The 42,127-nt window shown below is 56.3% G+C and carries 42 protein-coding genes and 1 other RNA gene; 22 read left to right on the plus strand and 21 right to left on the minus strand.

Annotation, left to right across the window (positions count from 1 at the left end; all coding sequences use genetic code 11):
- Both VFU50_14515 and VFU50_14520 read left to right on the plus strand, forming a co-directional pair.
- Positions 1–207: hypothetical protein (locus VFU50_14515; protein HEU5234074.1), on the plus strand; the 207-nt coding region annotated here is incomplete at its 5' end.
- 20 nt (positions 208–227) lie between these two features.
- Positions 228–764, plus strand: coding sequence for a hypothetical protein (locus tag VFU50_14520; GenBank protein ID HEU5234075.1), 537 nt, complete (start codon positions 228–230; stop codon positions 762–764).
- A 133-nt stretch (positions 765–897) separates the two neighbouring features.
- Here VFU50_14520 and VFU50_14525 read toward each other — a convergent pair whose 3' ends face one another.
- Complete coding sequence (locus VFU50_14525) at positions 898–1,374, minus strand: PaaI family thioesterase (GenBank protein HEU5234076.1); 477 nt, start codon at positions 1,372–1,374, stop codon at positions 898–900.
- A 221-nt stretch (positions 1,375–1,595) separates the two neighbouring features.
- On the opposite strand from VFU50_14525, the gene VFU50_14530 reads away from it, so the two are divergent.
- Positions 1,596–2,042 carry a VOC family protein gene (locus tag VFU50_14530; protein ID HEU5234077.1) on the plus strand — a complete coding sequence of 149 codons (447 nt, stop codon included), beginning with the start codon at positions 1,596–1,598 and terminating at the stop codon, positions 2,040–2,042.
- Positions 2,043–2,049: 7 nt separating this feature from the next.
- On the opposite strand, the gene VFU50_14535 is transcribed toward VFU50_14530, so the two are convergent.
- The 3 genes from VFU50_14535 to VFU50_14545 all read right to left on the minus strand — a co-directional run bounded on the left by VFU50_14535 (position 2,050) and on the right by VFU50_14545 (position 4,000).
- Complete coding sequence (locus tag VFU50_14535; protein HEU5234078.1) at positions 2,050–2,250, minus strand: hypothetical protein; 201 nt, start codon at positions 2,248–2,250, stop codon at positions 2,050–2,052.
- 93 nt (positions 2,251–2,343) lie between these two features.
- Entirely contained in the window at positions 2,344–3,300 is a 957-nt protein-coding gene (locus tag VFU50_14540) for a threonine/serine dehydratase (protein ID HEU5234079.1), read from the minus strand.
- 220 nt (positions 3,301–3,520) lie between these two features.
- Complete coding sequence (locus tag VFU50_14545; GenBank protein HEU5234080.1) at positions 3,521–4,000, minus strand: hypothetical protein; 480 nt, start codon at positions 3,998–4,000, stop codon at positions 3,521–3,523.
- Between the two features lie 58 nt (positions 4,001–4,058).
- Here VFU50_14545 and VFU50_14550 point away from each other — a divergent pair, with 58 nt between their 5' ends.
- Positions 4,059–5,327, plus strand: a complete 1,269-nt coding sequence (locus tag VFU50_14550; protein HEU5234081.1) for a CBS domain-containing protein — start codon at positions 4,059–4,061, stop codon at positions 5,325–5,327.
- Between the two features lie 95 nt (positions 5,328–5,422).
- A complete protein-coding gene (locus tag VFU50_14555) occupies positions 5,423–6,703 on the plus strand; it encodes an Nramp family divalent metal transporter (GenBank protein ID HEU5234082.1) in 1,281 nt (426 codons plus the stop codon).
- 18 nt (positions 6,704–6,721) lie between these two features.
- Here the strand turns inward: VFU50_14555 and VFU50_14560 are convergent, their stop codons facing one another.
- Positions 6,722–7,120: a (deoxy)nucleoside triphosphate pyrophosphohydrolase gene (locus tag VFU50_14560; protein HEU5234083.1), complete on the minus strand. Its 399-nt coding sequence runs from the start codon at positions 7,118–7,120 to the stop codon at positions 6,722–6,724.
- Between the two features lie 169 nt (positions 7,121–7,289).
- Positions 7,290–8,123: an ABC transporter substrate-binding protein gene (locus tag VFU50_14565; protein ID HEU5234084.1), complete on the minus strand. Its 834-nt coding sequence runs from the start codon at positions 8,121–8,123 to the stop codon at positions 7,290–7,292.
- Between the two features lie 27 nt (positions 8,124–8,150).
- On the opposite strand from VFU50_14565, the gene VFU50_14570 reads away from it, so the two are divergent.
- The 3 genes from VFU50_14570 to VFU50_14580 are packed head-to-tail and all read left to right on the plus strand — an operon-like array spanning position 8,151 to position 9,171.
- Positions 8,151–8,402, plus strand: coding sequence for a type II toxin-antitoxin system VapB family antitoxin (locus VFU50_14570; protein HEU5234085.1), 252 nt, complete (start codon positions 8,151–8,153; stop codon positions 8,400–8,402).
- Positions 8,402–8,806 (plus strand): type II toxin-antitoxin system VapC family toxin, encoded by a 405-nt coding sequence (locus tag VFU50_14575; GenBank protein ID HEU5234086.1) that lies wholly within the window; start codon positions 8,402–8,404, stop codon positions 8,804–8,806. The genes VFU50_14570 and VFU50_14575 overlap by 1 nt, the downstream gene beginning before the upstream one ends.
- A 5-nt stretch (positions 8,807–8,811) precedes the next feature.
- The gene (locus VFU50_14580; GenBank protein HEU5234087.1) at positions 8,812–9,171 is read left to right on the plus strand and encodes an iron-sulfur cluster assembly scaffold protein; all 360 of its coding nucleotides are present in this window, start codon (positions 8,812–8,814) and stop codon (positions 9,169–9,171) included.
- Here the strand turns inward: VFU50_14580 and VFU50_14585 are convergent.
- The 5 genes from VFU50_14585 to VFU50_14605 form a co-directional block, all read right to left on the minus strand.
- A complete protein-coding gene (locus tag VFU50_14585) occupies positions 9,152–9,886 on the minus strand; it encodes an HAD family phosphatase (GenBank protein HEU5234088.1) in 735 nt (244 codons plus the stop codon). The two genes, VFU50_14580 and VFU50_14585, sit on opposite strands and share 20 nt — an antisense overlap.
- Positions 9,886–10,494 carry a nucleotidyltransferase family protein gene (locus tag VFU50_14590; GenBank protein HEU5234089.1) on the minus strand — a complete coding sequence of 203 codons (609 nt, stop codon included), beginning with the start codon at positions 10,492–10,494 and terminating at the stop codon, positions 9,886–9,888. The genes VFU50_14585 and VFU50_14590 overlap by 1 nt, the downstream gene beginning before the upstream one ends.
- A 279-nt stretch (positions 10,495–10,773) precedes the next feature.
- A complete protein-coding gene (locus VFU50_14595) occupies positions 10,774–11,616 on the minus strand; it encodes an XdhC/CoxI family protein (protein HEU5234090.1) in 843 nt (280 codons plus the stop codon).
- 225 nt (positions 11,617–11,841) lie between these two features.
- Positions 11,842–13,083, minus strand: coding sequence for a DHHA1 domain-containing protein (locus VFU50_14600; GenBank protein HEU5234091.1), 1,242 nt, complete (start codon positions 13,081–13,083; stop codon positions 11,842–11,844).
- Between the two features lie 223 nt (positions 13,084–13,306).
- Complete coding sequence (locus VFU50_14605; protein HEU5234092.1) at positions 13,307–14,581, minus strand: threonine synthase; 1,275 nt, start codon at positions 14,579–14,581, stop codon at positions 13,307–13,309.
- A 163-nt stretch (positions 14,582–14,744) separates the two neighbouring features.
- Here VFU50_14605 and ffs point away from each other — a divergent pair.
- The 4 genes from ffs to VFU50_14625 all read left to right on the plus strand — a co-directional run bounded on the left by ffs (position 14,745) and on the right by VFU50_14625 (position 18,361).
- An RNA gene (ffs, locus tag VFU50_14610) (signal recognition particle sRNA small type) lies at positions 14,745–14,842 on the plus strand.
- Between the two features lie 72 nt (positions 14,843–14,914).
- Positions 14,915–15,916: a beta-ketoacyl-ACP synthase III gene (locus tag VFU50_14615; GenBank protein HEU5234093.1), complete on the plus strand. Its 1,002-nt coding sequence runs from the start codon at positions 14,915–14,917 to the stop codon at positions 15,914–15,916.
- A gap of 425 nt (positions 15,917–16,341) precedes the next feature.
- Positions 16,342–17,451: a porin family protein gene (locus VFU50_14620; protein HEU5234094.1), complete on the plus strand. Its 1,110-nt coding sequence runs from the start codon at positions 16,342–16,344 to the stop codon at positions 17,449–17,451.
- Positions 17,452–17,482: 31 nt separating this feature from the next.
- Positions 17,483–18,361 carry an RDD family protein gene (locus VFU50_14625; protein ID HEU5234095.1) on the plus strand — a complete coding sequence of 293 codons (879 nt, stop codon included), beginning with the start codon at positions 17,483–17,485 and terminating at the stop codon, positions 18,359–18,361.
- Here the strand turns inward: VFU50_14625 and uvrB are convergent, their stop codons facing one another.
- From uvrB to VFU50_14640, 3 genes are all read right to left on the minus strand, one after another.
- Complete coding sequence (gene uvrB / locus VFU50_14630; protein ID HEU5234096.1) at positions 18,362–20,350, minus strand: excinuclease ABC subunit UvrB; 1,989 nt, start codon at positions 20,348–20,350, stop codon at positions 18,362–18,364.
- A gap of 80 nt (positions 20,351–20,430) precedes the next feature.
- A complete protein-coding gene (locus tag VFU50_14635; protein ID HEU5234097.1) occupies positions 20,431–21,144 on the minus strand; it encodes an HAD-IA family hydrolase in 714 nt (237 codons plus the stop codon).
- Between the two features lie 103 nt (positions 21,145–21,247).
- Entirely contained in the window at positions 21,248–21,592 is a 345-nt protein-coding gene (locus VFU50_14640) for a 4a-hydroxytetrahydrobiopterin dehydratase (GenBank protein HEU5234098.1), read from the minus strand.
- Between the two features lie 203 nt (positions 21,593–21,795).
- Between VFU50_14640 and eno the strand changes: the two genes are divergently transcribed.
- The 7 genes from eno (at position 21,796) to VFU50_14675 (ending at position 28,725) form a co-directional block, all read left to right on the plus strand.
- Positions 21,796–23,109 carry a phosphopyruvate hydratase gene (eno, locus tag VFU50_14645; GenBank protein ID HEU5234099.1) on the plus strand — a complete coding sequence of 438 codons (1,314 nt, stop codon included), beginning with the start codon at positions 21,796–21,798 and terminating at the stop codon, positions 23,107–23,109.
- A 19-nt stretch (positions 23,110–23,128) separates the two neighbouring features.
- Positions 23,129–23,659 carry a DUF2059 domain-containing protein gene (locus tag VFU50_14650; GenBank protein ID HEU5234100.1) on the plus strand — a complete coding sequence of 177 codons (531 nt, stop codon included), beginning with the start codon at positions 23,129–23,131 and terminating at the stop codon, positions 23,657–23,659.
- 8 nt (positions 23,660–23,667) lie between these two features.
- Positions 23,668–25,269, plus strand: coding sequence for a 2,3-bisphosphoglycerate-independent phosphoglycerate mutase (gpmI, locus tag VFU50_14655; GenBank protein ID HEU5234101.1), 1,602 nt, complete (start codon positions 23,668–23,670; stop codon positions 25,267–25,269).
- A gap of 233 nt (positions 25,270–25,502) precedes the next feature.
- Entirely contained in the window at positions 25,503–26,408 is a 906-nt protein-coding gene (pdxS, locus tag VFU50_14660) for a pyridoxal 5'-phosphate synthase lyase subunit PdxS (protein HEU5234102.1), read from the plus strand.
- A gap of 119 nt (positions 26,409–26,527) precedes the next feature.
- A complete protein-coding gene (gene pdxT / locus VFU50_14665) occupies positions 26,528–27,154 on the plus strand; it encodes a pyridoxal 5'-phosphate synthase glutaminase subunit PdxT (protein ID HEU5234103.1) in 627 nt (208 codons plus the stop codon).
- A 138-nt stretch (positions 27,155–27,292) separates the two neighbouring features.
- Positions 27,293–28,135: a cytochrome c oxidase subunit 3 gene (locus tag VFU50_14670; protein ID HEU5234104.1), complete on the plus strand. Its 843-nt coding sequence runs from the start codon at positions 27,293–27,295 to the stop codon at positions 28,133–28,135.
- 362 nt (positions 28,136–28,497) lie between these two features.
- Positions 28,498–28,725, plus strand: coding sequence for a hypothetical protein (locus VFU50_14675; GenBank protein ID HEU5234105.1), 228 nt, complete (start codon positions 28,498–28,500; stop codon positions 28,723–28,725).
- A 158-nt stretch (positions 28,726–28,883) separates the two neighbouring features.
- On the opposite strand, the gene VFU50_14680 is transcribed toward VFU50_14675, so the two are convergent.
- Positions 28,884–29,183, minus strand: coding sequence for a hypothetical protein (locus VFU50_14680; protein ID HEU5234106.1), 300 nt, complete (start codon positions 29,181–29,183; stop codon positions 28,884–28,886).
- 348 nt (positions 29,184–29,531) lie between these two features.
- On the opposite strand from VFU50_14680, the gene VFU50_14685 reads away from it, so the two are divergent.
- Complete coding sequence (locus tag VFU50_14685) at positions 29,532–31,103, plus strand: 3,4-dehydroadipyl-CoA semialdehyde dehydrogenase (GenBank protein HEU5234107.1); 1,572 nt, start codon at positions 29,532–29,534, stop codon at positions 31,101–31,103.
- A 1-nt stretch (position 31,104) separates the two neighbouring features.
- Positions 31,105–31,941: a tRNA glutamyl-Q(34) synthetase GluQRS gene (gene gluQRS, locus VFU50_14690; protein ID HEU5234108.1), complete on the plus strand. Its 837-nt coding sequence runs from the start codon at positions 31,105–31,107 to the stop codon at positions 31,939–31,941.
- Positions 31,942–31,967: 26 nt separating this feature from the next.
- Here the strand turns inward: gluQRS and VFU50_14695 are convergent, their stop codons facing one another.
- The 4 genes from VFU50_14695 to VFU50_14710 form a co-directional block, all read right to left on the minus strand.
- Positions 31,968–33,821, minus strand: coding sequence for a sodium:solute symporter family protein (locus VFU50_14695; protein ID HEU5234109.1), 1,854 nt, complete (start codon positions 33,819–33,821; stop codon positions 31,968–31,970).
- 290 nt (positions 33,822–34,111) lie between these two features.
- Positions 34,112–35,392 carry an adenosylhomocysteinase gene (gene ahcY, locus VFU50_14700; GenBank protein HEU5234110.1) on the minus strand — a complete coding sequence of 427 codons (1,281 nt, stop codon included), beginning with the start codon at positions 35,390–35,392 and terminating at the stop codon, positions 34,112–34,114.
- Between the two features lie 123 nt (positions 35,393–35,515).
- A complete protein-coding gene (gene metK, locus VFU50_14705; GenBank protein ID HEU5234111.1) occupies positions 35,516–36,694 on the minus strand; it encodes a methionine adenosyltransferase in 1,179 nt (392 codons plus the stop codon).
- Between the two features lie 246 nt (positions 36,695–36,940).
- Positions 36,941–37,843, minus strand: a complete 903-nt coding sequence (locus tag VFU50_14710) for a RodZ domain-containing protein (GenBank protein HEU5234112.1) — start codon at positions 37,841–37,843, stop codon at positions 36,941–36,943.
- Between the two features lie 254 nt (positions 37,844–38,097).
- Here VFU50_14710 and VFU50_14715 point away from each other — a divergent pair, with 254 nt between their 5' ends.
- Positions 38,098–39,150 (plus strand): sensor domain-containing diguanylate cyclase, encoded by a 1,053-nt coding sequence (locus VFU50_14715; GenBank protein HEU5234113.1) that lies wholly within the window; start codon positions 38,098–38,100, stop codon positions 39,148–39,150.
- Between the two features lie 388 nt (positions 39,151–39,538).
- Here the strand turns inward: VFU50_14715 and VFU50_14720 are convergent, their stop codons facing one another.
- Both VFU50_14720 and VFU50_14725 read right to left on the minus strand, forming a co-directional pair.
- The gene (locus VFU50_14720) at positions 39,539–40,513 is read right to left on the minus strand and encodes a hypothetical protein (protein ID HEU5234114.1); all 975 of its coding nucleotides are present in this window, start codon (positions 40,511–40,513) and stop codon (positions 39,539–39,541) included.
- 11 nt (positions 40,514–40,524) lie between these two features.
- On the minus strand, positions 40,525–42,127 hold a 1,603-nt coding region (locus tag VFU50_14725), incomplete at its 5' end, for a hypothetical protein (protein ID HEU5234115.1).

Here is a 42,127-nt window from a genome sequence, read left to right on the forward strand (position 1 = left end):
CCGAAATGGAATTCGTGCGCCGTAATTCCTTCCCGTGGTTCAGATTTGCTGGTTGGCAATCATGCCGCACCATGCGCTAAGAAGCAACCACATCAGCAACTTAGAGGGTTATCAAACCTTTATCTCTCCTTCACCCACGCTGCATTGCCCATCGCCCTGCTATCGGCAATAACTGCTCCTCAATTTCGAATTGGAGGCTTCAAGTGATAAGCAGATGGTGGCATGTATTGCAACTAATAGTTGTGTTGTTGGCGGGATTTGGCGCCACCGCACAGGATGGCGTCCCTCAAAGACTCAGTGGAACAATCAGCGACTATACGCCGGCGAACGTCGGTGGACCATGGGAGGTGCGCGGGCACTGGTCGCTACACATGCATGGCGATTCGGGTACCGCAGACTTCACAGCCGCAGTGGCGATGGTCCATTCAGATTTAGGCGTAACCATGAGCTCCAATCCCAATTTGAACGATCCTAAGGCACGCAATGCCCACACTCACCACATCACGCTTGTGGGCGGAACGGTTTCGCTGATTCCCAATGGCTTTCGCGTGAGTGGGCCGGCAACGGTTACCGCAAACGGAGCGTTTCCGCCTCCATTTGGCCCATCATCAACCTTGCAGATCGATATCACGGGCGGCAACACCGTCGCGTTCTCAAATATTGCATTGACGTTCAGCGGCCAAGCTGCAGGACACTTCGGTGCGAATCCGATTAACGGCGTGGTCGTGCGATCCAAAGATGACAAGGGGCACGGGAACGACTGAGCTGAATTAAGCTGCTGATCCGAAAAACTGGTGCGGCCGACCGATTCGCGATTGCTCGGCCGCGTGCTGTTGTTCGCAACCGTTTATTCATGCCGTTTATTCATGCCGTCGCGCCACAATAGGGTTTACCCAGCTACCGCTTGCGGTTCTGTCTTGAGAATTTGGCCTTCATTTGTTCTGGGTCGACGCCGATGAAGACGCCCTGGCTGCGCGCCAGCACCATGCCTTGCTCATCGCGAATCTCGGCGGTGTTGAAGTGGCGGCGTCCTTGGACGTCCTGCTCCTTGCCTTCGACGATGAGGGTCTTACCGAGCGGAACCGGTTTTACAAATTCGACTGCCATTGACGATGTAAGCGCCACCACCGACCGCAATTTGTTCACTTTGCCCATTGCTTCGTCGAGAAGAGTAGCAATGATGCCGCCGTGAGCGTGTCCCGGTGGACCTTGGTATTTGGGCGGCAGCTTGAACTTGCACCAGGCGCGATGCTGACCGTCGTCGAAGAAGAACTTCAGGTGCATGCCGTCGGGATTGTCTTTGCCGCAGGCAAAGCAGTGATTCTTGGGAAGGGAAATGTGTTTCGTGTTGTGTCCGGCGAGGCGCTTGGGCATGGTTTGAGCATTATACGAAGCTGGGGAAAGGCGAACACGAAGGTCACGAAGGCAAAACCGTAAGGTCACAAAGAATTGGTCGTGACCTCTTGTGTTGCCTTCGTGACCTTCGTGTTCGCCTCTCCCGGGTTCGCAGTTATCACGGACGCGCGTGCTCTATTTCAGATACACTCCGAAACCAGCAGTTTCGCAATTCGTCGGTGAATTATTGCGAGGACGCCATGCAAGTAAATCCTGTTCCACCGGGATATCACACTGTCACGCCATATCTCACAGTTGCCAACGCCCGCGCGGAAATCGAATTCCTGAAACGGGCTTTTGGCGCCCAGACGACTGAGACGCTCTCGCAAGAATCCGACGGAACCGTCCGTCACGCAGAACTCAAAATTGGCGATTCCATGCTGATGCTGGGACAGGCGCGCGACCAGTGGACAGCACGTCCGACCGGGTTCTATCTGTATGTTGAGGATTGTGATGCCTGGTACAAGCGTGCTATGGCGGCTGGAGCCAAATCGCTGATGGAGCCGGCAGACCAGTTCTACGGCGATCGCAACGCCGGGGTCGAGGATCCGGAAGGAAACTACTGGTGGATAGGAACGCGAGTGGAAGATCTATCACCTGACGAGCTCAAGCGCCGGGCGCAAGCTGCATTTGCCCAGTCTAAGTAACCCCGGCCTACGAGCGAATGCCTTCGCGCGGAGACTCGTTGCGCAGCTCCTGTTCGCCGTTGCGTATTACCTGTTCCGCGAGGTGGAGGTATCGCCGCGCTTCGCCGGGCATGTCGCGCTGGAACTTACGGTAGAACTCGTCTTCGAACTTGCGGAAGAATTCCTGCAGTTCGAAATCATCGATGCGGGATTGTTGTCTTCTTTCCATTGGGCCTCTACTTAAGTGGTCGGCGTTTGCTGGACGGGAAGCGCTGTACCGGCATTCTATTACGGTTGGACGGCGTTCCACGGCACCAAAGTGCTAGGTTGCGAGAATCTCGGTCAACATCTCTGGAGCGATGTTGCCGCCGCTTACGATGGCGACCACCTTGCCGCTCGAAGGGAACTCGTTGCGATGGAACAGGGCAGCGGCCGTGGGGACTGCCCCGCTTGGCTCGGCAATCAAATGCGCATCGAATGCCAGCCGCCGCACTGCTTGGCGGATTTCGTCCTCGCTTACGGTGATAAATCCGTCCACATACTGCTGAATGTGCTCGAAATTCAATTCGCCTACGCTTTGCGTCCGCAGGCCGTCCGCGATGGTGCGCATCGTTTGTTCGGCAGGAAAGGTGACTCGATGTCCGGCCTCAAAGCTCGCCTTGGCTTTCGCTCCCAGTTCCGATTCGACTCCATAGACCTTCGAACTAGGCCGCAGGTTCTTGACCGCCGCCGCGATGCCGCTGATCATTCCGCCACCTCCGACGCAGACCAGAACGACATTCGCGTCAGAAAGATCGGCCAGGATTTCTAATCCCATGGTGCCTTGGCCGGCAATGATGACCTCGTCGTCGTAAGGCGGCACGAGAGCGAAGCCTTTGCTTTGAGCTAACTCTTCGGCTTTAGCTTTGCGCTCGTCGCTCGAGGAACCGACGATTACGACTTCGGCTCCCAGAGCCCGCGTCTTCTCCAGCTTGAGCGGCGGTGCATTCTCGGGCATCACGATGATCGCGTGGCAGCCGATGGCTTTCGCCGCATATGCTACGCCTTGTGCGTGGTTTCCGCTGGAATAGGCGATTACGCCGCGATCCTTCTGCCCAGCGGAAAAGGTCGCGATCTTGTTGTAAGCTCCGCGAAGCTTGAACGAGCCAATCGGCTGAAGACTTTCAGGCTTGAGAAAAAGTTCGCCTTCGCGGAAATTGGTTTTGACGAGCGGAGTGCGAACGGCAACGCCTCGAAGGCGCTCTTGTGCCTGCTGGATTTTTTCGAGAGTGACCAACATTAGCGTTCAGATGTGTGCATCGTGCAGAGATGTAGACCGAGAACCTTCACAGCAACTATAAACGACGCCTCGGGCATCATCGAGAAACCAAAGTGTAACTGCGCGTAAACTCTCGGTGGTGATCCGAACTCCTCGACTTCTACTACGACCATGGCGTGCTTCCGACCGGGAGCCCTTCGCAGCTCTGAACGCGGATCCAGAGGTAATGGAGTTCTTCCCCTCATGCCTGAGCCGTGAAGAGAGCGATGACGTGGCGGCTCGGATCGAGGCTCATCACCGGGAGCATGGATTCTGCTTCTTTGCTGCCGAATTGATTGGAATAACGCCCTTCATCGGGTTCATCGGGATTTCCAATGTGCGGTTTGAAGCAGCCTTCAGTCCCGCCGTCGAAATCGGATGGCGCCTCGCTCGGCCGTTTTGGAATCGTGGTTTGGCGACGGAGGGAGCTTCTGCAGTTTTGCAATACGCCTTTTCTGTCCTCCAGCTTCCCGAGCTCGTCTCGTTCACCGTCCCAGCCAACATCCGTTCTCGCCGCGTAATGGAGAAGATCGGACTGAAGCATGATCGAGCGGGTGATTTCGACCATCCGCGCTTGCCGGCCGACCATCCACTCAGGAGACACGTGTTGTATCGCATCGATCGAAATATTTTTGAACAGTTGATCACTCGCGAAGATCTTAGGACGTAAACGCTTCGTCATTTCCAATCCGAAATTAACAACGCAATTTTTCCATAATCCCGCTCTGCCTGCGAAGAACATGCGTTATTCTGCGTGCGTGACGATCACCAGCCTGGCGCTATCTCGCTTACTCGGCTCTCGAGTGGCTGACGCGAGCGGCCGATTCATCGGCCGTGTGCGTGAAGTCGCGCTGCGTCCGCAAGAGGACCCGAATCGAGTTTCCGGCTTAGTGATCAAAACGCGCGACGGCGAGCGCTTCCTCACGCCGAGCATGATCCAGATCGACGAAGATTCCGAGCTGCGCGCGTCGCTTCCGCTGGCTGAATGGCCCAATGTAAATACGCTGGACGACTTCTTCCTGCTCGAACGCGACCTGCTCGACCAACAAATTATCGATGTCTATGGCAGAAAGGTCGTTCGTGTAAATGACGTCGATATCCATCCCGAAGCCGCGAATGGCGGTGTGAGTCTGAAGATCGCGGAGGTGGATGTTGGCTTGCGCGGTGCCGTGCGCCGACTGTTGAAAGGAGTGGCTCCATCAGGAGCAGTGGAAGCCGTCGTTCAGAAGCTGAAGCCACGCGTCATTCCGTGGGAATTCGTCGATCTCATCGAGACCGATCCAGCCCGGCGCGTGAAACTTCGTATCGAGCATGAGCGGCTCTCGCAACTTCATCCTGCCGACATCGCTGACATCGTGGAAGAACTCGCTCCGGCCGAGCGCGAAGCTGTATTCGAGACGCTGGACGAAGAAGTTGCGGCAGAAGCGCTGGAAGAGATCGATCTAGATATTCAGGTCTCCATCGTCGAATCGCTCGATTCAGAACGCGCCGCAGACATCGTCGAAGAAATGGATCCAGATGCTGCCGCTGATCTCCTCGATCAGCTCCCAGGCGAGACCTCCGAGGAAATCCTTGAAGAGATGCAGCCGCAGGAGCGCGAGGAGGTCGAAGACCTACTCGAACACGGAGAAAAGACCGCCGCCGGTCGCATGACCACCGAGTATCTGGCAGCAGCGCCCGATACCACGGCCGAGGAAGCCATTGAGCTGTTGCGGAATTTTGAGGGCGGAGTGGAAAGCGTGGCGACGATTTATCTAGTCGACAACGAAGGCAAGCTGTGCGGTTCTGTGCCGCTGCAGCGAATCGTTCTCGCTCCGCCGGCTCAGAAGATCTCGGAGCTCGCTGCCAAGCCGCTGGTATTTGTCCGCGAAAACGACCAGCAGAAGAAGGTTGTTGAAGTCATGGAAAAGTACAACCTCTACACGCTAGCCGTGGTCGATGACGAGCAGAACCTCAAGGGCATCATTACTGCCGACGATGTAATCACCCTTTTGCGCGAACAAGTATAGTTTTTCGTTTCCTTAAGCTGACTCGAATCAACTTCCCATTTATTCTGGAATGCTTCGCGTTCGCGAAGTGAATTCCCGCCATCTGTAAATAGCTTGTGGAGAAGCACATCGCTCATCGCCGGCGACTGTCGTTTGCCAGAACCTGGCAATTCCGCCTGCTTGCGTTCTTCGCGGTCTTTGGACCCGGGTTCATCACGGCAAATGTCGATAACGATGTCGGAGGAATCCTCACCTACTCGCAGGCCGGCGCAAAGTTCGGCTACGCACTGCTCTGGACGCTGATTCCGATCACGATTGCGCTCATTGTCGTTCAGGAAATGGCGGCGCGCATGGGCGCCGTCACCGGCAAAGGTCTATCGGACTTGATCCGCGAAGAATTTGGGCTCCGAATTACCGTGTTCACCATGCTGATTCTCGGGCTGGCAGACTTCGGCAACATCGCCGCCGAGTTCGCTGGTCTGGCCTCCGGCATGGGAATCTTCGGAGCCAGCAAATACATCGTGGTGCCGATCGGGGCAGCGCTGGTCTGGTTCGTAGTGGTTCAAGGAACCTACAGGCCGGTCGAAAAAATTCTGATTTTCTTTTCCCTGATCTATTTCACTTATATCGCTTCGGCATTCGCCGCTCATCCCGATTGGCGGGCGGCCGTGCAGAACACGTTTGTCCCCGTCGTGAACAGGAGCTCGGAATATCTCGTCATGCTGGTCGGGATCATCGGCACGACGATCACTCCGTGGATGCAGTTCTACCTGCAAGCCTCCATCGTGGAGAAGGGAATCGGCAAAAAGGAATACGCACTCTCGAAATGGGACGTCGTGCTGGGATGCATCATTACCGACGTAGTTGCATTCTTCATCGTCGTCGCCTGCGCAGCAACCCTGTATATAACTGGTCAGCACGACATTGGAGATGCTTCCGAAGCGGCGGTCGCGTTGCGGCCTCTGGTTGGTCAGTTTGCTTCGCTGTTGTTCGCTGTTGGGCTTGTGAACGCCGCGTTGCTCTCGGCCGCGATCTTGCCGCTCGCTACGGCGTACAACATCTGTGAGGGACTCGGCGTCGAGTCTGGAGTGAACAAGCGCTTCTCAGAAGCCAAAGTGTTCTATTGGCTTTATACGGCTCTCATCGTCGGCGGCGCTGGTATCGTCTTGCTTCCGAAAATTCCTTTAATCAAAGTGATTCTGTTCTCGCAGGTGCTGAACGGCGTATTGATCCCGTTTGTTCTCATCTTCATGCTCAAGCTGGTCAATCGCGCCGATTTGATGGGCGAGTACAAGAACTCAATCACCGCGAACGTGATTGCCTGGAGCACCAGCATCACCATGATCATTCTGACTGGGGCAATGCTGTGGACACTCTATGCTTACCCACAGAAATGAAGAGTGAGTTTCGCGGCGTCAGCTAGCCAGCAGCTTGCCTCCGGCAATCTGGCGGATAAGGCCTTGGTCCGCTTCAAGGAAATCAAATCGTGGAAGGTCGCGGCGATCGACCCAGCGGATCTGCTCAAAAATCTTGTTTTCCATTTCGCCTTCATACTCTTTGACGCGATAGAAGTGCAGCTCCACGGCTCCGCCGTTCTTGTAGTGGTGCTGAATCGAAGTCACCTTTTCGCCGATCGTAGCCGAAATCCCAAGCTCTTCTTCGAGCTCTCGACGCAAAGCCGCACGCTCTTCTTCGCCGGGTTCAATCTTCCCGCCTGGAAATTCCCATTTGAGCGGCATGGGCTGATCCTGCGTGCGCTGGCAGATCAGCAGCTGCTCGCCCCTCACAATCAACGCCGCTACTACCTGCTTCAAATTGTCCCTCCACGGCGGCACTCGGGGGCCACTGTGCGCAATCCGCGTTGCGCGCGATTGAAAATCGTCATTTTCTATTCAGAACTGCAAAAGGCAGGAAGTGCTCACGCACTGCAGCGGTGGAAGAGGAAGTCCCTGGCGAGCCCTGGCCTTAACGCCATCATAACAGTCACTTCGGCGAAGTGATGGCGGCGATACGACGCAAGCCGGGAGCTTCGCGATCGTGAATTGCCGCTTCGAGTGCGTGGAGGCCAGAGAGAAGCGATGGCCCCGGCGTGTTGAGATATTCGTCGTTGATGCAATAGACACGTCCACTCCGTACCGCGGAGAGCGACTGCCATCCGCCACGAGCTGCTATTTTTTCCAGTGGAACGCGGTCACCCGCGCCGCACCAGGCGGCAATCACAATGTCAGCATCGGCGTGCCGGACTGACTCAGTGTCCGTCTGCTTGCCGGGATTTCCAACGAACTGGCCGCCCGCTGCTTCGATTAGCTCGGCAACCCAAGGTTGGGAATGGATTAAAGGCTTTCCCCATTCTTCGCAATAAACCTTCGGTCGGGGGGCGTTTGCTGCATTGCGCGAGCGCACGCGCTCGACCTCCATCTGCATTTCGCGGATCAGATATTGCCCGCGATTGGGCTCGTTCAGAATGCCCGCGATCGAGGAGATGTCGGAGTAGATGTCGCGGAGAGTTCGCGGCGCAAGTCCCAGAAACTGCGCGCCGCATCTGAGAATTTCCGCAACTGCCTCGAGCTGATAAGGAACGGAGGCAATTACCAGATCGGGATTGACCGCGCGAATTTGCCCGGAGTCGGCAGTCCAGGAATCGTGGACGACGGCAATTCCAAGCTCCTTCACCCTGGGGCAAACCTCCGCGCAGTATTTGGTGCATGCGACCAACCGATCGAGCGCTCCGAGCCGTTCCATAATCGACGTAATCGACGGCTGCAGCGAGATCACGCGTCGTGGAGTAGAGTCACCGAGCTTGGAAAAGGAAGACACTATTGCGTGTGAATCTATAATTCTTGTATGCCACTCAGGATAAACGACCCGGAAGTGGAGCATCTGGTTCGGGCTCTGGTTGAGAAAACAGGAGAAGCGCCCGATAAGGCTATTGCGAGAGCTCTCCGGGAGAGTCTTGAGCGGGTAGCAGACCACGAGCGTCCGACCTTGGCAGATGAACTCGATGAGATCGGTAAACGCTGCGCGGCATTGCCTGATGTGGACACGCGCTCTCCAGATGAGATCCTTGGCTATGACGAGGATGGACTCCCAACCTGATGGTGATCGATAGCTCTGCCCTTGCAGCAATTCTCCTGGGCGAACCCGAACAGCACCGGTTTAACACTCTGATCGACAATGATCGGGTTCGACTCATCTCTGCAGCAACACTTGTCGAAATCTCCATTGTGATTGAGGCACGAAAAGGCGAGTTAGGGACTGCTCAACTCGACTTGCTGATTCGCCACGCTAAGATCGAGACGGTTCCGGTGACGGTGGAGCGCGCGCAAATTGCGCGCACTGCATACCGTAACTTTGGCAAGGGACGTCATGCTGCAAAGCTTAATTTCGGCGACTGCTTCGCCTATGCTCTCGCGAAAGCAACAGGCGAACCTTTGCTCTGCAAAGGACCGGAGTTTGGTCGAACTGACCTTTTGCTCGCCAATACGATCTCGGATTCATAGTTGCTATGTATCCGCCCCAACTCCTAGATCATTTCGAGCACCCGCGCAATTCGGGAGCGCTGGATTCTCCCGACATAAGTGTTCAAGCCGAAAATCCTGCCTGCGGAGACGTCATGAAACTTATGCTTCGCGTGAGCAACAATCAGATCGTCGAGGCCAAATATCAGACGCGCGGCTGCGTTGCGTCAATCGCCTGTGGATCTGTTTTAACCGAAGCCATTTCGGGAAAGAGCATCGATGCCGCGGCAGCCCTCAAGCGTGAAGATTTGGTAGATGCTGTTGGAGGTTTAGCCAACGAAAGCTCGCACGCGAGTCATCTCGCAATGGACTGCCTTAAGCTCGCGCTCAAGCAGTTGAAGAAGTGATCTTGGCAATTGCAGGCTGGTAAAAAGGCCAGCCACGCTGCTCGGCGATCTTGCGCAGGTCGTCATTCGGGTTTACCGCAAATGGATGCCGAGCCAGTTCCAGCATCTCCAAATCGAACATCGAGTTTCCGAAGCTAACCTCGAGTGGAGCTTTCAATACTTCGCGCAGCGCTCGGGCTTTGCCCGGGCCGGAAGTAATTTCGCCGAGACGATCGGTTGCAACGCCGTTCTCAATTGCCACGCGCACTGCGAGCACACGGTCGGCAGGAATGCCGACCTTCTTCACTGATTCCTCGATCACCCAATTATTGGTCGACGAGACCGCCCACACATCGCAACCCGCGCGACGTAGCTTTTCGACCAGCGACTCCATTTCAGGAAAGAACTGAGGCATCACGTTCGATTGCGCAAATCGCGCGGCGAATTCGCGGATCTTCTCCTCCGGAATCCCATGATGGATTTGCACCATCTCTCCGCACATCTGATCTTCGCTGACATTCTTGGCGAGATACTCGTCGTAGCGGCTCATGATGGCCTGCGTTGCTTCCGTAGAGAGCAGGCCTTCTTCGATCTCCCAATATAGGAACTTCATTCCGGAATCACCGAACCAGAGCGTGCCGTCGCAGTCGAATGCGGCCACTCGCGGACTCAGCGCGACCACCGAATCGACGAATGCAGAGGGGCTGTCGAATGAGCCGTAATTGTGTTCGGTCATCAGGTGGTTGGCAGAAGTGAGGAATAGTCTTCTGGAGTATTGATGTTCAGAACCACGCGCGAGTCGTCTACAGGCACGTAATGAATCCGGCTCTGATAGTGGTGCTCAACTTCCCGCGCATTGTGTGATGGATTGGCGCGAAGAAACACCTCCATCATCTCGCGTCCGAAGATCACAGGATGGCCGTGCTTGCCCTGAAACGCGGGAATAACAGCCCAGGTTTTCTCCGGCACAGTATTCATGAATTCAGCCTTCAGCGCAGAGAGCGTCTCAGGACGTGCTGGAGGCCGATCTACGAGCGTTACGCATGCGGCATCGCGTCCTCGGTCGAGTACTGCCTGAAGCCCTTCGCGCAAAGAACTGAACTGTCCGCGCTCCGGATTCCAGTTATGCACCACATAAGCAGAATTCTGATAGATCACCGGGCGCAGCAAATCAGTGTTATTGCCAGTTACCACAACTACGAAGTCACACGCGCTCTGGAGAAGCTGGATCGCTCCAGCAAGAAATGACCGTCCACCAAACTGCAGCAAGGCTTTGTCTTCACCCATGCGCGACGAAGCGCCTGCGGCAAGTACAACTCCGGCGAATGATGGAGAGCGGGGCATGAGAATAGGGTACCGGGAACAGGTTACAGGGTACAGCTTATGCGGCGGATATCGAACGGTACTGTCATCCCTCGCGCAGCAGCGATCCAGACAAAAGTACCGAACGTTGTTTGTGCTGCGCGGGGATCTGTTTTTGGTTTTGTCAGTCGCGACAGCAGATCCCCCGCGCCGCAAATCCCCTGTGATGAACATGCAAACAGATTCGCTGCGGCGCGAGGGATGACAGTCCTGAATTAATTGGATCACTGTGTTAGATGTGAGCCATTCCGGGCTTGCTCGTCAGCTTCTTCTTTGACTGTCCGAGCCCTCCAGGAAAGCAACAGCCTTCAGGCTGCGCTTGTGAGTCGCCGACGTGACCCCACGCCGAATCGCAATCATCTCCGCAACAATCGCAATTGCGATCTCCTCCGGTGTAATGGCGCCAATATCGATTCCGACCGGAGCATAGACGCGCGCCAGCTTTTCTGCCGAAATCCCCTCTTTCTCAAGCTGTTTGTAGATGGCGATCACCTTGCGCTGGGAGCCGATCATACCGATATACTTCGCCGGAGTCTCCACGGCCCAGCGCAACACGCGCATGTCATCGCGGTGTCCTCGGGTGACGATCACGAGATACGACGAATGGTTCGGAGCAAGCTGCGATAGAACGCGCTCGAAATCGTCGGCATAAACGTCTTTCGCTTCAGGAAACCGCTGACGATTCGCGTAGCTCTCGCGATCATCGACGACCACGACTTCAAAGCCGGCCATCCGTGCGGCGCGATAAACATTCACCGAGACGTGTCCGGCGCCAAACAAGTAAAGCGTCTGCACAGGCAGAATCGGCTCAAGGTAGATCTCGAGAGTGCCGCCGCAGACAAGGCCCGTGTCGTACTTGGGATCGTGATTCAGATTGAACGTAAGACTGCGCGGCTTCTCTTCTTCCATCACCTCGCGCGCCGCCTGCCACACTTCAGCCTCAACGCATCCTCCGCCGATCGTTCCCACAATGGTCCCGTCATCGCGAATGAGCATCTTGGCGGATTCGAAAGAGGGAATAGAGCCGCGAGCGTGGACAATGGTCGCCAGCGCTCCGCGCCGTCCGGCACGTCTTAGATCGACGATCTCCTCGAAGATGTCCACGCCTCTATTTCACCACGGAAAAGCGGAATTGAACACGGAGGACACGGAGGGAACGGAGGTGGAGCATTGACGCTGAACATGCATTGGGCGCCTCTGGGTTGTCTCAGATCTTCGCTGTGCTTGTTCTTTGATTCTTTGCTTGTCTCAATTCACCGTGGTTTCCACAACCATGCCGAGGCCGGCCGACAAGCCACCTTCGTTTCCTCCGTGCCCTCCGTGTTCGATTCAGCTTTTCAGCCGCGCAGCAGCTTCATTGAGCAGAGACTCGAGCTTTCCGGCATCGGGAATGCCGCCCTGGGCGAAGTCTTTGCCGCCGCCGCCCCGGCCGCCGGCCGTTGTGACCAGTTCGCGCAACAAAGTTCCCATATCAACACTCAGATCGGCAGAGCGGGCGAAAGCGACTGCTGGAGAAGGACTGGTTGCCGCTAACAAAGCGATGACGTTTTGACTACCGCGTGTCAATCGCTGAGCCAGCAGCTTCACAAAGCTCGCATCCCTATCTGGGAAGACCTGAACCACGAGCCGAGGTCCAAGATCGCCGGAAGGAGTCTTGCGCAATAGCTGTTCTGCTTTGAGCTCCGCGAATTCTTCGAGAATGCGAGCTTCCCGTTTCTGAACAGCACGGAATTCCTCTCGCTGTTTGCCAATGTTGCCCGGCAGATCGGCAGGCGCGCAGGGATACAAGCCGGAGGCTTCGCCGAGAAGCTCAAAATCCTGCCGTGCAGTTCGCACAGCGCGCAGTCCGCAAACGAACTCGACTCGCACGCCCTGCTTTACTTTTTCTGTGCGGCGCAGCAACAATCCGCCGATCTGGCCGGTGGTGCGCGCGTGCGTGCCGCCGCAGGCATTGAGATCGAAGTCCTGAATATCAATCAGGCGAATCTCGCCTTCGCGCTCAGGAAGCTTGCTTACTCCCATGCTCTGCGCCTGCTCACGCGTGGCATAGCGAATCGCGATCGGCCGGTCTTCCGCGACGACTTCGTTGCTGAGCCGTTCAACCCGCGCGAGATCGTCGCGCGAAATAGACTGAATATCTAAGTCGATGGTCGAAATCTGCTCGCCCAAATGGAATGAAACGGTCTTCGCATTCAGGAGCTGAATGAACGCAGCCGACAGCAAATGCTGTCCTGTGTGCTGCTGCAGGTGGTCGCGCCGGCGCTCAGCGTCGATGATGCCGCGAACCTCGGCTCCTGGAGGAAGCACCTTGTTGAGCCGGTGCCACACCTCGCCGTGCTCGTCTTCATAAACATCCTCGACAGCAGCTTCGAGCGCCACGCCCGACTTGGACTGTGTGCTGATGGTGCCAATATCGAAAGGCTGCCCACCGCTGGTCGGATAGAACGCTGTGCGATCGAGCTTCACCGCCCAACTCGACTGATTGCCATCGCGCCGAAGCTCCTGAACATCGAGCACGGTGGCAGTGAAGTCGAGGAGGAAGGAGTCGTTGTAATAGAGGCGTTGAGTCATGAAAGAGCTTCTAGCTTCTAGCTACTAGCTGCTAGCCGAAGCTTGGGTGGCGCAGACATTGACGATTTTTGGGGACCGCTTTGGACTGTCAGTACCGCCCGCGGTGGCGGGTGGGTGTGTTTACCGACCCATCTGCTACGGCAGACGGTACCGACTATCTAAGAGCCGCCACGCTGAAGCCATGCTTTAGCTAGTGGCTAGCAGCTAGTAGCTAGCAGCTTCTTTAGTACGGCCCAATAATTCCTCCAATGCGACGCTCCGTCGGTTTCGCGCCATTCCCGTTCGGCGACCGCGTGATGCCCATTGCTTTCGAGACCACATCGATATATTTCAGGCCGGTTCCCGTGTTGAAGATTACAATTTCGTCGCTCGGCTTCAGGAATCCGCTTGCGATCAGCTTGTCGTATGCGGCCGTCGCGGCTGCTCCTTCGGGACAGAGGAAGATTCCTTCGTTTCGCGCCCAGTCGAGCATCGAGGCGAGCATCTCTTGGTCGGAGATAGCGATGGCAGTGCCGCCGCTGCGGCGCACGATGTCGAGGATGATGTAGTCGCCATAGGCTTTCGGAACGCGCAGTCCTGAAGCGAAAGTATGTGCGTCTTTCCAGGCTTCGGAAACGGGTTTGCCTTCAACAAAAGCTTTAGGAATAGGTGCGCATCCTGCTGCTTGGATGGCGATCATCTTTGGTCGCTTCTTGCCGGAGTCAAGCCACCCGAGCTGCTCAAGCTCATCGAAAGCTTTCCACATTCCAATCAGACCGACGCCACCGCCGGTTGGGTAGAAGATCGCGTCGGGCGCACGCCATCCGAGCTGCTCGGCGACTTCGAGTCCCATGGTCTTTTTGCCTTCGACTCGAAACGGTTCTTTGAGCGTGGAAACATCAAACCAGCCTTCCGCCTGCTTGCGTTCGCCGACGATGCGAGCGCAGTCGCTGATCAGCCCATCGATCAGATTTACGTCGCTGCCGTATGCCTTGCACTCAACCAAGTTTGCTTCCGGGACATCCTTCGGCATAAAGATGTGCGACTCGAGTCCTGCAGCAGCGGCATACGCTGCCAGTGCACCTGCGGCGTTTCCTGCGGAAGGAATCGCCAGCTTCTTGAGTCCGTAGTGGCGGGCCATGGTCACGGCCATGCACAGGCCGCGTGCTTTGAACGAGCCAGTGGGATTTGCGCCCTCGTCCTTGATCCAGAGATTCGAGCGCCGACGGCTCGCCAGCATTGGAGTGAATCCTTCGCCAAGAGTTACAGGAGCTACGTCCGGCAGCAGCTCGCGATATCGCCACATGCTGCGTGGACGTACGGTGATCTGATCACGTCTCACGCGCGATCGAACTGGACCGAAGTCATAGCGCACCCACAGCGAGCCCCCGTCTTTCGAACACACGGTCTGTGGTGTGTCGGCGGAAATGTGTTCGTGGCATTTCGAGCATTCGAAGTAGGCGATTGGAGTTCCGGATGGCGATGCGGAAGCAGCGGCCAGAGGCTGAGTCAGGGCCATGTTTAAGAGTCTACCAATCCGAGGCAGCCTCCATTTGGTGATTTCGCGATTGTGTGATTTGGAGTTACGAAATCACCAAATCGCGCAATCGCGAAATCCTGATGAAACGGACAGGGCGAGGCCCGCGGGTCGCTAAGCTGAATGTTAATATCGAGTTGTCAGGCTCCGGGTCCCACGCGATGTAATCTCGCGAACCCCGCCAGGTCCGGAAGGAAGCAACGGTAGCGGGCCAGTGCATGCGCAGTGGGCTCCCCGGTGTCTGGCTACTAGCGGCCTCGCCACGGACCGCCGTTCCCAGTCCTCCGGCGGCCGGATTCAGAACCGGAGACAAGTTTGAAACAGCTTCAGCGGGCCAAGATCAGCGCCCTCGGAACCTACGTCCCACCGCGTCTTCTCACCAACGCCGACCTGGAAACGATGGTCGAGACCAACGACCAGTGGATCCAGGAGCGTACCGGCATTCGCCAGCGGCATTTGGTCGATAAAGGCGTAGCCACTTCGGACATCTCGTGCGAAGCAGCTCGTAAAGCGCTGGCCCAGGCTGGAGTTCATGCATCGCAAATCGAGGCCATCATCGTCGGCACGGTAACGCCGGACATGGTCTTTCCCGCGACGGCTTGTCTCGTTCAGAGCAAATTAGGCGCACCTGGAGCGTGGGGGTTTGATCTATCCGCAGCCTGCTCAGGATTCGTGTATGCGCTCCAATGCGGAGCGCAGCTGGTTCAAACCGGATCCCATAAAAAGGTTCTGGTCATCGGCGCGGACGTGATGTCGTCGATCATCGACTACACCGATCGCGCAACCTGCGTAATCTTCGGCGACGGAGCTGGAGCAGTGCTGCTCGAACCCGCAAAAGATGGTGAAAACGTAGGACTGATCGACTTCATGCATGAGGTCGATGGCTCTGGCGCCTGCTCGTTGAACATGCCCGCCGGTGGGAGTCTTCATCCTGCAACTCCAGAAACCGTGCAGAAGAAGATGCACTTCGTTCATCAGGACGGAGGCGCGGTTTTCAAGTACGCCGTCCGAAAGATGGCGGAAGTCTCCGAGAAAATTCTTACCCGAAACGGATTCACGGGTACTGATGTCGCAGCCTTCATCCCTCATCAGGCCAACAAGCGCATCATCACCGCAACCGCCGAACGTCTAGGCATGCCAATGGATCGCGTGATCATCAACATCGGCGAATTTGGCAACACGACCGCCGGAACAATTCCGCTCGCCATGCAGACGGCGCTGGACGAAGGCAAGCTTAAGAAAGGCGATCTCGTTTTGCTGGCGTCAGTCGGCGCTGGATTCACCGTCGGCGCGACGCTGCTGCGCTGGGCGTTCTAAACGAGCCCTTCCTCTCTTGCGTCAGGTGCGACTCTTTTAAGAATTGTCATCCCTCGCGCCGCAGCTTAACTGCCGTGGTACGAAGCCTGGCTTTGGGGCGCGGGAGACCTGCTGTTCGAGGGGATTCGAGTGCAAAAGCAGATCCCCCGCGCAGCGACAGCAGCTTTTGAAATTTCCCGGCTTCTTCGCGGCTGCGCGAGGGATGACAGTGCAAATTGAATTGCTCGGTACAACATGAGCTCACAATTTCGTTAGTCCCTGTACTTCCGTGCTCGCGCGCAACGGAAGGGAATTCCCAATCTGATACCTACGTACCTTAATCTCTGCGCTTTGTAATCCCGATTCGGCGCTCGCTGCGGAACAATACTGCTGTTCATCTGCATTGGTGGATCCTATTGATTCTTTGAGCGAGAGAGGATACGAGCGTGAAACGTCGTGTGTGGATTGCAGTCGTTTCGGCCCTGCTACTGAATTCGTTTGCGCTAGCACAAACGACTTCCCATTTTGATCTTTCCGGCAACGTCATCTTCAGCGGAGCAAAGCTGGCGAATGCTCCCAGCGCAAGTACACAGTTAGACGCGTTTGGCTGGCAAACATCGGGAGTCACGCATTTGAATCGATGGCTGGCACTCACTAGCCAATTCGGAAGCAGCTATGCATCGTCGAACTCTCTGCAGCTGATTGGCTATACGGGTTCGGGCACGATCACGCATTACTCGATGCTCGTCGGTCCGAGAATCACCATCCCACTGCGCGGACGCGTGAGCCCGTTCATCGAAGGTCTTGCCGGTGGCGATCGCGCCAGCACAAAGCTGAACAGCAACGGGATTTCAGTTACCGGCCGGGAGATGCAACTCGCGTACTCAGTCGGTGGGGGCGCACAAGTGAACCTCAACCGTCGCTTCGGTGTAAATGTCGAGGCGCAATACCTCAACACCGAGCACACGCTCGCATTTACGGGCTGGCAGCCCGCGAATTTTCAGATCTCGGCGGGTATCGTGATCCGGATGTTCTCACGCACTCCTCAGATCGCCGAGCGGAGTCCAATGCCTTCGCCGACCACAACCGAGAGCGCACAGCCAACGATGACTGCATCTACGACGAGCACAACCGTAGAGCCGGCTTCTACACCTACCCCAGTTGCAAGCTTCCAACCGCCATCTGCTCCTGTCGTTGAACCGGTTGTTACGCCGAAGCCAACTGTGCTGGCGACCACAACTCCGCAACCGCAGCCTGTTACACCCGCAGTTGCTCCTGTGCCGGTCGTCGCCAGCAGTCCGGCTCCGGTTGTAACCGCGAAAGTATCGGTCCCACCGTCGGCAGTAGTCCCGCAGCCTGCACCGAAGCCGGTCGCGGCAGTTGCACCTGCTCCAGTTGCTACGGCTATGCCCGTTGCTGCCGCTCCGGTTGTTTCGCCTGCACCGCGCGTGATGGCACAAGCGCAACCGCAGCAGCAACAGCCATTGTCTCTGGGTGAATATGCCCGCCGTTTACGAGAGCAGAAGCAGCGTGAGCGTCAGCAGCAGCAACAGTAATCGTTGCACAAATCCGAAGTAGGGAGTTTCCATGGAGTGTCCGCGCTGCAAGAGGACAATTGATGCGAAGCAGCGCCGCTGCGGATGGTGCGGCGTTGACGTGCTACCCGGGCAGCACCTGCTCGAAGAGTCCGGTGTCGTTGTGCCGATTCGCCCTGTGGCGGGCGAAGACAACGACTCAGCTCCTGCACGTCTTGCCAGCCTTGGTGACCGCTTCCTCGCTCTCATTCTCGACAGCATCGTAATCTGCGCCGCATGCTCTCTCATCGGATTATGGGCGTTCCTCAAATGGGGAGTTGTCTCGGGGGGCGAAATGCGCGTGACCCTTGCTTCCATTCTTGTGGGCGGAAGCTTAAGCCTTGTCTTCGCGTTTCTGTACGTCTGGATTCTCGAAGCAAGTCTGGGGAGCACTTTGGGAAAAGCCATTTTGGGAATCGGCGTAGTGAATAACTCCGGACGCAGCGCCCTGGCGGCATCTGCAATCAGAAATCTCTGGCGTGTTGTCGATGGCCTGGCTTTTTATTTAGTGGGAGCGCTCGTCGCAAGCTGCTCGAAATTTCGGCGTCGCATCGGCGACCTCTGCGCCGGAACCTACGTGATTGAAGGCAATCTTTCTGAATTCATGCGCGCCGCAGCGGTGCTCGCGTGGCTGGCTTTGCTTGGTGGCGGAGCCTGGGCGTTTCCTCGTTTGTACAGACAGCCGAAAGCCACTGAACCTCCCAGACACTTCGCGCAAGTTGTGGTGGAACTCGGCCGTGGCGACAAGTCGGTGCACCTGAGGACTCTCAATCACCGCATTGAGCTGTCGATGGCCGATGGCACGGTCGAGGCCAATGCGCGTCCCGTTTCGGAGCCCGAGACGAACAAGAGCAAGATGGATGATCAGGACGCGCTGCGGGCGTTGCCATAATCAGGTAATCAGGATTTCCTTCGAGCGCAGGTCCTTAATCGTATCCCGTATCTTCGCCGCCTTCTCGAACTCAAACTTCTTTGCCGCTTCGCGCATCTGCTCTTCGAGCTTGGCGATGTACTTATCGAGATCTTCCTGAGAGCTGAAGTCGGGCACTGATTCGATCGCCTCGGTTAGCTCGGTGGCATCGGGATCGACGATCTGAGCGAGAGAATACTCGAGAGGTCTAATGATCGATTCAGGCGTGATGCCGTTTTCTTCGTTATAGGCGCGCTGAATTGCGCGGCGTCGTTCGGTTTCATCCATTGCCCGCCGCATCGAGTCGGTGATGGTGTCGGCATAGAGAATGGCGCGGCCATATAAATTGCGGGCGCATCGGCCAATGGTCTGAATTAACGACCCGCTGGAGCGCAGGAAACCTTCTTTATCAGCGTCGAGCACTGCGACGAGGGAAACCTCAGGCAGATCCAATCCTTCGCGCAGGAGGTTGATGCCGATGAGCACGTCATATTCGCCACGGCGAAGATCACGGAGTATTTTGATTCGCTCTAGCGTCTCGACTTCCGAGTGCATGTACCGGCAGCGCACGCCGACTTCGCTGTAATACTCCGCTAGGTCCTCGGCCATGCGTTTTGTCAGCGTGGTCACTAATACTCGCTCTTTCCGCTCGACGCGCGCGCGAATTTCGTGCAGCAGATCGTCTATCTGACCTTTGACCGGGCGCACCTCAACTTCAGGATCAACCAAGCCGGTTGGACGGATGATCTGCTCAATGACCACGCCCGCCGATTTCGTGAGCTCGTATGGACCGGGAGTAGCCGAGACATAAATTGCTTGATTAACACGCGTCTCGAATTCTTCGAACTGCAGCGGACGATTGTCCATTGCCGACGGGAGCCTGAATCCGTAATCGACGAGAGTTGTCTTGCGCGAGCGATCTCCATGCCACATCGCGTGCAACTGCGGAACGGTCTGATGGGACTCGTCAATGAACAGAAGGAAATCGCGTGGAACGTAATCGAGCAAAGTTGGCGGCGCTTCGCCTGGGAGACGACCTGAGAAGTGCCGTGAGTAGTTCTCGATGCCGTGACAATAACCGACTGATTTGATCATCTCCAGATCAAATCGTGTGCGCTGATGAACCCGCTGCGCCTCAACGACGCGCCCCTGCTGCTCCAACTCCTTTTCCCACCACGCCAGCTCTTCAAGGATCGATTCGATGGCGCGCTTCTTGCGATCGGGCTGAAGAACATAGTGGCTCTTTGGATAGATAGGAAGACGTGCGTACTTCTGCTTCACTGTGCCAAACAGTGGATCAATTTGGGAAAGCGACTCGATCTCGTCGCCGAACAACTCGATGCGGTATGCCATGTCATCGTAAGTAGGGAAGATCTCGATGACATCGCCGCGCACGCGGAAGGTACCACGTCGGAACTCGGACTCATTGCGGTCGTAAAGAATTTCGACGAGCCGTCGGGTGATGTCCTCGCGTTTGATCTTCTGGCCTTTTTCGAGGAACAGCAACATGCCGTAGTACGCTTCGGGCGATCCAAGACCGTAAATGCAGCTCACTGAAGCAACGATCACGCAGTCGCGTCGTTCGAACAGCGAGCGCGTAGCTGACAGGCGAAGCTTGTCCAGTTCGTCGTTGATCGTCGCTTCTTTCTCGATGTAGATATCGCCGGATGGAATGTAGGCCTCAGGCTGGTAGTAGTCGTAGTAGGAGACGAAATACTCAACCGCGTTATTCGGGAAAAATTGTTTGAATTCGTGGTAGAGCTGCGCAGCCAGCGTTTTGTTGTGGGCGAGTACCAGCGCAGGGCGATTGAACTTTTCAATCACCTTTGCCATCGTGTAGGTCTTACCGGAGCCGGTGACGCCCAGCAGCACCTGATGCTTCTCTCCGGCGTAAAGTCCCCGCGAAAGCTCCTCGATGGCCTTGCCCTGATCGCCGGCAGGCTTGTAATCGCTGACGAGTTTGAAATCCATGTACGGCCAGATTTACAGAAACAAAATTCGACGTGTGAGTATCTCTTTATTGTGACACACGGAGCACCAACGGTGGCTCATTATTGGTGAAGGACCTTGACAAGTTTCTTGCCGGTGAATAGTTCGCTCCATTCGTGTGGGCTATCGACCAGAACATCGGGAGGCGCGGCTTCCAGCGTGTGTGGGGCAAGTCCATACGTGCAGCCCACCGAATAAAGACCGGCATTTTGCGCCGTAAGCACATCCACATCGGAATCGCCAATCAGTACCGTTTCAGAAGGCTCGACGTTGGCTTCGCGCAGCAACATGCGCGCGCCGAATGGATCGGGCTTCTTGGTCTCGAAGCTGTTCCCGCCGTACACCTGAAAGAAGAATGGATTCATTGCCAGTGCGTCGACGATCGCTCGCGAAGGTCCGACGGGCTTGTTGCTGAGTACCGCCATCTTGCGCGGAAAAGTTTCGGGCGAGGACAGAGCGCGCAATGCTTCGAGTACGCCGTCGTACACATGCGTGTAGTCCAGCTTGTGTTTGCGGTAGTAATCGAGGAAGAACTGCAGCGCGACATGCACGAAGTGCTCGTCTTTGGGATCGCCGAGAGCGCGTCGCACCAGCATGGGAGCGCCATCGCCTATGTACGTGCCGATCACCTCCAGTGGCAGCTCGTGGCGGCCAAAGTGGCGCAGCATCGCATTGACGGAATTGCCGAGATCCTGCCGGGAATCGACCAAGGTTCCATCGAGATCAAAAATCAGCAGCCGCAGTTTCCGAACGGGAATCTCACGATTGATCTTCATTATTCGGCAGTGTACCTGATGAAGTTATGCGGTTATCCGGGAAGAACAGGCCTGCGGTTTAGGGCTGAGAAGCTCAGCCGCTTAGAAGCTAAGCAGCTATCCCTCAGGAGCTAATCTGTGGCCGCGGAATCTCATCGATTTTGGCCGCAAGAATGAAATCGCTCTCGGTGAGTCCGTCGATCTTGTGGGTCCAGATCGTGACGGTCACGCGTCCCCAACGTAGGAGGATGTCGGGATGGTGTCCCTGCTCTTCGGCGACTGCGCCGATTGCCTTCACAAATTCGAGCGCGCTTACAAAATCGGAGAAGTTATAACTCTTCTCGATATGGTGCTCTTCAACGACTTTCCATCCACGCACCTGGCGCGCCAGATCGGCGAGTTCCTTGCCCTTGAGCGGTGGAACTCCGCCTTTGCAGGGAACGCACGTTTTATTCGCAAGCTCAGTCATGTGCTTTTCGCGGGACCTTCAGAACTATAGCGCAAGGCTACGGGGGCGGTGAAATCGCAGCGACATTTATAATCGCTGTTTTGCGCTGTTTCGCGCATTCGCGCATGTCTGACCTGGTCACGACAATCCATTCGTCCGCAGGCGAGGTTGTGTTCACGGGACGAGACGATGAGGCAACGAACGCAATCATAAAGAGGAGCAAGATGAGCGAGATTCAGGAGATTCGGGCGCGTGAGATTCTCGATTCGCGCGGCAATCCGACCGTGGAATGCGATGTTCTGTTAACGAGCGGCACGATCGGACGCGCTGCTGTCCCCAGTGGGGCCTCGACCGGAGAACATGAAGCGGTGGAGTTGCGCGACAACGATCCGCAACACTATCTAGGCAAAGGTGTTCTGAAAGCCGTGGAGAACATCGAGAGCGCGATCGCGCCTGCGCTCAGCGGCATGGATGCAAGCGTTCAGCGTGTAATCGACGGCACCATGATCGAACTTGACGGCACTCCCAATAAGGGACAGCTGGGAGCCAACGCAATTCTCGCGGTTTCCATGGCATGCGCCCGAGCATCTGCAAACGATCTCAAGGTTCCGCTGTATCGCTATCTCGGCGGTGTGAATGCCAACATCCTGCCGGTGCCAATGATGAACATCATCAATGGCGGTGCGCACGCAGACAACAACGTCGATTTCCAGGAATTCATGGCCATGCCCATTGGCGCAGAGACATTCGCCGATGCTTTGCGCTGGGGAACGGAAGTTTTTCACACTCTCAAAGGCGTATTGAAGAAACGCGGTTACAACACCGCCGTCGGTGACGAAGGTGGCTTTGCTCCTTCCTTGAAGTCGAATGTTGAGGCCATTGAGGTGATCCTGGAGGCTATCGAGAAAGCCGGCTACACCGCAGGCGAGCAGATTGCGATTGCTCTCGATCCCGCAGTCAGCGAGCTATACAGCGATGGCAAGTACGTATTCAAGAAGTCGGACAAGAGCACTAAAGATTCCACGCAGATGGTGCGCTTCTGGTCTGACTGGGTAAAGAAATATCCGATCGTCTCGATCGAAGATGCCCTGGCGGAGGATGATTGGGAAGGTTGGAAAGCGCTGACCAAAGAAATCGGGCAGACGGTGCAGCTTGTTGGCGACGATCTCTTCGTTACCAATACGGAACGGCTACAGCGTGGCATCGATGAGGATTGCGCCAACAGCATTCTCATCAAGGTGAACCAAATTGGAACCGTGACAGAAACGCTCGAAGCCATCGAGCTTGCGCGTCGAAATGGCTACACGGCGATCATCAGCCATCGCTCGGGCGAGACCGAAGACACGTTCATCGCTGATCTGGCCGTCGCCACTGGTGTTGGACAGATTAAGACCGGATCCGCCTCGCGTACGGACAGAATTGCGAAATACAACCAACTGCTCCGCATTGAGGAAGATCTCGGACGCGCCGCTGGATTCCTCGGCATTGAGGCCTTGAATTATCACGGAGAACTTGGAAAGAAAGCAGGAGCAGCCTAGCGCTCCAAAGGATGTTTGTATGAAACAAGCACTTGCGATTTACGTTCTTGTTCTGCTCAGCTCAATGGCAGCCGTGGCCCAGACTCCTGCTCAGAGATCCACAACGCAGGCGGTGCCGCAAACTGACGCCGAACGTGCCGCGAAGCGCGCCGACATTCGCAAGCTGATTGAACTCACGGGAGCAGCGAATATTTCCGCTGATGCTCTTCAAAAGATGATTGAACCGTTGAAGGCGAGTTATCCGCAAGTACCAGAAGAGTTCTGGGACACATTCGTGCATGAAGTTCATTCCGATGAACTGGTCGATCTTGTGATCCCAATCTATGACAAGTACTACACCCACGAGGAGATCCAGGAACTGACGCACTTTTATCAAACGCCTGTGGGCCAAAAGACGATCAAGGTGTTGCCTAAGCTCTCTGCCGAAGCGATCGACGCCGGTCAGGAATGGGGACGCACGGTCGCCGATCGCGCTATGCGCAAGCTGCGCGAAAAGGGCTACGACAAAACGTCTTCGGCTACTGCGGAGCACATACCGACCGGACAATAATTCCCGAAATGAAAAATACTCCCCTGGTTCTTACGATCCTCGATGGTTGGGGATATCGCGCTGAAACCAAAGCCAACGCCATTGCTCTCGCGCGCAAGCCCAATTACGACGCTTTGTTGCGCGAGTTTCCCAGCACGCTGGTCCACACCAGCGGCCGATACGTCGGCCTTCCGACCGGGCAAATGGGCAACAGCGAAGTCGGCCATCTGAACATTGGTGCCGGCCGCGTCGTCTACATGGACATCACCAAGATTGACGTGATGATCGAGAACGGCGAGTTTTTCTCCAATCCCGCGCTGCTCGCGGCGATGAAGAATGCTCGCTCGGGCGGACGGCGACTCCACATCTTCGGCTTGCTTTCAGACGGCGGAGTGCATTCGCACCAAAATCATCTTTATGCACTGCTGCGGATGGCCAAGCAAAATAGCGTCGATCGGGTATTCGTGCATGCCTTTATGGATGGGCGCGACACGCTGCCCACGAGCGGTGCGGGATACCTGGAGCAACTTCAGCAGAAGATGCGTGAACTCGGCTGCGGACACGTTGCGAGCGTAAGCGGGCGCTACTACGCGATGGATCGCGACAAGCGCTGGGAGCGCGAGCGCAAGGCCTACGATGCAATGGTCAACGGCAAAGGCGAAGGCGGGACGTACATCGATGCCGTTCGTGGAGTCAAGGAATCGTACAATCGCGACGTAACCGACGAATTCATCGTGCCGTTCGCGTGCGTCGATAGCCGCGGCGAACCCCTGGGCGCCATTCGCGACGACGATAGTTGCATCAACTTCAACTTCCGCGCCGATCGCGCGCGGCAGATCACGCGCGTCCTGGCCCGCAACAGCGGAATCACCAAGCAGCAGGGAAGTGATCTGCCTGATGCTGAAGCGCTGGAGAAAGTGATTCCCGCCAGCGAGACTCCCAGAAAGCTCACTTACATCTGCATGACTCGCTACGACAAACAGTTCGAGCTTCCGTTTGTCGTGCAACCAGATTCACTCACGAACATCCTTGCGAATGTCATGGGAGGCGAAGGTCTGCGCAATCTGCGCGTTGCCGAAACGGAGAAGTATGCTCACGTTACGTACTTCTTCAACGGCGGCGTCGAGCAGCCCTTTCCCGGAGAAGAGCGCGTGCTCGTTCCTTCGCAGAAGGTCGCTACCTACGATCTCAAACCCGAAATGAGCGCCGAAGGCATTGCCGACGCGGTCGTGGACGCAGTAGAACGCGGCAGCTTTCAGGTGATCATCGTCAATTTTGCGAACGCCGACATGGTGGGCCATTCCGGGAAAATCGAGCCTACGGTGAAAGGCGTGGAGACTGTCGATGCCTGCCTTGGACGAATCTTCAAAGCCGTCAGGCAGAAGGGCGGATCAATGATTGTCACCGCCGATCACGGGAACGCGGAAATGCTCATCGACCCTGTAACCGGAGGTCCTCACACTGCCCACACAATCAATCCTGTGCCGTTCATCGTTGTCAGCGACCAGAACAGCAATTTCCGATTACGTACAGAAGGGGCGCTTCAAGACATTTCGCCAACTGTGCTCGGAATGCTGGGAATCTCGCAGCCAAAAGAAATGACTGGCCATGACTTGAGGGTCAAAGGCTGAAAGGTCTCTAAGCTCAATCGAGACTGGGCTGCGTGCGAATCTCATTCGCACCTGAGAGCACCTTCCATCGCGGTTTCAGACTCGTGCTGTTTCACAGGCTCTAAACCTCCGCCTCAGCGGCATCACTGTTAACTGTTTACCGTCTGTTCCAAGCTGCTAAAATAGAGATTCCCTTCCATCCAGTCGCTCAAGACCGGAGGGAGAGGTGCGTTTGGGAGAGTGCTATGTCTGAAATGAACGGAAATGGTTTGCGGCTGAAGACAGGTCTGGCGGAAATGCTGAAGGGCGGCGTCATCATGGACGTGACCACCGCTCAACAGGCCGAAATTGCACAGCGGGCAGGCGCCGCGGCAGTGATGGCGCTGGAGCGTGTGCCGGCGCAGATTCGCGCTGAGGGCGGCGTCGCCCGCATGGCGAAGATTGCCGTTATCCGCGAGATCATGAAGAGCGTTGACATTCCGGTCATGGCAAAGTGCCGCATCGGGCACTTCACCGAAGCACAAGTCCTGCAAGAGCTCGGCGTCGATTACATCGACGAATCGGAAGTTCTCACTCCAGCCGACGAATCTCATCACGTCGATAAGCATGCTTTCAAAGTTCCTTTTGTATGCGGGGCTCGCGATTTGGGCGAAGCTCTGCGACGCATTGCCGAAGGCGCAGCCATGATCCGCACCAAAGGCGAAGCCGGAACCGGCGATGTTGTACACGCGGTGAAGCACATGCGGCAGATCGTGAAAGACATGCGCTCGCTTACCGTGCTCGGGGAAGAGGAGCTCTATGCAGCCGCGAAGGAGCTGCGCGCGCCATACGAATTAGTACGGATGGTTGCCAAAAGCGGAAAGCTCCCCGTTCCGAATTTCTCCGCAGGCGGTATTGCTACTCCCGCCGACGCGGCACTGGTTCGCCAGCTCGGCGCCGAAGCCGTGTTCGTCGGTTCGGGCATCTTCATGGCCGATTCCATCAACTTTGCTCCAGCGAAAGAAGCTGAGATTCGCGCACGCGCCATCGTGCGTGCGACTACGCACTTCGACGATCCGAAAGTTCTGCTTGAAACAAGCGAAGACTGCACTGGCGCCATGAAGGGTCTAGCCGTAGCCGCGATGTCAGAAGCCGATATGCTGCAGAAGCGCGGTTGGTGAAGGTATCGGGTGATCTGGCCATCGGGTCATCGGGTGAAGTAAAACCAAGATGTGCACCTGGTGCTTCCACTTCACCCGATCACCAGATGACCCGATCACCCGATTTATCCCGACTTCCTTTGAAAAACTCTGATCTCAAAATAGGTGTCCTCGCCCTCCAAGGCGATTTCGATGCGCATCGGCAAACGCTCAACTCGCTCGGCGTCCACACCGTTCTCGTGCGCAAGCCAGAAGAACTCGAAGGCATCGACGGTCTGGTGATCCCTGGAGGCGAGTCATCGACCTTTCTGAAATTCCTGGAACGGGAGGGATTCCTCGGGAAACTGCGATCTTTTGTTTCACAAAAGCCGGCATTCGGTACCTGCGCCGGCGCGATCTTGCTCGCCAGGAACGTGACCAATCCGCCGCAGGAGAGTCTTGGCGCGCTCGACATCACAGTGCAACGCAACGCCTACGGCCGGCAAATAGATAGCTCGATCATGGCTGCGCCGACCAAACTCGGCGGGGAGCCGCTTGAGATGGTCTTCATCCGGGCTCCCCGAATTGAACAAGTCGGTCGCGATGTTGAAGTGCTCGCCGAACGCGAAGGCCATCCCGTTTTGGTACGCCAGGGAAAGATCATGGCGGCGACGTTTCATCCCGAGCTTTCAAACGACACGCGAATACACCAAATGTTTCTCGATGTCGTTCGACAGGGGCGAGGGAATCGGATCATCGGGTCATCGGGTGATCGGGTGATCGGGTGAAGTGAAAACCAAAACCGACGCGGATGCTTGCTACGCGGATAAATCCGGAAGGAGAGAGAACGTTCGCCTACCTTGCCACGCTGCGGTGATCGCAGGCCGCGTCGGTTTGGGTTTGAATTCAGATCGCCCGATGACCCGATGACCCGATCACCCGATCACCAGATCACCCGATCCTCCCCGCTGGCTTTCCCTCCTCAGTTCATGATTCAATCGACAATGCAGGCGGCTCTTATGCCAGCAGTAAAAACCACAGCTCCCCCGAGACCGAGCGCGCCTGATTCCGGCGGACGCGGTACCGATCACAAACTTCCTACCGGCGGAGGTGGGGAAGGCGAGTGGGGGGATGCGTCACCTCGACGCGGTCCGCGCGAACGACTCTACCGAGCGCGAGTCGGGCTCGCCATCATGATGTCCACCTCGCTCGGCCTCTTCGTCACCCTGGTCATCGGCTATCTCTGGCGACGCCAGCAGCTGATCTTCGATCCCGTGGTTCATGCTTACGTTTCGGTGTGGAAGCCGATCGCGGTTCCTCCTCTGTTGTGGTGGAACACGCTGCTGTTGGTTTTAAGCAGCATCACTTTGGAGATTGCGCGGCAAGCCTACTTTCGCGAAGACCTCCTCATGGACGAATGGCTGGGCATTTCGCGTCCCACGCTGCGCAAGGCCTTGCCTTGGGAAATCCTGAGCTTCTTACTGGCTTCAGGTTTCGTGGTCGGGCAGCTCTATGCCTGGACGCAGCTTCGCGCTGAAGGGATTTACCTGGGCTCCGGGCCCAGCAGTCAGTTTTATTACTTTCTGACTGGCCTCCATGGTCTGCATCTGCTGGGCGGTATGCTGGTCTTGATCTGGGCGATGCTGACAGCTTTGGCGGGAACTGGCCTCGAATCGCGCCGCATCACCCTCGACATCACCGCATGGTATTGGCACGCGATCACACTGGTTTGGTTCGGGATCTTCGCCGCCTTGAAGCTGTGCGAATGAGCTGCAGAAAAACCTCTATTTCAGGTAATCCTGCAAGTCTTTCCAATTAAATCGTTCTTTTGACGATCGATGCTGCTGAGCGCAGATCGCCGCTGACCCTGTCGCTTGGTAAGCTGGCCCAGTTCGCTTAGTAAAACGATTCACTTCAGCGTCTCACGAACTAAGTGATATGCCCAATGGAATGTGCAATATACAATTTTTCATTGCTTTTTAGGGCAATTCTTCATAAAATCGGAGGTTTTACAGGCCCCTCTGGAGCTCTCAGGGAGCAACGCCTTGTTCGGCCAATCCGGCGTGCTTATCTGAATCCAAACGGGTTAGGAAGCATCGAAAGACTAATTATATAAAGGCAGGTAGAACTAATGGCTAAGCGTCGTGGAAATCCAAACTGGGGAAAGCCGGAGCCGATCGGACCGGTAGTTCCCGTAGTTACGTCCTTTGAACAGGCCGTGAAGGAGTTCAAGCTTCTTCCCGACCAATACCTGCGTTCCACCCGCCTGCGCGAGTGGGCACGCAAAAATAAGAACTCCAAGTACATTCCGGAACCGCTGCTGGAAGCTTGGGGATTCGAGATCGAATCGACTCTGTAAGGAGAGCGAATCTGAGGAAAAGGCCGCCTGATCGGCGGCCTTTTCCTTTTCCAGAAACTCTCAACACACATTGAAGTGAGGATCTGGAAACTGGGAGATCGTGCTGCAGCAAAAAGCCCGCCAAGGAGGCGGGCTTTGCTTTCTGTCCTTTTACTGCATTATGAAGCAGCCGCTGCGACCGCGCGGGCGAAGCGTTTCGGCATCACCGTCACGCCGTTCTCGCGGTCGAAGACGAGGTTCATGTGTTGCGAACACGGTCCGCAAAGCCAGAAGTGCTCCAGCTTGCGTCCGGGCTTGCGTGTTGCGACGAGGAACGGAACTTTGCTCCCGTCGGAAAGTTCAATCGTATCTTCCGAGGTTATCGGTGGCGTAATCTCAACTTCAATTTTGAAGATTTTGCCTTCCCGCAGATAGTGAAAGGGTGTGGAGCAGGCAGGATTCGCACACTTGGAAACCATGGAGCCCTCTACTTTCAGACGTTTTAGGGGGTTATTGTCTGTAGTCCGCCTGCTTACAACGGACTCACAATGCAAAGTAGATGCATCCAGAGTCTCTGGAAGTTGTTCTGTGGAAAAACCCAGGACTTCTGAACACCAACTGCTGTGAGTGTACTTCAACTCCGCCCGTCTGTTTACGAATAAATTTTGAATTTCTTCAATCAGCTCTGCCAATACACGCCAGCTACTCTGGTTTTGTGCAGAGTTGGTGCAGAATCGCGCTCCTAAGCCGCCTTTGTAAGACTCGCACCAGGTTGCTCCTTTTAGTCCGAAGTACACGGCCGGATAGAATCGGTTCAGGAGCGATTTTTGATCTTATTCAACTACATTTCTGGGGAATGGAAGCAGGGCAGAGGCGAAGGTGCTCCCCTGATCGATCCTGTCAATGGCGAGCACCTCGCCTATGCCAACTCGGACGCTCTTAATCTTGCTGAAGCGCTTGAGTTTTCGCGGGAACGCGGGTCTCGAGTGCTGCAGCGGCTCACCTATCAGCACCGAGCGGAACTGCTGGCCAAGATCGCGGAAGTACTTAGCGGCCATCGCGACGAGTATTACGAAATCTGCCTGAGAAACATGGGAGCCACCAAAGGCGACGCCGCGTTCGATGTAGATGGCGCAATCTACACGCTCAAGCACTACGCCAAAGCGGGCCAAAACCTCACGGGTGAAATGATCAAAGATGGCAGTCCCGTGCCGCTCTCAAAAACCGGGGTGTTTCAAGGTCAGCATTTTCTGAAACCACTCGAAGGCACTGCCATTCTGATCAATGCGTTCAATTTTCCTGCCTGGGGACTTTGGGAGAAAGCAGCTCCCGCATTGTTATCGGGAGTCGCAGTGGTTGTGAAGCCGGCTACGCCGACCGCGTGGCTCGCCCAGCGGATGATCGACGACGTGATCAAAGCAGGTATTCTTCCTGACGGCGCTCTGTCGGTGATCTGCGGCTCCCCTGGCGACTTGCTGGATCATGTCACAGCGCACGACATGATCGCATTTACCGGCTCGGCCGCGACGGCTGCAAAGATCAAGACGCATCCGGCGGTTGTCAGTCGCTCGGTCCGAGTAAACATCGAAGCCGATAGCTTAAATTCAGCCATTCTCGGAGAGGATGCTCCAGGCACCCAGCCATTCGAGCTTCTGGTGAAGGAAGTTCTTAAGGAGATGACCCAGAAAGCCGGCCAGAAATGTACGGCCATTCGTCGCATCTTTGTTCCGCGAAAAATCTTGGTGCCGGTGTGTGATGCCATTGCAAGTGCTCTGAAAGGTGTTCCTGTAGGGAATCCGCGAAACGCAGCTGTGAAATGCGGGCCACTGGTAAACAAAGCTCAACAGAAAGCGGTGCTCGATGGCATCGCTGAGCTCAACCGAGAATGTAATGTCATCTTTGGCGGAGATCAGGGCTTCCAACCAATCGATGCTGAACCGGGAAGCTCCTGCTTTGTTCAACCAACCTTGCTGCGGTGCGACGACCCGCTTCGAGGAAGAATTGTTCACGAAGTCGAAGTCTTCGGACCGGTAGCCACCGTAATGCCGTATGACACCATTGAAGAGGCGATCGAGCTGGCTCGACGCGGGCACGGCTCATTGGTCGCCTCCATCTACTCTGACGATGCCAGGTTCACAGAAGGAATAACGCGCGGATTGGCGACAACGCACGGCCGCATCATGGTCCTAAACAGCTCAGTCGGTGCTCAGCACACCGGGCACGGCAACGTGATTCCGAACTGCTTGCACGGAGGCCCTGGACGCGCCGGAGGTGGTGAAGAACTCGGCGGACTGCGTGCACTGGAGCTCTATCACCGCCGATTCGTCGTACAAGGCCCGCCGGAACTGCTAAGCAAGCTTTCTGAAAGCAGTGTTGATTTGGCAGCACTGCATAGCTGAAGTGACGCACTATCGCGGTCGCCTCGCGCCTTCTCCGACCGGACTTCTCCATGTCGGCCATGCGCGCACCTTCTGGATCGCTTCTCAACGTGCGAAATCCCAGAATGGCACGCTAGTCTTCCGCAACGAAGACCTCGATCCGCAACGGTGCCGAACGGAGTTCGTCTCCGCCATGTTTGAAGATCTCAAGTGGCTGGGAATTCATTGGAGCGAGGGCCCGGATTGTGGCGGAGCATATGCTCCCTACTCGCAAAGCGAGCGGCGCCGCTGGTACCTCGAAACTTGGCAGCGATTGCGCGATGCGGGTGCGATCTATCCCTGCACATGTTCTCGAAAGGATCTTGCGCAATCCGCCAATGCTCCCAACAATGAGGCGGATGACGAACCTCTGTATCCGGGGACCTGCCGGAACCGCTCCGCCGATTCCTACTCATCGCCTTTGGGCGTGAACTGGAGGTTCCGTGCTCCAGACCGCGAGCCGATCACTTTCAGTGACCTGAATCTCGGCCCAAAACGGTACATTGCAGGCAAGGATTTTGGAGACTTTCTGGTGTGGCGCCGCGATGATGTGCCCGCGTATCAGCTGGCAGTCGTAGTGGACGACGCGGCCATGCGGATTACCGAAGTCGTTCGCGGAGCCGATCTGCTGAAATCGACGGCGCGGCAGATTCTTCTTTCTCAGGCTTTGAGATTGAACATCCCACACTATTTCCATTGCGAACTGGTGCGCGACGAACAAGGAGTGCGTCTGGCCAAGCGGCACGATTCGCTCAGCATCCGGCATCTGCGAGAGAGCGGATACTCTCCCGGGCAGGTGTTGGCGCTGGCCAAAGTTTGATTTTGCTGCGGTGGTCGGTGCCCGAGTTAGTGGCTGATGAACGCAGCCGTCTCAACGTGTCTGCGTTCCGGCTCAGGCTCAGCTACAAACGAGCGCAATTGTTTCAGCAACAGCACAAGACAAATCGTACCGACGATGAGCAGCACCGTTCCTCGAACTGCCTGTCCGAGAATCGCGTAACCGGATCCGAAAAGGAACGAGTACACCATCGCGCAACCGAGGAGCCAAAGACCGAGGTTGCGTCCGAGATCGCGCGTGGGCTTTATGTCGTGTGCGATGGCCGCGATGTGCTTCCACCCGCGCACGTCTGGACGAACGTGCCGGTAGAAAGTCACAAGAACTTCCTGACTCACCGGCTTGGTCAAATACGTAACAACGATCCAGGCGATGGTGGTCACGACCGTTGTAGTGCCGGCAGTCTTCGCGAATAGCACCGGCGCATTGCCGGTAAAGGGATTCGCAAAGCGCAGCAGCAGGGAAGTGACGAGGGCGACGATCATCGCCGTGATCTCGCTCCAGGCATTGATGCGCCACCAATACCAGCGTAGGAGATAGACCGCGCCTGTGCCCGCGCTGAGTTCAAGAACCCATTGCCATCCAGCCTGAATCGAAGCAAGCTGCGCCGCAACGAAAGCTGCGCAGATCACCAGGAAGACCGTGACTACCCGTGATGCGACAACATAGTGTTTCTGCGATCCTTCCGGCTTGATAAAGCGCTTGTAGAAGTCAGCTACAAGATAGGACGCTCCCCAGTTGAGCTGCGTGGCAATCGTCGACATGAACGCTGCAAGGAATCCGGCGACTGCGAGTCCGCGTAACGAAGCCGGCAAGTAATGCGTGAGCACCAGCATGTATCCGTCTTCCGGATGACGGCCGACCGCAGAGGCATCCAGATTCGGATACAGCACAATCGCAACCAGTCCGACCAGAATCCACGGCCACGGACGAATCGCGTAATGTGCGATGTTGAACCAGAGAACCGAGAGCAATCCTTCGCGTTCGTTCTTAGCGCTGAAGATGCGCTGCGCGATGTATCCTCCGCCGCCAGGCTCAGCACCGGGGTACCAGAATGCCCACCATTGCACGCCCAGGTAGATCAGCAGCGTAATGACTGGAAGAGTCCACCAGGTTTGTCCAGTGAGTCCATTAGCGAAGTCTGGGAAGAATTTGAGCGGATTGCCGTGTGCAATGCCGGAAGCAGGAGGTTGCGCCAGTTTCAATTTGCTGAGTAAAGCGTGCATGCCACCGGCGGCACTGACTCCGTAGTAAGCGACGGCAATCACCACTCCCATTTTGAGAATGAACTGGAATAAGTCGGTCCACAGCACGCCCCAGAGTCCGCCGATGGCAACGTAGAGACCCGTAAAGGGAACGATGATAAAAATGCAAATCGCCAGTGCTGTGTGCTCGCTCACCCCCATGACGACGCTCACAATGCTGATCATCGCCTTCGTCACCCAGCCAAGAATCAGGCAGTTCATCAGCAGGCCGATGTAGACGGCGCGAAATCCTCGCAGAAACGCGGCTGGCTTGCCGGAATACCGCATCTCCGCGAATTGAACGTCTGTGAGCAGGCCCGATCGTCGCCAGAGTCGAGCGAAGAGGAACACGGTCATCATTCCTGAAAGCAGGAACGACCACCACAGCCAGTTGCCGGCGATGCCTTGCGTGTATACAAGTCCCGTGACGAGAAGCGGCGTGTCGGCGGAGAAGGTAGTTGCAACCATCGATGTTCCCGCCAGCCACCATGAGACCGAGCGCCCAGAGACGAAGTACTCTTCCAGGCTGCTGCCGGAACGGCGGCGGAAGTACAGCCCCATGAGAATCGTGATCGCGAGATAGCCGACGATTGCCGACCAATCAAGCCAGGTGAGTTGCATGGCGAAAGCTTACTGAGAAAGTGCTATAGAGCGCAATGGAAATCGGCGATGGAAACTAGTTTGTCGCTTCCGCCGATCCCACAAATGATTGAACACGGAGGACACGGAGGAACACGGAGGAGTGCTGGTGTTGATTGACTGCTGGTCGCCCAGTTCTAAGGAAATTGAGAGAACGACTAAAACTTGTTCTTATCCTCTGTGACCTCCGTGTCCTCCGTTTTCAATTTTCAGACGCGTTAGAAAAGAAAAACGCCGGACTCGACGTCCGGCGCTGTTAAGACGAAAACCGACTATGTCCCTTCGCTCCAGCTTGCGAGGTACTCTTCCTGCTGCGGCGTGAGCTTGTCGATCTTGATGCCCATGGCTTCGAGCTTCAAGCGGGCTACGCGCTTGTCGAGTTCCACCGGTACCGCGAAGACTTTCTTTTCGAGAGATTTGTAGTTCTTCACCAGGTACTCGCAGGAGAGCGCCTGATTGGCGAAGCTCATGTCCATCACCGAAGCCGGATGGCCTTCGGCAGCGGCAAGATTGATCAGTCGGCCTTCGCCCAGCAGATAGATCTTGCGTCCGTCCTTCATCGCGTACTCGTCGACGAAGTCACGGGTTGGGCGCTTCGAAGAAGAGAGCTTTTCCAAAGCGGGAATATCGATCTCGACGTTGAAATGTCCGGAGTTGGCGACGACGGCGCCGTTCTTCATCACTTCAAAGTGCTCGCGGGCGATCACGTTCTTGTTGCCGGTAACGGTCACGAAGACATCGCCGATTTTGGCGGCATCCGCCATCGACATCACACGGAAGCCATCCATAACGGCTTCGAGCGCCTTGGTCGGATCGATTTCCGTTACGATCACGTCCGCGCCCATGCCCTTTGCGCGGGATGCCAGACCGCGTCCGCACCATCCGTAGCCGGCGATGACGAACTTGGAACCGGCGAGCAGCGTGTTGGTGCAGCGGATCACGCCATCGATCGTGGACTGTCCGGTGCCGTAGCGATTGTCGAACATGTGCTTGGTTTCGGCATCGTTCACGGCGATGATCGGATACCGCAGCGCGCCTTCTTTCGCCATCGCGCGTAGTCGAATCACACCCGTCGTAGTTTCTTCGGTGCCCGCAATGATTCCGTCCACCACATCCTGACGCTTGGTCAAGGCTGTCGTGACGAGATCGGCGCCATCGTCCATCGTGAGGTGCGGCTTGTGATCGAGCGCGCTGAGGATGTGCGAGTAGTAGGAATCGTTGTCTTCGCCTTTAATCGCGAAGGTCGAGATGTTGTAGTCGCGCACCAGCGAGGCTGCCACATCGTCCTGCGTGCTCAGCGGGTTTGACGCGCAGAGAACGACGTCGGCTCCCCCGTCGCGCAGCGTAATTGCGAGGTTCGCGGTCTCCGTTGTCACGTGCAGGCAAGCCGAAATGCGAATGCCTTTCAGCGGCTGATTCTTGATGAACTCTTTGCGGATGCTTTGCAGCACGGGCATCGATTGATTGGCCCACTCGATGCGTCGCTTGCCCTGATCGGCAAGCTCCATGCTTTTCACGTCGAAAGGAACTTGGGTTGCGATTGCTGTAGCCATGATCTCCTTGTACTCGTTTCCTTTGTCATTCCGAACCGCCCGATTTTGGCGGTGAGGAATCCCTATGGATCTCGACGATGGTAGGGATTCCCCGCTACGCTCGGAATGACAAGACTTAAACGACTATTTTGCGATTGCAGCGCTCTTTCCCGAAGCTGCAGCGCCCTTAAGAGCTGCGGCCTTGTCGGTCGCCTCCCATGTGAATTCTGATTCCTTGCGTCCGAAATGGCCGTATGCGGCGGTCTTCTTGTAAATCGGACGGCGCAGATTCAGCGATTCGATGATCCCTTTAGGCGTGAGCTTGAAGTGTTCGCGCACGAGATTCTCGATTTGGGACTCCGGCAGCTTACCGGTTCCGAAGGTCTGCACGAGCACGCTGACTGGATCAGCAATGCCGATCGCATACGCCAACTGCACTTCGCAACGATCGGCGAGGCCGGCAGCCACGATGTTTTTGGCGATGTAACGCGCCATGTAGCAGGCCGAACGATCAACCTTTGTCGGATCCTTGCCCGAGAATGCGCCGCCGCCGTGGCGACCCATGCCGCCGTAGGTATCGACGATGATCTTGCGTCCTGTGAGTCCGGTGTCTCCCATTGGTCCACCGACTACAAAGCGTCCGGTGGGATTGATGTGGTACTTGGTATCGGCATCGAGAAGATGCTCGGGAATGGCAGCCTGGATCACCTGCTCCAGAACCTCGGAGCGAAGGCGGCGATTGTCGACCGTCTCGGAATGCTGCGTGGAGATCACCACCGCGTCTACGCGGACCGGCTTATGATTGGCGTCGTATTCGACTGTGACCTGGGATTTGCCGTCGGGTCGGAGGAAATCGAGAGAACCGTTTTTGCGAACATCAGAGAGGCGGCGGGTGAGCTTGTGGGCCAGTGAGATCGGCGTCGGCATGTAGTCGTCGTTCTCATTGGTGGCGTATCCAAACATCATGCCTTGATCCCCGGCGCCGCCGGGATCGACTCCCATCGCGATATCCGGCGACTGCTCGTGGATCGACGAGATGACAGAACAGGTCTGCGAATCGAAGCCGAATGACGCGTCGGTATAGCCCACCGCTGTCACGGTGCCCCGCACGATAGAAGGAAAGTCGACATAAGCTTTAGTTGTGATCTCACCGGCGATGAATGCCAATCCGGTGGTCAACAGCGTTTCGCAGGCAACGCGGCTGTATTGATCGTGCTCGAGACAAGCATCGAGAATCGCGTCGGAGATCTGGTCGGCGATCTTGTCGGGATGACCTTCCGTCACCGACTCAGAGGTGAATAGGAAACGATTACGCGAAGACAATCTGGTACTCCTCCAGTGCTGATAATCGGCGGCTATTTGCGCCAGGGGAATCGAGCGTGGGAAGACTCACACGAGGGACGGTGACTTCTTGGCTGTCCTAAGTACCTTAACAAACCCCCGTGCCCTGCGCAAGAACTCTCTTTAGCCGTAAGTGATTATAAGCACTTCTACTTAGACTAGAGATGCAACATTCCATGTGCGGCGCAATTTGGCTGCTGGACAGCAGAAAACAAACAGCGAACGGGGCTAGCGTTGGAGGCCTTCGGCGGTAAAGGTGAGCTCTTTGACTTCGTTCGGCTGCCCGTCCAGGTTCACTGGCTGGCCGTTAAACGAGATTTCAACTCCTCCGAGGTTCCCGATTTTCAGCCGTACTTCCTTCTGCGCGCGGATTGATCGCGTCTTCTGCGCGGTCAGAATTCCCTGTCCGAGATCCTTGCCGTCCGCAGAAACTGATAACCATGAATCCTCGCGGGCAAACACCTGTAACCGAATCGCCGCCGGCTGTGACTTAGCGGGAGCAGCTGTGGACACCGGAGACTTGCTTGGGCTGACTTCAGCGGATGTGCCCGAAACTGTGGTCTTCGGCTCTGGCATTGACTGGTTTGCTGTCGGCGATTGATTCGCCTTCCCATTTTGAACCGGCTCCGAAGCAGGTGCACTCGGCACTTGGACTGCAGGATGATTCTGATTGATGTCGGAAGCCGAAGAGGACGTCGAGGTATCCGGCTGTGATGTCTGTGGAGCGACTACCTGAGGAGCGACCGCCCCTGGAGCGTGCATGCGCTGATAGCCGTACCATCCACCAATTCCAGCGAAGACGATAACAAGAACGGAAATCCAACCCCAGCCCGAACTCGAGGGCCTGGTTTCCTCTTCTGGAACAGCAAACACCTGGGGAGTGCGCTCAGCCTCATATGCATTCCAGGCCTCCTCGAAGTCTCCGACAATCTGTTCTTCGTCGAGTCCGAGAAAACGCGCATAGGCGCGGACGAAGCCTTTGTTGAAAATGCCGCCAGGCAGCTTCTCAAAGTCCTCATCCTCGATGGCTTTGAGCGATCGAGTGCCGATTTTGGTGGATTTTGAGATTTCCTCAAGCGAAACGCCGCGCATTTCGCGCTGTCGCCGAAGCCGCTCGCCAAAGCCACTCATTGCCGTCTCTCGTTGCACTATCTCTTTGTGATTCTTTAACTTACGCGTTATTTGCCGAGGCCAAACGGCCCGCAAGTCGCCCGATAATAGGAGTGCCCCCGGAATGTGTCAAACGGATATGCCAAGGTAATGTTTACTTTTCATGTAATGCAGGCTATATCTCTTTTTGAGTCTAAAGGATAATGACGTTTATCTGAAGTGGAGGGAGCCGTCCTGCGAACTCGGTATGCCGGATTCTCCCCCGATCAAGAGCAATGACTGAGGCCACCGCTACCGACCGCAAACGGCAGATGGAAGAGATCAGCATCTTCCATGATGTCGCCAAAGCCCTCACGTCTTCGCTGAACCTCGATTCTATTCTGCAAACCATCATGGAGAAGATGGCCGTCTTCTTCCGGCCCGACACTTGGTCGCTCCTGATGGTCGATGAGCAAAAAGACGAGCTCTACTTCGCCATAGCGGTTGGCGACGCGGCCGACGCGCTCAAGAGCATCCGTCTCAAAGTGGGAGAAGGCATCGCCGGATGGGTCGCGAAACACGGCGAGTCGCTCCTCGTTCCGGATGTCTACAACGATCCTCGTTTCGCCAAGCGCATCGATGAAATGACCAAGTGGCAGACGCGCTCGATCATCTGCGTGCCGCTCAAATCGAAGCATCGCGTGCTCGGCGTGATCCAACTCATCAACTGCGCCATGGAGAGCTTCTCCGACAACGAGATGTTCTTTCTGCACGCGCTTTGCGACTACGCGGCAATTGCTATTGAAAACGCGCGCGCAGTCGAGAAGATCCAGGAACTCACGATCACCGACGATTGCACCGGCCTCTACAACGCACGACATCTGTACAAGACGCTCGAAGCTGAGGTCTATCGCTCGCATCGCTTCAACTACGAGTTCAGCGTCGTCTTCATCGACCTCGATCATTTCAAGCAGGTCAACGACACGCACGGGCACCTGATCGGCAGCAAGCTGCTGGCCGAGATCGGCTACACCATCAAGAGCCACCTGCGCCTGATCGACTACGCTTTCCGCTACGGCGGCGACGAATTCGTCGTGCTCCTTCCCCAAACGGGAAAAGATTCGGCGATGGTGGTAGCCCTGCGTTTGCTCAACGTTCTACGCAGCTCCACGTTCCTCGAAGAAGAAAAGCTGAACCTCAACGTGCGCGCCAGCATGGGCGTTGCCACCTACCCCGAAGACGCGAAGAGCGCGCACGAAATCATTCGTCAGGCCGACGAGATGATGTACATGGTCAAGAACTCCACCCGCGATAACATCGCCGTCGCCCAGCAGGGCATGCTGCAGTAAGCATCTTCAAAGGTTGAACACGGAGAGCACGGAGGTCACAGAGGATCGATGCTCTTCGAGGATGCCTACTCTGCTCCTCGTAAATTCTCTGTTGTGATCGCCAATTAGTTACCCACTGTCATCCCTCGCGCAGCCGCCAAACTGATAACGACTCCAATACATTGTTTTCGCTGCGCGGGGGATCTGTTGTTGCGTTAGTTCTCGCGAACAGCAGATCCCCCAGGCCGCGCCATCGTTAACGAAACGTAAACACTCAATCGGCAGCCTGAGGGATGACAGTGTCTATTGTTAGGAACGGTTACTTAAGCTGGAGCGCTTGCGAAGCACGCCAAGCTAGTTGCAGCCCACGATTTCCTCTGCGCCCTCCGCGTCCTCCGTGTTCAATGCTTTACTTGGGTCGCGTATTCAAAGAAGGATTCGCAACCGGAGCTTTCCCCTTCGTGGCCTGAGGCACCCACGCCGTCGCATTCGCCGGGGCGTTTGGATTGACGCCGAAGTCCCACACGAACATGTTGATCGTTTTTGGATCAAGCATTTCGACCACTGCATACTCGCCCGGCTCGAGCGAATGCTGAGGCGTGAGCTTCAGCCACTCGCCGCCGTTTACCTGTTCAGCGGTGGTTGGAATGATGTCTTCCTGATTGCTGACTTTCCCTAAAAGGGAAATCTTCACGTTGCTGACCACGCGCGTGTTCTTCTTCACCTGCACGCGCACGATCTTGAAGCGATCGGCTGAGTTCAGCTCGGAAGCCGTCTTGTTGTCCTGTGTGTCGGTAGAAGATGGCGTCACGTCGACGTAGAGCGTCGGCATATCTTCGTGAGCCTGCGCGTTCGCGTGCGCGCCTTTCAGATCGATGCTCTGTTTCGAGCCAGTGGGAATGGGATTGATCACGGCGCGCATGATGTTTCTTCCCGTCTGCTTGTTCAACTCGCCGCCATTCTGAGGAATTTCGACGAGCTGCGGCTGCCCGCGATAGGTGTCGAAGAGAAAGACTCCGCCACTGTCCGGCAAACGCAGTCCAGGCGCGACCAGCGGACGCGCAGCTTCTTCCTTCTCGCGCTCCGCTTTCTCCTCCGCATCGACTTCTTTCACCTCGTCAGGGCTGACGTTTACGTTCGCCCCACGCGGATTCTGCTGGTTGAACTTGTTAGTCGCGTCCCAATCGACCAGACTCTTAGGAATGTCTTCCCAGTCGTAGCGCTCAGCGCTGTAGAAGTGAACGCGATCGCCATGAATCTCCCATTTCGTGGCGATCTGGTACGAGCCATCTTTGAGAATGAGGCGCTTGTTCTGCTCCTGCGCGTGCATGGAAGATATGCACGCCAGCAGCAAAAGCGGTAAAAGACAAAACAGACGACGCATAAATACCAAATTCAAAACGCGCAATCGGAGCACTGTCGTTCTGCGATTCCAGACAAAACCGGCGGTGAGGCGGGAGAGCCTTGCCCCGGCGATAACAACAGGAATCGGTCGGCGCTGACGAAATACACATTGAACGTCAGCCCGGGAATCGAGATAGTGCCGACCGTTGCTCCAGGAATCGACGCTGTACCATGCTCGGTCGAGGTGTTCGAGATCGTGACCCCTGCGCCTGAGATTGGAAACGCAGTCAGGCTACTCCCGCCCCCATTCACATCCTGTGTTCCTGACGATTGCCCAAAGCCGGCGATCGTAAGTTGAGCAGCTCTGGCTTGAACCGTGGCTCCGGTTGCATCCGTTCCTCCGACAGCGAGAGCAAAGCCCCCAGTAACAGAGGGAATACCAGTCTGCTGCTGCAGCAACAGACCAGTTGCCGCCGGTCCGCCCGAATCGGCGGACATGATTACTCCCTGTTTTGAAGATGTCAGCCAGAAGATGAAGCTTGTATTCCCAGCCGAAGCTCCGGTGGAAAATATGCCGCGTCCGGTTGCGTCCACTGTGTAGGAAGCAGAAGACCCAAATTGGGAATTTGCGGGCGTTCCTCCCGCCGTCGTCACATCGAGGACGCCATTGATCAGTGTGCCTGCACTATTCGTATCGAAACGCCCTGCTTGCGCGTAAGCCTCTGGGGAGCTACCGCTGGTCACCCCGCTGACGATGTACGCGCTGGTTCCCAATGAAGCGTTGGAGAATGTTCCGGACTGGGCGTAAGCAACTCCTGCTAAATGAGTGCTGCCGGCCCCGGTGTTCAGGAGTACCAGCGTCGAAGCATCGACGACGTAGAGAACATAGCCCGTCCCATTGATCTGCAGGCCGCCGCGTCCGCCGATACCCAAACTCAAGTTTGAAATCGTAAGTGGAACACTGCTGATCGCGCCGTTCGTATTAAGGTCCTCCGTTCCACTGCTTGAGCCAAACGCAAGCTGGCCGACCGCTGCTGCTGGACCTCCGCTGTCACCACTCATTGCGAACACATACGTTCCGGTCGGAGCACTTGCTGCGGCGGTCTGATCCTGCAGGCGAATGAAGCCGGACGTCACCGGACCGGAGTCGAAAGCGATGAGTTGACCGCGAGTATTGGAGGTCAGAGCGAACGAGAATGTATGTGTGCCGCCATCGTCACTGAACGTCAAAGAGCCGCGTCCGTCCGTGCCAACGGTGTACGACCCGCTACCCAGGGTTCCCGCCGTTCCTTGGGCGACATCGTTAATGCCTCCAGTGAGATTGCCCTTGCCATCGGCGACGAACGTACCAGCTCGATACTCGAATCCCGAACCGGAACTATCGCTGAGACGGCTGGCAAAGAACACATATGTAGCACTAGCACCACTAGGGCCACCTAGACTTGCATTGCCAAACTGCACTGTAACCGGCGCTGATTGTGAAAATGCAGTGTTGGCTTGGGAGGTCGCTGTAACCGTGATTCCAGCTCTCGGCGGCGACAGCGGAGCTGTGTAGAGACCGTTGGCATCGATCGTGCCATGGATGGCGTCGCCGCCCTGCACCCCGTTCACGCTCCAGTTCACTGCATTATTCGAGCTGCCGGTCACGGTTATG

This window comes from Terriglobales bacterium (assembly GCA_035764005.1).
Lineage (GTDB): Bacteria > Acidobacteriota > Terriglobia > Terriglobales > Acidobacteriaceae > Gp1-AA112.

What these genes read in the sequence shown, in the direction of transcription:
- VFU50_14550 (HEU5234081.1), top strand. Translation starts at nt 4,059, where the DNA reads ATGCGTTATTCTGCGTGCGTGACGATCACCAGCCTGGCGCTATCTCGC.
- VFU50_14600 (HEU5234091.1), bottom strand. Translation starts at nt 13,083, where the DNA reads ATGACTCAACGCCTCTATTACAACGACTCCTTCCTCCTCGACTTCACT.
- ahcY (HEU5234110.1), bottom strand. Translation starts at nt 35,392, where the DNA reads ATGGCTACAGCAATCGCAACCCAAGTTCCTTTCGACGTGAAAAGCATG.
- eno (HEU5234099.1), top strand. Translation starts at nt 21,796, where the DNA reads ATGAGCGAGATTCAGGAGATTCGGGCGCGTGAGATTCTCGATTCGCGC.
- VFU50_14715 (HEU5234113.1), top strand. Translation starts at nt 38,098, where the DNA reads ATGACTGAGGCCACCGCTACCGACCGCAAACGGCAGATGGAAGAGATC.
- gpmI (HEU5234101.1), top strand. Translation starts at nt 23,668, where the DNA reads ATGAAAAATACTCCCCTGGTTCTTACGATCCTCGATGGTTGGGGATAT.
- VFU50_14535 (HEU5234078.1), bottom strand. Translation starts at nt 2,250, where the DNA reads ATGGAAAGAAGACAACAATCCCGCATCGATGATTTCGAACTGCAGGAA.
- VFU50_14545 (HEU5234080.1), bottom strand. Translation starts at nt 4,000, where the DNA reads ATGACGAAGCGTTTACGTCCTAAGATCTTCGCGAGTGATCAACTGTTC.
- VFU50_14670 (HEU5234104.1), top strand. Translation starts at nt 27,293, where the DNA reads ATGACCCGATCACCCGATCACCAGATCACCCGATCCTCCCCGCTGGCT.
- VFU50_14695 (HEU5234109.1), bottom strand. Translation starts at nt 33,821, where the DNA reads ATGCAACTCACCTGGCTTGATTGGTCGGCAATCGTCGGCTATCTCGCG.
- VFU50_14590 (HEU5234089.1), bottom strand. Translation starts at nt 10,494, where the DNA reads ATGCCCCGCTCTCCATCATTCGCCGGAGTTGTACTTGCCGCAGGCGCT.
- VFU50_14575 (HEU5234086.1), top strand. Translation starts at nt 8,402, where the DNA reads ATGGTGATCGATAGCTCTGCCCTTGCAGCAATTCTCCTGGGCGAACCC.
- VFU50_14625 (HEU5234095.1), top strand. Translation starts at nt 17,483, where the DNA reads ATGGAGTGTCCGCGCTGCAAGAGGACAATTGATGCGAAGCAGCGCCGC.
- VFU50_14675 (HEU5234105.1), top strand. Translation starts at nt 28,498, where the DNA reads ATGGCTAAGCGTCGTGGAAATCCAAACTGGGGAAAGCCGGAGCCGATC.
- VFU50_14720 (HEU5234114.1), bottom strand. Translation starts at nt 40,513, where the DNA reads ATGCGTCGTCTGTTTTGTCTTTTACCGCTTTTGCTGCTGGCGTGCATA.
- VFU50_14580 (HEU5234087.1), top strand. Translation starts at nt 8,812, where the DNA reads ATGTATCCGCCCCAACTCCTAGATCATTTCGAGCACCCGCGCAATTCG.
- VFU50_14525 (HEU5234076.1), bottom strand. Translation starts at nt 1,374, where the DNA reads ATGCCCAAGCGCCTCGCCGGACACAACACGAAACACATTTCCCTTCCC.
- pdxS (HEU5234102.1), top strand. Translation starts at nt 25,503, where the DNA reads ATGAACGGAAATGGTTTGCGGCTGAAGACAGGTCTGGCGGAAATGCTG.
- VFU50_14680 (HEU5234106.1), bottom strand. Translation starts at nt 29,183, where the DNA reads ATGGTTTCCAAGTGTGCGAATCCTGCCTGCTCCACACCCTTTCACTAT.
- VFU50_14540 (HEU5234079.1), bottom strand. Translation starts at nt 3,300, where the DNA reads ATGTTGGTCACTCTCGAAAAAATCCAGCAGGCACAAGAGCGCCTTCGA.
- uvrB (HEU5234096.1), bottom strand. Translation starts at nt 20,350, where the DNA reads ATGGATTTCAAACTCGTCAGCGATTACAAGCCTGCCGGCGATCAGGGC.
- VFU50_14650 (HEU5234100.1), top strand. Translation starts at nt 23,129, where the DNA reads ATGAAACAAGCACTTGCGATTTACGTTCTTGTTCTGCTCAGCTCAATG.
- VFU50_14585 (HEU5234088.1), bottom strand. Translation starts at nt 9,886, where the DNA reads ATGACCGAACACAATTACGGCTCATTCGACAGCCCCTCTGCATTCGTC.
- VFU50_14710 (HEU5234112.1), bottom strand. Translation starts at nt 37,843, where the DNA reads ATGAGTGGCTTTGGCGAGCGGCTTCGGCGACAGCGCGAAATGCGCGGC.
- VFU50_14530 (HEU5234077.1), top strand. Translation starts at nt 1,596, where the DNA reads ATGCAAGTAAATCCTGTTCCACCGGGATATCACACTGTCACGCCATAT.
- VFU50_14570 (HEU5234085.1), top strand. Translation starts at nt 8,151, where the DNA reads ATGCCACTCAGGATAAACGACCCGGAAGTGGAGCATCTGGTTCGGGCT.
- VFU50_14605 (HEU5234092.1), bottom strand. Translation starts at nt 14,581, where the DNA reads ATGGCCCTGACTCAGCCTCTGGCCGCTGCTTCCGCATCGCCATCCGGA.
- VFU50_14640 (HEU5234098.1), bottom strand. Translation starts at nt 21,592, where the DNA reads ATGACTGAGCTTGCGAATAAAACGTGCGTTCCCTGCAAAGGCGGAGTT.
- VFU50_14635 (HEU5234097.1), bottom strand. Translation starts at nt 21,144, where the DNA reads ATGAAGATCAATCGTGAGATTCCCGTTCGGAAACTGCGGCTGCTGATT.